52 protein-coding genes and 2 pseudogenes (1 of these 54 cut by a window edge) are annotated in these 50,810 nt (G+C 63.3%); 32 read left to right on the forward strand and 22 right to left on the reverse strand.

Going from position 1 to position 50,810, the window contains the following annotated elements; all coding sequences use genetic code 11:
- On the forward strand, positions 1-50 hold the 3' end of the coding sequence (locus NKI35_RS22500) for an RDD family protein (RefSeq protein WP_352741530.1). The gene continues 361 nt to the left of window position 1, outside the view; 50 of the gene's 411 nt are visible here — the last part of the coding sequence; its start codon lies off the left edge, out of view; it ends in the stop codon at positions 48-50.
- A complete protein-coding gene (locus NKI35_RS22505; protein ID WP_023818218.1) occupies positions 47-358 on the forward strand; it encodes an Rdx family protein in 312 nt (103 codons plus the stop codon). Before NKI35_RS22500 ends, NKI35_RS22505 begins: the two co-directional genes overlap by 4 nt.
- Positions 359-391: 33 nt before the next feature.
- Here the strand turns inward: NKI35_RS22505 and NKI35_RS22510 are convergent, their stop codons facing one another.
- Both NKI35_RS22510 and NKI35_RS22515 read right to left on the reverse strand, forming a co-directional pair.
- A complete protein-coding gene (locus tag NKI35_RS22510) occupies positions 392-868 on the reverse strand; it encodes an anthrone oxygenase family protein (protein ID WP_352741531.1) in 477 nt (158 codons plus the stop codon).
- Position 869: 1 nt separating this feature from the next.
- Positions 870-1,697 carry an NAD(P)H-binding protein gene (locus NKI35_RS22515; RefSeq protein ID WP_352741532.1) on the reverse strand — a complete coding sequence of 276 codons (828 nt, stop codon included), beginning with the start codon at positions 1,695-1,697 and terminating at the stop codon, positions 870-872.
- A 118-nt stretch (positions 1,698-1,815) separates the two neighbouring features.
- Between NKI35_RS22515 and NKI35_RS22520 the strand changes: the two genes are divergently transcribed.
- Positions 1,816-2,457 (forward strand): TetR/AcrR family transcriptional regulator, encoded by a 642-nt coding sequence (locus NKI35_RS22520; protein ID WP_023684159.1) that lies wholly within the window; start codon positions 1,816-1,818, stop codon positions 2,455-2,457.
- A gap of 186 nt (positions 2,458-2,643) precedes the next feature.
- Here the strand turns inward: NKI35_RS22520 and rpmE are convergent, their stop codons facing one another.
- Entirely contained in the window at positions 2,644-2,865 is a 222-nt protein-coding gene (gene rpmE / locus NKI35_RS22525; protein ID WP_023668748.1) for a 50S ribosomal protein L31, read from the reverse strand.
- A gap of 205 nt (positions 2,866-3,070) precedes the next feature.
- Here rpmE and NKI35_RS22530 point away from each other — a divergent pair, with 205 nt between their 5' ends.
- Entirely contained in the window at positions 3,071-4,873 is a 1,803-nt protein-coding gene (locus NKI35_RS22530) for an ABC transporter transmembrane domain-containing protein (RefSeq protein WP_352741533.1), read from the forward strand.
- Between the two features lie 10 nt (positions 4,874-4,883).
- On the opposite strand, the gene NKI35_RS22535 is transcribed toward NKI35_RS22530, so the two are convergent.
- Positions 4,884-6,371 carry a carboxypeptidase M32 gene (locus NKI35_RS22535; protein ID WP_023750371.1) on the reverse strand — a complete coding sequence of 496 codons (1,488 nt, stop codon included), beginning with the start codon at positions 6,369-6,371 and terminating at the stop codon, positions 4,884-4,886.
- A gap of 139 nt (positions 6,372-6,510) precedes the next feature.
- Between NKI35_RS22535 and NKI35_RS22540 the strand changes: the two genes are divergently transcribed.
- Entirely contained in the window at positions 6,511-6,864 is a 354-nt protein-coding gene (locus tag NKI35_RS22540; protein ID WP_023750372.1) for a DUF1304 domain-containing protein, read from the forward strand.
- Positions 6,865-6,942: 78 nt separating this feature from the next.
- Here NKI35_RS22540 and NKI35_RS22545 read toward each other — a convergent pair whose 3' ends face one another.
- From NKI35_RS22545 to NKI35_RS22575, 7 genes are all read right to left on the reverse strand, one after another.
- Positions 6,943-7,368, reverse strand: a complete 426-nt coding sequence (locus tag NKI35_RS22545; RefSeq protein ID WP_023688945.1) for a hypothetical protein — start codon at positions 7,366-7,368, stop codon at positions 6,943-6,945.
- A gap of 239 nt (positions 7,369-7,607) precedes the next feature.
- On the reverse strand, positions 7,608-8,639 hold the full coding sequence (locus NKI35_RS22550; RefSeq protein ID WP_023700275.1) for a peptidoglycan -binding protein: 1,032 nt from the start codon (positions 8,637-8,639) through the stop codon (positions 7,608-7,610).
- Between the two features lies 1 nt (position 8,640).
- Complete coding sequence (locus NKI35_RS22555; RefSeq protein WP_023668754.1) at positions 8,641-9,666, reverse strand: MotA/TolQ/ExbB proton channel family protein; 1,026 nt, start codon at positions 9,664-9,666, stop codon at positions 8,641-8,643.
- A gap of 179 nt (positions 9,667-9,845) precedes the next feature.
- On the reverse strand, positions 9,846-10,466 hold the full coding sequence (gene trhA, locus NKI35_RS22560; protein ID WP_023694587.1) for a PAQR family membrane homeostasis protein TrhA: 621 nt from the start codon (positions 10,464-10,466) through the stop codon (positions 9,846-9,848).
- A gap of 206 nt (positions 10,467-10,672) precedes the next feature.
- Positions 10,673-11,473: an inositol monophosphatase family protein gene (locus tag NKI35_RS22565; protein ID WP_023684166.1), complete on the reverse strand. Its 801-nt coding sequence runs from the start codon at positions 11,471-11,473 to the stop codon at positions 10,673-10,675.
- A 22-nt stretch (positions 11,474-11,495) separates the two neighbouring features.
- A complete protein-coding gene (efp, locus tag NKI35_RS22570) occupies positions 11,496-12,062 on the reverse strand; it encodes an elongation factor P (RefSeq protein WP_023668757.1) in 567 nt (188 codons plus the stop codon).
- 141 nt (positions 12,063-12,203) lie between these two features.
- Positions 12,204-13,067: a LysR family transcriptional regulator gene (locus tag NKI35_RS22575; protein WP_352741534.1), complete on the reverse strand. Its 864-nt coding sequence runs from the start codon at positions 13,065-13,067 to the stop codon at positions 12,204-12,206.
- 101 nt (positions 13,068-13,168) lie between these two features.
- Between NKI35_RS22575 and NKI35_RS22580 the strand changes: the two genes are divergently transcribed.
- Positions 13,169-14,185 carry a zinc-dependent alcohol dehydrogenase family protein gene (locus tag NKI35_RS22580; protein WP_352741535.1) on the forward strand — a complete coding sequence of 339 codons (1,017 nt, stop codon included), beginning with the start codon at positions 13,169-13,171 and terminating at the stop codon, positions 14,183-14,185.
- A 9-nt stretch (positions 14,186-14,194) separates the two neighbouring features.
- On the opposite strand, the gene NKI35_RS22585 is transcribed toward NKI35_RS22580, so the two are convergent.
- The 3 genes from NKI35_RS22585 to NKI35_RS22595 form a co-directional block, all read right to left on the reverse strand.
- Entirely contained in the window at positions 14,195-15,259 is a 1,065-nt protein-coding gene (locus NKI35_RS22585; RefSeq protein ID WP_352741536.1) for a tetratricopeptide repeat protein, read from the reverse strand.
- A 46-nt stretch (positions 15,260-15,305) separates the two neighbouring features.
- Positions 15,306-15,953 carry a thiamine phosphate synthase gene (locus tag NKI35_RS22590; RefSeq protein WP_352741537.1) on the reverse strand — a complete coding sequence of 216 codons (648 nt, stop codon included), beginning with the start codon at positions 15,951-15,953 and terminating at the stop codon, positions 15,306-15,308.
- Positions 15,954-16,095: 142 nt separating this feature from the next.
- On the reverse strand, positions 16,096-17,013 hold the full coding sequence (locus NKI35_RS22595) for a DMT family transporter (RefSeq protein ID WP_352741538.1): 918 nt from the start codon (positions 17,011-17,013) through the stop codon (positions 16,096-16,098).
- 129 nt (positions 17,014-17,142) lie between these two features.
- Here NKI35_RS22595 and NKI35_RS22600 point away from each other — a divergent pair, with 129 nt between their 5' ends.
- Positions 17,143-17,580 carry an Lrp/AsnC family transcriptional regulator gene (locus NKI35_RS22600; protein WP_023704892.1) on the forward strand — a complete coding sequence of 146 codons (438 nt, stop codon included), beginning with the start codon at positions 17,143-17,145 and terminating at the stop codon, positions 17,578-17,580.
- On the opposite strand, the gene NKI35_RS22605 is transcribed toward NKI35_RS22600, so the two are convergent.
- Complete coding sequence (locus tag NKI35_RS22605; protein WP_023684173.1) at positions 17,537-18,034, reverse strand: GNAT family N-acetyltransferase; 498 nt, start codon at positions 18,032-18,034, stop codon at positions 17,537-17,539. The genes NKI35_RS22600 and NKI35_RS22605 overlap by 44 nt on opposite strands.
- A gap of 206 nt (positions 18,035-18,240) precedes the next feature.
- On the opposite strand from NKI35_RS22605, the gene NKI35_RS22610 reads away from it, so the two are divergent.
- On the forward strand, positions 18,241-19,011 hold the full coding sequence (locus NKI35_RS22610; protein WP_023832594.1) for a sulfite exporter TauE/SafE family protein: 771 nt from the start codon (positions 18,241-18,243) through the stop codon (positions 19,009-19,011).
- A gap of 7 nt (positions 19,012-19,018) precedes the next feature.
- Here NKI35_RS22610 and NKI35_RS22615 read toward each other — a convergent pair whose 3' ends face one another.
- Entirely contained in the window at positions 19,019-19,570 is a 552-nt protein-coding gene (locus NKI35_RS22615) for a DUF2269 family protein (RefSeq protein ID WP_352741539.1), read from the reverse strand.
- Between the two features lie 309 nt (positions 19,571-19,879).
- Between NKI35_RS22615 and NKI35_RS22620 the strand changes: the two genes are divergently transcribed.
- The 6 genes from NKI35_RS22620 (at position 19,880) to NKI35_RS22645 (ending at position 24,495) form a co-directional block, all read left to right on the forward strand.
- Positions 19,880-20,260 carry a hypothetical protein gene (locus NKI35_RS22620; protein ID WP_023668767.1) on the forward strand — a complete coding sequence of 127 codons (381 nt, stop codon included), beginning with the start codon at positions 19,880-19,882 and terminating at the stop codon, positions 20,258-20,260.
- A 379-nt stretch (positions 20,261-20,639) separates the two neighbouring features.
- Positions 20,640-21,170 (forward strand): protease adaptor protein RcdA, encoded by a 531-nt coding sequence (rcdA, locus tag NKI35_RS22625; protein ID WP_023688956.1) that lies wholly within the window; start codon positions 20,640-20,642, stop codon positions 21,168-21,170.
- Positions 21,171-21,237: 67 nt separating this feature from the next.
- Positions 21,238-21,744, forward strand: a complete 507-nt coding sequence (gene ruvC / locus NKI35_RS22630) for a crossover junction endodeoxyribonuclease RuvC (RefSeq protein WP_023688957.1) — start codon at positions 21,238-21,240, stop codon at positions 21,742-21,744.
- A 10-nt stretch (positions 21,745-21,754) separates the two neighbouring features.
- Positions 21,755-22,375, forward strand: a complete 621-nt coding sequence (ruvA, locus tag NKI35_RS22635) for a Holliday junction branch migration protein RuvA (RefSeq protein WP_023684176.1) — start codon at positions 21,755-21,757, stop codon at positions 22,373-22,375.
- A gap of 43 nt (positions 22,376-22,418) precedes the next feature.
- A complete protein-coding gene (ruvB, locus tag NKI35_RS22640; protein WP_023688958.1) occupies positions 22,419-23,456 on the forward strand; it encodes a Holliday junction branch migration DNA helicase RuvB in 1,038 nt (345 codons plus the stop codon).
- 136 nt (positions 23,457-23,592) lie between these two features.
- Complete coding sequence (locus tag NKI35_RS22645) at positions 23,593-24,495, forward strand: metallophosphoesterase (protein ID WP_023684177.1); 903 nt, start codon at positions 23,593-23,595, stop codon at positions 24,493-24,495.
- Positions 24,496-24,641: 146 nt separating this feature from the next.
- Here the strand turns inward: NKI35_RS22645 and NKI35_RS22650 are convergent, their stop codons facing one another.
- Positions 24,642-25,892 carry a glycoside hydrolase family 5 protein gene (locus tag NKI35_RS22650; RefSeq protein WP_352741540.1) on the reverse strand — a complete coding sequence of 417 codons (1,251 nt, stop codon included), beginning with the start codon at positions 25,890-25,892 and terminating at the stop codon, positions 24,642-24,644.
- Between the two features lie 65 nt (positions 25,893-25,957).
- On the opposite strand from NKI35_RS22650, the gene ybgC reads away from it, so the two are divergent.
- The 9 genes from ybgC to ftsH all read left to right on the forward strand — a co-directional run bounded on the left by ybgC (position 25,958) and on the right by ftsH (position 35,961).
- A complete protein-coding gene (gene ybgC / locus NKI35_RS22655; protein WP_023700290.1) occupies positions 25,958-26,428 on the forward strand; it encodes a tol-pal system-associated acyl-CoA thioesterase in 471 nt (156 codons plus the stop codon).
- A gap of 311 nt (positions 26,429-26,739) precedes the next feature.
- Positions 26,740-27,450: a protein TolQ gene (gene tolQ / locus NKI35_RS22660; protein WP_023673844.1), complete on the forward strand. Its 711-nt coding sequence runs from the start codon at positions 26,740-26,742 to the stop codon at positions 27,448-27,450.
- Between the two features lie 9 nt (positions 27,451-27,459).
- The gene (tolR, locus tag NKI35_RS22665; RefSeq protein ID WP_023673843.1) at positions 27,460-27,912 is read left to right on the forward strand and encodes a protein TolR; all 453 of its coding nucleotides are present in this window, start codon (positions 27,460-27,462) and stop codon (positions 27,910-27,912) included.
- Between the two features lie 7 nt (positions 27,913-27,919).
- A complete protein-coding gene (gene tolA / locus NKI35_RS22670) occupies positions 27,920-29,077 on the forward strand; it encodes a cell envelope integrity protein TolA (protein ID WP_023737861.1) in 1,158 nt (385 codons plus the stop codon).
- A 40-nt stretch (positions 29,078-29,117) separates the two neighbouring features.
- Positions 29,118-30,422: a Tol-Pal system beta propeller repeat protein TolB gene (gene tolB / locus NKI35_RS22675; protein ID WP_023737860.1), complete on the forward strand. Its 1,305-nt coding sequence runs from the start codon at positions 29,118-29,120 to the stop codon at positions 30,420-30,422.
- A 249-nt stretch (positions 30,423-30,671) separates the two neighbouring features.
- Positions 30,672-31,178, forward strand: a complete 507-nt coding sequence (gene pal / locus NKI35_RS22680; protein ID WP_023684182.1) for a peptidoglycan-associated lipoprotein Pal — start codon at positions 30,672-30,674, stop codon at positions 31,176-31,178.
- A gap of 213 nt (positions 31,179-31,391) precedes the next feature.
- Positions 31,392-32,474, forward strand: a complete 1,083-nt coding sequence (ybgF, locus tag NKI35_RS22685) for a tol-pal system protein YbgF (protein ID WP_023694601.1) — start codon at positions 31,392-31,394, stop codon at positions 32,472-32,474.
- 51 nt (positions 32,475-32,525) lie between these two features.
- Entirely contained in the window at positions 32,526-33,932 is a 1,407-nt protein-coding gene (gene tilS / locus NKI35_RS22690; protein WP_352741541.1) for a tRNA lysidine(34) synthetase TilS, read from the forward strand.
- Between the two features lie 103 nt (positions 33,933-34,035).
- Positions 34,036-35,961, forward strand: coding sequence for an ATP-dependent zinc metalloprotease FtsH (ftsH, locus tag NKI35_RS22695; protein WP_023684183.1), 1,926 nt, complete (start codon positions 34,036-34,038; stop codon positions 35,959-35,961).
- 66 nt (positions 35,962-36,027) lie between these two features.
- Here ftsH and NKI35_RS22700 read toward each other — a convergent pair whose 3' ends face one another.
- Positions 36,028-36,366, reverse strand: a complete 339-nt coding sequence (locus NKI35_RS22700; protein ID WP_023673597.1) for a winged helix-turn-helix transcriptional regulator — start codon at positions 36,364-36,366, stop codon at positions 36,028-36,030.
- A gap of 215 nt (positions 36,367-36,581) precedes the next feature.
- Between NKI35_RS22700 and NKI35_RS22705 the strand changes: the two genes are divergently transcribed.
- Positions 36,582-37,346, forward strand: a complete 765-nt coding sequence (locus NKI35_RS22705) for an SDR family oxidoreductase (protein WP_023744988.1) — start codon at positions 36,582-36,584, stop codon at positions 37,344-37,346.
- A gap of 19 nt (positions 37,347-37,365) precedes the next feature.
- Positions 37,366-38,244, forward strand: a pseudogene (locus NKI35_RS22710) (NAD(P)-dependent oxidoreductase); the annotation flags it as partial.
- A gap of 73 nt (positions 38,245-38,317) precedes the next feature.
- Here the strand turns inward: NKI35_RS22710 and NKI35_RS22715 are convergent.
- Both NKI35_RS22715 and NKI35_RS22720 read right to left on the reverse strand, forming a co-directional pair.
- Complete coding sequence (locus NKI35_RS22715) at positions 38,318-38,770, reverse strand: hypothetical protein (protein ID WP_352741548.1); 453 nt, start codon at positions 38,768-38,770, stop codon at positions 38,318-38,320.
- Positions 38,771-39,010: 240 nt separating this feature from the next.
- Positions 39,011-40,015: a hypothetical protein gene (locus tag NKI35_RS22720; protein ID WP_352741542.1), complete on the reverse strand. Its 1,005-nt coding sequence runs from the start codon at positions 40,013-40,015 to the stop codon at positions 39,011-39,013.
- Between the two features lie 343 nt (positions 40,016-40,358).
- On the opposite strand from NKI35_RS22720, the gene glmM reads away from it, so the two are divergent.
- The 5 genes from glmM to serA all read left to right on the forward strand — a co-directional run bounded on the left by glmM (position 40,359) and on the right by serA (position 46,815).
- A complete protein-coding gene (glmM, locus tag NKI35_RS22725) occupies positions 40,359-41,711 on the forward strand; it encodes a phosphoglucosamine mutase (protein ID WP_352741543.1) in 1,353 nt (450 codons plus the stop codon).
- 251 nt (positions 41,712-41,962) lie between these two features.
- Complete coding sequence (locus tag NKI35_RS22730) at positions 41,963-42,778, forward strand: outer membrane protein (RefSeq protein WP_352741544.1); 816 nt, start codon at positions 41,963-41,965, stop codon at positions 42,776-42,778.
- Between the two features lie 229 nt (positions 42,779-43,007).
- Positions 43,008-43,778, forward strand: coding sequence for an outer membrane protein (locus NKI35_RS22735; protein WP_023684192.1), 771 nt, complete (start codon positions 43,008-43,010; stop codon positions 43,776-43,778).
- Between the two features lie 201 nt (positions 43,779-43,979).
- Positions 43,980-45,155, forward strand: a complete 1,176-nt coding sequence (locus NKI35_RS22740) for a phosphoserine transaminase (RefSeq protein WP_023742248.1) — start codon at positions 43,980-43,982, stop codon at positions 45,153-45,155.
- A 58-nt stretch (positions 45,156-45,213) separates the two neighbouring features.
- Positions 45,214-46,815, forward strand: coding sequence for a phosphoglycerate dehydrogenase (serA, locus tag NKI35_RS22745; RefSeq protein WP_023688974.1), 1,602 nt, complete (start codon positions 45,214-45,216; stop codon positions 46,813-46,815).
- Between the two features lie 63 nt (positions 46,816-46,878).
- On the opposite strand, the gene NKI35_RS22750 is transcribed toward serA, so the two are convergent.
- Together NKI35_RS22750 and NKI35_RS22755 are read right to left on the reverse strand one after the other, a co-directional pair.
- Positions 46,879-47,343: a DUF2231 domain-containing protein gene (locus NKI35_RS22750; protein WP_352741549.1), complete on the reverse strand. Its 465-nt coding sequence runs from the start codon at positions 47,341-47,343 to the stop codon at positions 46,879-46,881.
- A gap of 105 nt (positions 47,344-47,448) precedes the next feature.
- On the reverse strand, positions 47,449-48,354 hold the full coding sequence (locus tag NKI35_RS22755; protein ID WP_352741545.1) for a DMT family transporter: 906 nt from the start codon (positions 48,352-48,354) through the stop codon (positions 47,449-47,451).
- Positions 48,355-48,563: 209 nt separating this feature from the next.
- On the opposite strand from NKI35_RS22755, the gene NKI35_RS22760 reads away from it, so the two are divergent.
- Together NKI35_RS22760 and NKI35_RS22765 are read left to right on the forward strand one after the other, a co-directional pair.
- Entirely contained in the window at positions 48,564-49,862 is a 1,299-nt protein-coding gene (locus NKI35_RS22760; RefSeq protein WP_023684197.1) for an adenylosuccinate synthase, read from the forward strand.
- Between the two features lie 76 nt (positions 49,863-49,938).
- Positions 49,939-50,810, forward strand: a pseudogene (locus NKI35_RS22765) (hypothetical protein); the annotation flags it as partial.

The raw sequence follows: 50,810 nt of genomic DNA on the forward strand, positions 1-50,810 counted from the left end.
ATGATCGGGTTGCCGGCACAACCGTTCGCACCCGCGAGACACATGAATGAGCCTCCCTGATAAACCTCGGATCGTCATCACCTATTGCACGCAGTGCCAGTGGCTGCTGCGGGCCGGCTGGATGGCGCAGGAGCTGCTCTCCACCTTCGGCACGGATCTCGGTGAAGTGACGCTGGTGCCGGGCACAGGCGGCATCTTCACCGTTTCCTGCAACGATGTGCTGATCTGGGACCGCAAGCGCGACGGCGGCTTTCCCGATGCCGCCAAGCTCAAGCAGCTGGTGCGCGACGTCATCGATCCGGACCGGGATCTAGGCCATTCCGACCGCAAGGGTCACACGCAAAACGACCCCTCTTGAGGCGAGGTCCTTGCGTTTGCGAAGTGACATTTTTCATAGCAATGCGAAGATGAAACAGGCCATCGACACGATGGCGGTGATGGTGCGGACGTGGTTCCACATCACCCATTGGTTCAGATGGTTCGCCCACACGGCTGCGCCATTGGCGCTGGCCGGGTCGACGGCGGCGAGCGCATCGTTGAGCGGCACATTGAAGACCATGGTCACGATCGGGTTGCCGATCAAATAGATCACGGCACCGGCAAGCAGCCAGTATAAGCCGGACTGGCTCCACCCCATGAGAACGGCGGCGATAAGCACCAGACAGAGCAGGCCGGTGCCGAACAGCGCCGTCATGAAGGCGGGCGTGATCACCGTGATGTTGATCGAATTCATCGCTGCGATGCCTTGGGGGACCGGCAGCCGGGCAAGCGCCGACATGATAAAGTTGGAAAAGGCGAAGAACACGCCGCCGACGACGCCCGAGCCGATGGCGGCGATGATGGTGAGGGTGGGAAGAAGCTTGATCATCTCAGTTGCTCCAGATGCCGGTTGCAGCGGTTTCATTTGCGTAGGCGGAAAAGTCTTTCGGCGCGCGGCCGAGCACACGCTGGACGCCGTCGGTCAGCGTCTCGTTGCGGCCGTCAAGCACTTCGGTGAACAGCTCGTTGAGCAGCCAGGCGATTTCGGGCGGCAGTTCGTATGCCGCCGTCGCGGCGGTGAATTCGTCATGCGAGATCTTGATATAGCGGATGTCGCGGCCGGTCGCCTTGGCGATCTCGGCAACCGCGTCGGCGAAGCTTAGCAGCCGCGGCCCGGTCAACTCATAGAGCTGGCCGACATGACCCGGTTCGGTCAGCGCAACGAAGGCAGCATCGGCGATGTCGTCGACATCGACGAAGGGCTCGCCAACAGGGCCGACAGGCAAAGCCACTTCGCCTTGCCGCAAGGACTCGACGAGAAAACCTTCGCTGAAATTCTGCGAAAACCAAGCGCAACGCAGGATCGTCCAGTCAGCGCCCGAGGCTTTGACCATCTCTTCGGCGCGCTGGGCTTCGGTCTCGCCGAGGCCGGAGAGCAGCACCATGCGGGTGACGCCATTTGCCACCGCAAGCCTGGCGAAGGCGCCGACGGTCTCGGCGGCGCCCGGCACGGCGATGTCGGGATAGTAACTGATGTAGACGGCGCCCACGCCCTGCATGGCAGGCTCCCAGGTCGCCGGAACCTCCCAGTCGAAGCGAGGGCTGCCGGAACGCGAGCCGATGCGCACGGGAATGCCCTGTGAGGTCAGCCGCCCGGCGAGGCGACGGCCGGTCTTGCCAGTGCCACCGAGGATCAGGACTGGTTTGGTGTCGGTCATTGTGGTTTTCCTCTGTTTACAAATATGAGTAATCCTCACATTTGCAAAACGTGATAAACCCTCGTATTTTGGGAGTCAAGCCGTCTGTTGGCAGATTTTGTCGAGACCGGAGGCCGTCATGGAAGACACAGCAACGCCCGCATCTGCCCAGGAGCAGGTCGCATCGCCGCGACGGGCGCCCACCCAGCAGCGCAGCCGCGAGCGGGTCGAGCGCATGCTGGCCGCAGCCTCGGCGCTGATTGCCGAGCAAGGCAGCGACGCCATGCGCATGGGCGAGGTGGCGGAACGGGCCGCGGTGTCGATCGGCTCGCTCTACCAGTTCTTTCCCGACAAGCGGGCGATCGTCTGGGCGCTGGCCGAGCGCTACACCGCCGAAAGCCAGGCCTGCATCTCCTCGGCGCTCAAGGATGTCGTCGACGCCGAGGGCCTGCGGCAGGCGTTTTCGGAGCTGGTGGATATCTACTATCAGCTGTTCCTGGCCGAGCCGGTGATGCGCGACATCTGGTCGGGCACGCAGGCCGACAAGGCGCTGCGCCAGCTCGAACTCGCCGACAGCCGGGCAAATGCCGAATTCCTGACCATGGTGCTGAAGCGGCTGCATCCCGGCGCCGATCCGGTGGCGCTGGAGACCACAGCGTTTCTGGTCTGGCAGATGGGCGAGGCTGCCGTGCGGCTGGCGATCTCGGTCGACCGGCAGGAGGGCGACAGGCTGGTCGCCGCCTACAAGCGCATGGCGCTGCGGGAATTGGTGGACGGGTAGGCTCGCACCACTCTGGGAAGGGTCGCTTCGAAGCAGCAGGGTGGAGGCGTCGGACCGCACCCGACCCTTGGGCCGACCTCCCCACAAGCGGGCGGTATCGGCGCGTAAGCTTGAAGCGACTGACTTTGGCGGCAACAAAAAACCCGCCACAAAGGCGGGTTCTTGATTCAGCGATACAGGTAAACTTTAAAGGCCGAACCCTTCGAAGCGCTTCTTGAACTTCGACAGGCGGCCGCCGCGGTCGAGCAGGGTCTGCTGGCCGCCGGTCCAGGCCGGGTGCGTGGTCGGGTCGATATCGAGGTTCATCGTATCGCCTTCCTTGCCCCAGGTCGAACGGGTCGAGTATTCGGTGCCATCGGTCATGACGACCTTGATGGTGTGGTAGTCGGGATGGATATCGGCCTTCATTGTCGTGCTTCCTGGCTTGTGGCGCTACAGACTGGCCCGCGGCCTGCGTCGATGCGCCCCTTTTTAAAACTCGAAGCCGCAGCTATTGAAAAGCCACGGCTTCTAAAACGGTCGGCGAGCCTATACATCAGCCGGAATTGAATCACAAGGCCACGGCAGGCGCATATTGAACGCGCCCACCTGGAAGCGGCCAGAGGAAACGGTCATGGCGGACATCAGCGGCGAGCAAGACGGGCGCAGGCGCTCGCTCGGGCCGCTCAGGCGCCTGTATCCCTATATATTCCGCTACCGCAAACTGGTCATAGGCGCCCTCATTTCGCTCGCCATCGCCGCGGCGACGACGCTGGCGCTGCCGCTGGCCGTGCGGCGCATGATCGACCACGGTTTCAGTGCTTCCGGCACCGTCTTCATCGCCGAATATTTCGCCGCTTTGGTGGCGATGGCAGCCATTCTGGCGGCGGCGTCGGCCGGACGCTACTACTTCGTCATCACGCTCGGCGAGCGGGTCGTCGCCGACATCCGCAGCGACGTGTTTTCGCATGTCACGACGCTTTCGCCGTCCTTCTTCGACACCGCGCAATCGGGCGAGATCGTCTCGCGGCTTGCCGCCGACACCACGCAGGTGAAATCCGCGGTCGGCGCCACCGCCTCCGTGGCGTTGCGCAACGTCATCCTCGGCCTTGGCGCGGTGGCGATGATGGTCGTCACCAGCCCGAAACTGTCGGGCCTGGTGATCGCGGCCATTCCGCTCATCGTGCTGCCGCTGGTCGCGTTCGGCCGTTCGGTGAGGCGCCGGTCACGGCAGGCGCAGGACACGCTGGCGCAAGCGACCGCCTATGCCAGCGAGCAGATCGGCGCGGTGCGCACGCTGCAGGCGTTCACCAACGAGACGCTGGTCACCGGGCGGTTCTCGGCCGCGGTGGAAGCCGCCTTCCAGGCGGCGCGCTCGTCGATCTTCTCCCGCTCGCTGCTCACCTTCTTTGCCATCTTCATGATCTTTTCCTCGGTCGTGGCGGTGTTGTGGTTCGGCTCGCGTGACGTGCTTGCCGGCACGATGTCGCCCGGCACGCTCGGCCAGTTCCTGCTTTACTCCGTGTTTGCCGCAGGCGCGCTGGGCGCACTGTCGGAAGTCTGGAGCGAGCTTGCCCAGGCGGCGGGTGCGGCCGAAAGGCTGACCGAGATACTCGACGAGACGCCGGCGATTCAACCGCCGGCCAATCCGCTGCCGCTGCCCGCCAAGGCGACAGGCGCGATCAGTTTCGACGACGTCTCCTTCTCCTACCCGGCAAGGCCGGACCGTGCCGCCGTCCACGGCTTGAGTTTTCAGGTCAAGCCCGGCGAGACGGTGGCGATCGTCGGCCCGTCGGGCGCCGGAAAGAGCACCGTCTTTTCGCTGATCCTGCGCTTCTACGATCCAGAAACCGGCCGCATCGCCATTGACGGCGTCGACGTGCGCGAAGCCGATCCGGCTGAAGTGCGGGAGCGCATTGCGATCGTGCCGCAGGACGTCACCATCTTTGCGGCAAGCGCGCGCGACAATATCGGCTTTGGCCGGCCGGGCGCGACGAATGCCGAGATCGAGGCCGCCGCCAGGGACGCGCTGGCCGACGAGTTCATCCTCAGGCTCGACAAGGGCTACGACAGCCAGGTCGGCGAGCGCGGTGTGACCTTGTCCGGCGGCCAGCGCCAGCGCGTGGCGATCGCCCGCGCCATCCTGCGCGACGCGCCGATCCTGCTGCTCGACGAGGCCACGTCGGCGCTCGACGCCGAAAGCGAAACGCTGGTGCAGACGGCGCTGGAACGGCTGATGCAGGGCCGCACCACCATCGTCATCGCCCACCGGCTGGCGACCGTGCTGAAGGCCGACCGCATCCTGGTCATGGATGGCGGCCGCATCGTCGAGGAAGGCACGCACCAGAGCCTGGTCGCCAAGGGCGGAATCTATGCAAGGCTGGCCAAGCTGCAGTTCGAAACCGGAGCAAGCGCCTTCAGGGGTGCCGCGGAGTAGCAACCCGCAATCAGGCGGGACCATACCGCTTGCGGAGATGCTCGGTGAAATGCGCGGCATTCAGTTTCTCGCCCGTGGCGCGCTCAAGCAGTTCGGGCGTCGACCAGCGCGATCCCTGCGACCAGATATTGTCGCGGCGCCAGTCATTGATGGCGGCGAAATTGCCCCTGGCGAGATCGCTGTCGGCTGAAGGATGGTCGCGCGTCAGCGCAGCCCATTGCTGCGCCGCCATCATGGCGCCCAGCGTATAGGACGGGAAATAGCCGAAGGCGGCGCCCGGCCAATGCACGTCCTGCATCGGTCCGTCGGCTGGGTTGTCGATGGTCGAAAGGCCAAGATACTCCCGCATCTTGGCGTCCCACGCCTCGGGCAGGTCGGCCGCCTGCAGCCGCCCCGAGACCAGCTCCTGCTCCAACTCGTAGCGCAGGATGACATGCAGCGGGTAGGTGACCTCGTCGGCGTCGACGCGGATCAGGCCGCGCTCGACCCGGTGCACATGCGGCAGGATGTCGTCCAGCGACCAGGCCTCGCCGAGATGCTTTTCCACCACCGGCAGCGCCCAGCGCCAGAATTCGGGGTTGCGGCCGATCTGCTTTTCGACGAACAGGCTCTGGCTTTCATGCACCGCCATGCCGCGCGCCTTGCCCAGCGGCCAGTGCGCCCAGGCCTTCGGCAGGTTCTGCTCGTAGAGCGCGTGGCCGGTCTCGTGCAGCACGCCCATCAAAGCCGACAGGAAATCGGACGTTTTGTAGCGGGTGGTGATGCGCACGTCGCTCGGCACGCCGCCGCAGAAGGGATGGTGCGATACGGACAGAGAACCGTGGGTGAGGTCGAAGCCGACCGAAGCCATCATGGCGAGACCAAGCTCGCGCTGCCGGTCGATCGCATAGCTGCCGGAGAGCGGCTTCACGGGATGCCTGGCCAGGCGCGCTTCCTGCGCGGCCAGGGCTTCCGGCACGAAGCCCTTCAGGAATGTCTTCAGCTCGGTGAAGACCGGCGTGATGTCGGCGGCGCGGTTGCCAGGATCGTATTGCTCCATCAGCGCGTCGTAGGGATCGAGGCCGAGCGCGTCGGCGCGCAGGGCGGCTTCCTCGCGCACCAGCGCGATGACACTTTCGAGCGCCGGCAGGAAGCCTGCCCAGTCATTCTTGGCGCGCAGGTCGCGCCAGAGCTGCTCGGAGCGCATACGCGCTACCGTCTGGCGCTCGACGAATTCGACCGGCAGGCAGGTCAGGTTGGTGTATTGGCGACGCAGTTCGCGGACCGCCGCCTGCTGCTCCTCGTTGAGCGCCTCCTGTTCGGCGGCGGCGAGCCAGTCGGCGATCTCCGGCGCCGTTGCCCTGATATGCAGCATCCCGGCCAGGGACGACATGGCTTCGGCGCGCTTCTCGCCGCCGCCGACAGCCATGTGAGTCGCCTCGTCGGCGCCGAGGATAGCGAGCGCATGTTCCAGCGCTTCGAGCTTGTGGCCGAGATCATCGAGTTTGTGAAAGGACATGGCAGGTTCCGCGTTTTGGACGGCGGGAAAAGATACCAACGCGCCAGGATTGGCAACCCTCAAAGGTGGCTATCGCCGATGCAGCTTGCGCCGGTGAGCTTGTGCGCTGCGGTGGAACACCGCCGGAGGGGAGACTGAGATGATCGGCAATTTCCTGGTCGGGCTGGTGGCCCTGATCCACCTCTACATCGTCTATTTGGAAATGGTGGCGTGGGACACACCGCGCGGGCACAGGGCGTTCAACCTCAAGCCGGACTTCGCCAGCGCATCGAAGGTGCTCGCCGCCAATCAGGGGCTCTACAACGGCTTCCTTGCCGCCGGGCTGATCTGGGGCCTCTATCTCGGCGCGGCGGGATTCCAGATCAAGGTGTTCTTCCTGCTTTGCATCGCCATCGCCGGCCTCTATGGCGCGGCGACTGCCAGCCGGAAGATCCTCTATATTCAGACCGTGCCGGCGGTGCTGGCCCTCGCTGCGCTGTGGCTGGGCTGGTGACAAAAAAGACGCCCTCGGAGCCAGATCCGGGGGCGTCAGACAGTCCCTTCCTCATTCCTGGAGATATCAGAGCGGATCTCAGCCGTTCGGATAATTCCCGCCGTCGGAGCCATCGCCGATCATGAAGCCGCTGCCGGTGTCGGACATCAGCCTCTGATCGACATTGTCGAGGCGGCGCAGCAGATCGTGATATTGCGCGGCCGGGATCCGGCCATGGTCAGAAGCGGCGACCCGTTCGGCGGCCTGGCCGATATGCGCAGCACGCAGATGCAGCCACTGCGCTTCCGAGGTCGAGATGCCCTTCGTCTCGCGCGCATCCGTGATGCCCTGTTCGACGCCCCGCACCTGCTCGATCAGGCCGGTCACGCGCGGACCGGTCATGTCGGTCGGGTCGCTGGCGTCGAGGGCGCCCTTGTGATGTCCGGCGGCATAGGCGCCGGCGAGTGGAACAGTGATCAGAAGTGTCGTGAGGGTTGCGGTCCTGAGAGTCTTCAAAGAGCGCATGATGTGCGTCTCCTCCTGCTATGGAAGGGGCAAGCGCTTTCGCTCCGCCTTCCGGAAGCGGGCCGTCCGGTTCCGTCGCGTCGCGATGGGAGGCATCGCCGGCGGTTCTCGGCCCTGCGCGTCAAAGTAGGAGCCCGGAAACGCGAAGTGTAATTAAAGAAAGATAATGTTTTCAGGCCTTGCCGACTTGGCGTTGCGCCCTAGAGTTGAGCCGGCAAACAATTTCGCGTGACTGAAAATCACCGTTCGGTGAGCTTCAGTTCAATGCGTCGGTTCTTGTTGCGGGCGTCTTCGGTGTCGGCGGGGTCGAGCGGCTGGAATTCGCCGAAGCCGGCCGCAACCAGCCGGTTGGCGGGGACGCCGTTCTCGATCAGGAACTTGACCACCGAGGTCGAACGCGCCGTCGACAATTCCCAATTGTCGCGATAGCGGCCGGCGCCGGACAGCGGCTTGTTGTCGGTGTGGCCGTCGACGCGCAGCACCCAGTTGATCTCGGGCGGGATTTCCTTTTGCAACTCGATGATGGCATCGGCGAGCTTCTTCATCTCGACCTTGCCGGCATCGTTGATCACTTCCGACCCGGTCGGGAACAGAACTTCCGACTGGAAGACGAAGCGGTCGCCGACGATGCGGATGTTCTCGCGGTCGGCGAGGATTTCGCGCAGGCGGCCGAAGAAGTCGGAGCGATAGCGGTTCAGCTCCTGCACGCGCTGCGCCAGCGCGACGTTGAGCCGACGGCCGAGATCGGCGATCTTGGTGTTGGAATCGCGGTCGCGCGTTTCGGACACATTGAGGGCGTCCTCGAGCGCGCCGATCTGCTTGCGCAGTGCCGCGATCTGCTGGTTCAGGATCTCGACCTGGCTCAGCGCCTGCTGGCTGATCTGGCGCTGGCTGTCGAGTTCGCCGCCGAGCTCCGCGGCGCGCTGGTTGGCGGCGTCGCCGGCGCCGGCGCCTTGCGCCAGCAGCTGCTCGAGCCGGCTCTTCTCAGCTTCCGCCGCCGACAGCGACGCCTGCAGATTGGCCAGCGAATCGTCCTTGTCCTGCGCGCTCGAGCGCTCCAGCGCCAGCAACTGCGTCAGTTCGTTGATCTGCGAGTTGAGGCGCGTGAGCGCCGTATCCTTGCCGGAGAGTTCGCGTCCGAGCAGGAACTGCGCCAGCACGAAAACGGTGAGCAGGAACATGATGGCCAGCAGCAGCGTCGACAGCGCGTCGACGAAGCCCGGCCAATAGTCGATCCGGCGATCGGTGCGCCGGCCCCTGGCGAGAGCCATGCTAGTGGACCCCGGGTTTCTTCAGCGCGTCGGCGATCTTTTCCAGCGTGTTGCGCATCGCCTTCTGCTCGTCCGACTGGGCCTCGACCCAGTCGCGCATGATCTGCTGCTCGGAGCGCATGTTCTTGACCAGGCCGGAAATGCCGTCGGCGAGATTGGCCATGGCGGTGGCGACGCGCGGATTGGAGCCGCCGCCGCTTTCCTGCATGCTGCGCAGCCGTTCCGACAGGACCCGGATCTCGTCGGAGGATTCAGTCTTGGCCGGGTCGGCGACGGCGATGTCGGAGGAGAGATCGGTGACCGAGGACAGCCAGTTTTCAAGCTCGGTATAGAACCGGGTCTGCGCGCGGCCGGCCTGCAGGTCGAGGAAGCCTAGCACCAGCGACCCGGAAAGGCCGAACAGCGAGGACGAAAAGGCCGTACCCATGCCGGCCAGCGGCGCCGACAGCCCCTGCTTCAGCGAATCGAGCACGGCGGCGGCGTCGCCGGTGCCGGGATCGAGCGATTCGATGGTTTCGCGGATCGAGCCGATGGTGTTGAGCAGGCCCCAGAAGGTGCCGAGCAGACCGAGGAACACCAGCAACCCGACGAGATAGCGCGAGGTGTCGCGGCTTTCGTCGAGGCGGGTGGCGATCGAATCCAGCATGGTGCGCATCGAAGACGTCGAGAAGGCGACCGTCGAGGAGCGGCCGATCATCGCCTTCATCGGCGCCAGCAGCACCGGCTCGGTGGTTTCGGAACCGGCGCGGAAGGAATTGACCCAGCGCACTTCGCGAAACAGTCGTCCGACCTGGGCGAAGGCAAGCAGGATGCCGACCACAAGGACGCCGACGATCAGGCCGTTGAGGCCGGGATTGCTCCCGAAAGCGGTCGAGATCTGGCGGGTGAGGATGGCGGCGATGAAGGCGACGATGACCAGGAAGATGACCATGGTCAGGAGGAAGACCTGCGGGCTCGACAGTTTGTGCGGATCGTACATCAGGACATCAGAACGCCTGCCCACGCCGAAGGATCTGAGAAAAGCCATCCGTGCCCCGTTTCCGATGCTCTATTTGCCTTGACGCAATTCCGAACGGGAAGCCGCTCATACTTCCCTGGAACCGCTCCAGTGCCGCCGATCACGTAATTCGCGACTCTAAACGGAATTGTGACCAAAATGAATGGCGCTTGGCAATATTGCCCGACTGTCGGGCCGCACCACGCCGTTCAGAGGCGGTTGACGACCAGGCAGTCGACCATGGCGGCAAGATGCAGCCCGGCGCCGGTGACGACAAAGCCGTGCCAGAGGGCATTGTGAAAGCGCAGGCGTTTCCAGGCGAAGAAGATGACGCCGCAGGAGTACACGATGCCGCCGGCGACAATCAGCGCGATCGAGGTCGTCGGCAACGTCGCCACCAGCGGCTTGACCAGGACGACGCCGCTCCAGCCGATGGCGAGATAGAAGACAATGGCCAGACGATCGAAGCGGCCGGGCAGGAACACTTTCATGGCAATGCCGGTCAAAGCAGCGGTCCAGACAAGGACAATCATCGGCAGCGCCAGCGGCGAGCCGTCGAGCTGGGCCAGAAAGGGCGTGTAGGTCGCGGCGATCAGGAGGTAGATCGCCGCATGATCGAAGCGCCGCAAGATCCACTTCGCCGGCGACGTCACCGGCCACAGATTGTAGGTCAGCGAAATCGACAGCACAGTCAGCAGCGACACCACAAAGAAGGCGGCGGCGATGTATTCGCCGGGACCGGCATGGAAGGCGGCCAGTGCCAGCAAGGCCGAGCCGGCTGCTATCGCCAGCACGATGCCGACCGCATGGACGATGCCATCGGCGATCATCTCCGCACGCGAGTAGTGCCAACGCCCGACATAAGGGATTTCAACTGGCTGGTCTGGCTGCGCTTGTCGCGAGGATAGTGAAGGTATGCTCGTCATAAAAAATCCTGCGTCACCCTTATCTGGGCGGCCGCCGGGCAGTATTTCAAGCTTTGATTGCGGTTTTGCGACTCCGGCGCTTCAGCACGCCGCGCCGGCATGCCAAGTGATCAGCGCGCCGAAAGCGGCTTCTTCACCGCCTTGAGCAGCGCGCGCTGGATGACCTCGTTGCCGGCGACGAGCGAACCCGCCTCGAGCATATCCTGGCCTCCATCCATGTCGGAGACGAAGCCACCGGCCTCGCGGATCAGCAGCAGGCCGGCGGCAATGTCCCAGGCCGAAAGGCCGGTTTCCCAAAAGCCGTCCATGCGGCCGGCGGCGACATAAGCGAGATCGAGCGCGGCGGAACCCAGGCGGCGCACGCCCGAGACCTCGGCCATCACATTGCGCAACTCGACGAGGAAATTGCCGTGCTGGCCGCGGCCGAGATGCGGCACGCCGCAGCCGATGACGCAGTCGGTGAGCTTGCTGCGGCCGGCAACGCGCAGCCGGCGATCGTTCATGAAGGCGCCGCCGCCGCGCTCGGCGGTGTAGAGCTCATCCATTGCCGGATTGTAGATGACAGCGGCGACCAACTGGCCCTGTCGCTCCAGCGCGATCGAGATGGAAAAGATCGGAATGCCGTGCAGGAAATTGGTGGTGCCGTCGAGCGGGTCGACGATCCAACGGTGCTGGTCGTCGTCCCCTGCGATCATGCCGCGCTCTTCCATCAGGAAGGCATAGCCCGGCCGTGCCTTCGACAGTTCGGCAAACAGAATGTCCTCGGCCTTGCGGTCGGCTTGGCTGACATAGTCGCCCGGTCCCTTCATCGACACCTGCAGGTTCTGCACCTCGCCGAAGTCGCGCGACAGCGAGCGGCCGGCCTTCATGGCGGCCTGGACCATGACATTGAGAAGTGCGGAGCGTGCCATCGTATCTGTTCCTGCCTACGCGTCAGTCTGCGCGGCGCATGTAGGTGAGTTCGTTGGTGTCGACGACGATGCGTTCGCCGGCGCCGATGAATGGCGGCACCAGCACGCGGATGCCGTTTTCCAGCACCGCCGGCTTGTACGAGGACGCGGCCGTCTGGCCCTTCACCACCGGGTCGGCCTCGGTGATGGTCAGCGTCACCTGGTCGGGCAGCGAAATGCCGATCGGCCTGTCCTCATAGAGCTGGACCGTCACCATCATGCCGTCCTGCAGGAAGGCGGCACGGTCGCCGACGAAATCCTTCGCCAGCTCGAGTTGCTCGTAGCTCTGCGTGTCCATGAACACCAGCGCGTCGTCCTGGGCGTAGAGGAAGGAAAAATCCTTCAGATCGAGCCGGATCTGCTCGACGGTCTCGGCCGAGCGGAAGCGCTCGTTGAGCTTGGTGCCGTTGATCAGGTTCTTCAGTTCGACCTGGTTGTAGGCACCGCCCTTGCCGGGCTTGACGGTGTTGGTCCTGACCGCCACCCAAAGGCCGCCATCGTGCTCGATGACATAGCCGGGACGGATTTCGTTGCCATTGATCTTGGCCATGATGAGATTGATCCGGGATGCTAGCAACGGCTTGGCCGTTGGTATGGGGATGGTCGCTGGACAAGCGATTTCGGGCCCCCAAGACCACAAATCGGCAGGAGAGGCAAGGGATGCCAGATCGCCCGACAGCGGCTGGTAGCCTCAAACCTGGGCCGCAATGACTTTACCGACGGCCTCGACGATGGCATCCGCAGCCTCAGTCAGCCGGTTGAGATGAGGCGAACGAAGTGCGGCGACCTGCAAGGAAAGGTCAACATCTTCCGTATTGACGAGCATGAGGCCGTCGGGAAGTCCGCGCCTTGCAAGACGCAACGGCATCAGCCCAAGGCCGTGCCCCCGACGGACCCATTCCATCTGCAAGGCCGGGTCCTGTATCTCCGCCGCGATCTCGAAATGACGCTTTCCGCCGACCAGAACGGACGTGAGCTTCTGGCGCGCGTCGCAAGGTGCCGGACTAAGCACCCACGGCATGGGTGTCCGGCCACCGTCTTCCGGATCGGCGACAGTGGACGCAGCTATGACGCCAAGACGTTCAGTGCCAAGCGCTTCCGGACCTGGCTTATCCGACGATCGCAGAACAATCGTCACATCGAGCTCGCCGCGTTCGAACTGATCGATCAGTTCGGCGCTCCAGCCGGTCTTGAGCCGTAGCGACACTTTCGGGAACGCCGCCGCGGCGTTGGCGATGGCCCCGGCGATGTCGCGGTCCGAGAGGCCATGGGCGAGACCCAGGCGGAACAGTCCTTCCGGCTCGGTCTTTCCGGCGAAGGATTTCAGCGCTTCTACGGAAGCGATGATATCGCGGCCGCGCGCCAGCACTTCCAGCCCCGTCGGCGTCAGTCGCGGCGGCTTTTGCCGGCGGTCGAGCAGCGTCGTGCCAAGCATGTCCTCCAGCCGCTGGATCTGCCGGGTCACAGCGGGCTGGGTCAGCGGCAGGCGCCGGGCGACCTTCTGGATCGAGCCCTCCTCGGCAAACAGGGCGAGCGTGCGCAATTCCTCAAGCATAGCCAGAACCATGTCTCGTAGGCATAATCATTGTAAACATTATGAATTTGAAATCCATCGCCTGGCAAGCAATTTTCCTTTCAAACGAAAGGACGACGACAATGAAGGCAATCGAACTGCAGAAGCCGGGCGGCATCGACAATCTCAAGATGGTCGAACGGCCAATGCCGGAACCCGGCCGTCAGGAGATGATCGTCAGCGTCAGGGCGACGGCGCTCAACTATCGCGATGTCGAGATCGCGCGCGGCAGCTATCACACGACATTCCCCTTGCCGCTGGTGCCGCTTTCCGACGGCGTCGGCGAGGTCGTTGCGGTTGGCTCCGAGGTCAGCCGCTTCAAGGTCGGCGACCGGGTCTGTGGCACGTTCTGGCAGCGATGGGTCGGCGGCAGCTTCGCCATGGCCGAACCCTCATACCAGCGCGGTGGCCCCATCGATGGGCTGCTAAGCGAATTCGCCCGGCTGGACGAACAGGCGGCGGTCATCGCCCCGGCGCAGCTCAGCGATGTCGAGGCGGCGACGTTGCCTTGCGCCGCGGTCACTGCCTGGCATGCGTTGTTCACCGAGGGCAAGCTCAAGCCAGGCGAAACCGTGCTCAGCCTCGGCACCGGCGGCGTGTCGCTGTTTGCCGTGCAGTTGGCAAGGGCGGCCGGCGCGCGCGTCATTGTTACGTCGAGCAGCGATGAGAAGCTTGCCCGGGCGAAGGGGCTTGGCGCGCATGATGGCGTCAACTACCGCGACGATCCGGATTGGTCGTCGGCCGTGCTGGCGCTGACCGATGGCCGCGGCGCCGATCACATCATCGAAGTCGGTGGTCCCCAAAGTTTCGCGCAGTCGCTCAAGGCGTCGGCGCGCGGCGCCCAGATCAACGTCATCGGTTATCTCGGCGGCAGCGAAGGGGTGATCAATCCGCTCGACATCTTCCGACGCCAGGTGAAAGCACGCGGCATACCGGTCGGCTCGCGCGAGTCCTTCGAAGCGATGAACCGGGCGCTCGCCGTCAATCGGCTGCGGCCGGTGATCGACCGGGTCTTCCCATGGGCAGAGGCAGCGCAGGCCTTTCGCCATCTCGAACACGGCTCTCCCTTCGGCAAGGTCGTGCTGGATCATACACAGTGACGTTGCGTGTCAGGGCAGGCGGTTGGCCTTCTGCAAGGCTTGCTTTGTCTGATCGTCGGTCAGCCCTTGCAGGAAATCGTCCATCTCCGGATCGATAAGGCCGGCGCGGCGGGCGACCACATACCAGGCCCCGGCCAGGATCAGGTCGGGGTCGGTTCCGATGCCGCCCATATAGAGCTTTGCCAACCGGTTCTGGGCAGCGACATTGCCGCCTTCAGCTGCCTGCTTCATCCAGTTGAAGCCGGATTTCAGGTCGCGAACACCGCCGCGGCCCTCGATCATCCAGGCGGCAAGATCGATCTGCGCGGTGTCGTAGTTCTGCCTGGCAGCCTGTGCCAGCAAGCTGCGCGCCTTTGCATCGTCTCGCGTCTTGCCGCCGACGCCATTGGCATAGACCTGCGCCATCGCATACTGGGCGTCGGCAAGCCCTGTCGCCGCGGCACGCTCATAATAGGGCACAGCCCTGGGGATGCCGGCATCGCCAGGATCCTGCTGCACGAGCAATTGCGCGAAGTTGAACTGCGCCAGCCGGTTGCCGGCCTCGGCGGCGGCCTGCATCAGCGCATAGGCTCCCTTTTCGTCCTTTTTGACGTAGCGGCCGTCGAGCAGCATCAGCGCATACTGGAACTGCGATTCAGGAATTCCCTGCTCGGCGGCCTGCGCGTACCATTTGGCCGCCTCTGCGGGATTAAGCGGTACGCCCAACCCGCGCGACAGGATCTCGGCCACCAGCGTTTGCGCCGCCGGGTCGCCATTCTGAGCCCGCACCAACGCCAGATTGTAGGCCGTCTTGTAAAGGCCGCGCTGGAAAGCGCCATAGGCGGGGTCCGCCGGCTTGGCGCCGAAACGTTCGGGGTTGATCGCGTCGGCCGACGGCAGCGGCGCCGTTGTCGCCGGCTGCGGCAGCGGGGTGTCGATCGGCTTGTCGATATGGACGCCGGAATCCGTGGCACCGGCTTTTGGGGCACCCACATCGGGGGCGACCGCATCCGGCACGCTGAGGGCGGGCGCGCTGGTGTCCGGCCTCGGCTGCGGCAGCGGAACGGTCTCCGCCGCGATCGCTGCCCCGCTCATCAAGGCCGCAACGAGAACCGCGAGAGGAAGTCCATGTCGGCGCACGTCAGCCCTCGAAGCGCGGCGCGGTTTGGTCGAGCAGCGCATTGGCGGCGGCAATCGCCGCCTTCGGATCGGCGCCTTCGGCAAAGACGGCGCTGGACAGCGCCACGAACTCGGCGCCAGTGGCGGCCACCGCTTCTACCGAGGCGATGGCGGAACCGGCCATGACAATGCAAGGGATCTCAATCACGTCCGCCCACCATTGCCCGAGCGACAGGTTGCGCGGATGCGGTTCCGGCTTGTTGTCGTAGCCGAAGCGGCCGAAGAAGATGTAGTCGGGTCTGGTTTCGCCGAGTTCCAGCGCGTCGTCGCGCGTCTTGGCGCCACCGGCGCCGACCATCATCTTGCCCTGGAAGTGTTCGATGGTCTCGGCGAGCGCGTCCTTGGAAACCTCGACATGAATGCCGTCGGCCTGGACACGGCCGGCAATGCGGGTATCGCCGGCGATGATGACGGCGATGCCGGCCGCTTGCGCGGCCGGTACGATCTGTTCTGCAAAGGCTTGGAAGGCAGCCTCGTCCATGCCGCTCTCAGGCAGGATCAGCGAAGCGATATCACCGCCGTCGAAGGCAGCCGCAATGCGCTGCGCCGGAGCGTCCTTGGGTGCGATCAGCACGATGCGGCAGCGGTTGGGGGGTGTTGCGTCGTTCATGGCTTTCGATCCCGGGTTTCGCCTATGCCGGGCGAAGATGGTTGCATTGCGGCATAGAACAAAGCGCCCGCCTTGAACAGGCGGGCGGGGAACGATGCGCTGGCTTTGGTTTACGATCGCCGGCGAGCCGACGCTCTGCGGCTCATTTGACGGCTTGCGGGCTTTCGGCCGGCGATTTGGCCCTCCACAAAGTCCAGCCGAGATTCATGCCGGCGGCGGCGATCAGGATGGCGGCTGCGCCGACGAGCTGGGCCGGACGCAGCCGGTGGCCGAAAGCCATGACATCGACCAGGATCGCAACGACAGGATAGATGAAGGACAGCGACCCCTGCAGATGCGTCGGCAGTTTCTGGATGGCGGCGTACATGAATATGTACACCAGGCCCGTGTGAACGACGCCAAGCGTGGCCAGCATGGCCCAGCTCCAGGCATCGGCGGGCAAATGCGAGAGGTTGGCGAAGGGCGCCAGCATGACGACGCCGACGCAGACCTGGATCAGCGCGATCAGATGCGGCGGGGTGCCCTTGAGCTTCTTGGCGACGATTGCCGCGACAGCCCAGAAGAAGGCCGCTCCGAGCGCCATGACGATGCCGATGACATAATCTGTGCCGGTTATGCCGGAACCGACACCCGCATCGGGCCCTGTCTGCACGATCAGCAGCATGCCGGCGAAGGCGATGCCGAGCCAGGTCAGCTTGGCCAAGGTCAGCCGCTCGCCGAAGAACAGCGCGCCGAAGCCGACCAGCATGAAGGGCTGCGTGTTGTAGACCGCCGTGGCAATCGAGATCGAGGCGCGGGAGAAGGCGCTGAACAGCAACAGCCAGTTGATGACAATGGCCGCGCCGCCAAGAGCGGCGATGGCAACAATGCGCAGCGTCAGCCTGCCGCGCAGCAGCCCGAGTGCCGCGCAGGTGATCAGCAGCGCCACCGCGCCGAAGGCGCAGCGCCAGAACACCACGTCCATGACGGGCTGGCCCGACATGACGACAAACCAGCCGATCGTGCCGACGATCGTCATCGCCGCCGTCATCTCGATCGTGCCGCGTACCGTGTTGTCCATGACAATACCTCTATCTGTTGAGGCCATAATCTCATGCCGTCTTGAGGGTTTATATGCCCTATGAAAGGATATAAGGGGACAACACCTTATTTAATAAGGCGCGCGCTGCCCTTTTGCGAGGAGATGAAAATGCTGGACGAGTTGGACAGAAAGCTTCTCGACATCCTGATCCTGGATTCGCGGACTTCGTTGAAGGATCTGGCGCAGCAGGTCGGGCTGTCGTCGCCGAGCGTCTCGGAACGGCTGCGGCGGCTCGAGGAACGCGGCGTCATCCGCGCCTTCACCATCGAGATCGACCCGGAGGCGCTGGGGTTTCCGCTGCAGGCGATCGTGCGGGTGCGGCCACTGCCGGGCAAGCTGCATATCGTCCAGAAGCTGATCGAGGAGATCCCGGAATTCGGCGAATGCGACAAGGTCACCGGCGACGACTGTTTCGTGGCCCGGCTCTACGTGCGCTCCATCGGCGAGCTCGACAAGCTTCTCGACCGCATCGCCGACAAGGCGGAGACCAGCACCGCCATCATCAAGGCGCAGCCGATCCGGCGCCGTCCGCCGCCACTGAATTAAGCTCCAGCTTGTAGCCGATGTGGCTGGCCTTGAAGCCGAGCCGGTCATAGAAGCGATGCGCGTCCTGGCGGCTCTTGTTGGTGGTCAGCTGGACAATCTTGCAGCCGCGTTCACGGCACTGTTCGATCGCCCATTCCAGCAGACGCTGTCCCAGCCGTTCGCCGCGGCGGTCTGCGACGACGCGCACAGCCTCGATCTGGCCGCGCAAGGCGCCCTGCAGCGACAGCCCGGCGAGATAGCTGATCTGCAACGTGCCGATGACGCGGCCGCTATCCGTCATCACGGCAAGAAACTGGTTGGGGTCGGCGTCGATGGCGGCAAAGGCGTCGCGATAGGCCTTGGCGAGTGGTTCGGTCGCATCCTCGCGGCTGCGGCCAAGCGGATCGTCGGCGAGCATGACTACGATGGCAGACAGGTCGGCCGCTTCGGCGCGGCGGATGTGGGGTTCGCTCATTGTCAAAAACCTGGGGGTCAAAAACCTGGGGCCAAAACCTGATGCAGCGGGGACGGCGCCCTTATGCATCGGCGACGATCTTGCCGCAAATCCGGAACCGTCGCTTTACGCACAGTTGATCGACACGGCCGGCATTTTCCCGGTCGCGGCGCAAGGGTTTCTGGGCTATTGCAGGGCAACCGTCTTCCCTCCAGCTTTTCCAGTTCATGTCAGGTCTGCTCGCCGATCCGTGGTTTTATGCCGCCGCCATTCCGGCGGTGATACTTGTCGGGCTGTCGAAAGGCGGCTTCGGCGGCGCTGTCGGCTTCGTTGGCGTGCCTTTGATGGCGCTGGCCATGCCGCCGGTGCAGGCGGCGGCCATCCTGCTGCCGATCCTGTGCCTGATGGACATCGTTTCGGTGTGGACGTGGTGGGGCGTCTACGACAGAAAGATGCTGGTCGACATGATGCCGGGCGCGGTGATCGGCATTGGGCTCGGCTGGCTGACGGCAGCGCTCGTAACCGAAGAGATGGTGCGGCTGATCGTCGGCGCTGTCGCGCTGATCTTCGTGCTGCGCTGGCTCTATCTCCAGTTCCGCCACGGTTCCGACCATGCGGCGGCGGCCAACCGCATCGCCGCCGCCTTCTGGGGCACCGTCGCCGGCTTCACCAGCTTCGTCGCCCATGTCGGCGGGCCCCCCTTCCAGGTCTATGCGCTGCCGATCCGGCTCGATCCGAAGGTGCTGTCGGGGACATCGGCGATCTTCTTTGCCGCCACCAACGCGCTGAAGCTGATCCCCTACTTCGCGCTTGGCCAGTTCGACACCGCCAACCTGACGGCGTCGGCCGTGCTGATGCCGCTGGCGCCGCTGGCCACCATCGCCGGCGCCTCGCTGGTGCGGCGCATGCGGCCGGAGATTTTTTATCCCTTCACCTACGCGACCGTGGCCGTGGTCGCGGTCAAGCTGCTTTGGGACGGGATCGCCGGCCTGCTCTAAATCCCGCTCAGGCGGCTGCCGGTTTGGTTCGCGGGGCGCTCGCAAAGGTCAGCGATGCACCACCCATGACCACGACCGCCATTGCGCCGAGAGTGGCGATGTTGTGCGCGGTCGGCTTCAGCACCATGTCGGCGACGACGACGATCATGATGACGAAATCGAACTTGACGATCCGTATCATGCGGCGCCCAAACGCTATGGCAGCCGGGGTCATGCCGTCTGCGGCAAGCATTGTGGCAAGCTTTTCGAACGAAGGCTTCAGCACGAGGATACCGGTCAGAAACGCGGCGGCGTAGCCGCAAAGGCCGATGACGACCCAAAGGTCGGAGAAGCCGGTCCATAGCGAAGTCAGCACCAGGCCAGAAGCCAGGGTCGCGACGGACGCCGGCACGAACAGACGCAAGCCGAGTTTGTCCGTCGTTCTCAGCATGACCATCAGCGTCTCGTCGTCGCCGGCGCGATCGGCGAGTATCGAAACCAGCAGCATGGCGAAACCGCCGCCGAGCCAGAGGATCGCTGCCATGACATGCAGGAATTTGAAGAGAGAATACCAGTCCATTGCCGCTCCTTGTGCATCGTTCCGGGGGTAAACGCTGCTTTCGCGCGTCTGCTTCCGAAGGAGGGCGGATTATCTCCGTACATGTATCCAGAAGATGCCGCGTGGGTGCCGGCTTGTTGCGGTGGCGCCGTCGCCGGATTTTACCGCAGCCCGCACAATACCCGGCATTTGCCGGATGGACGCCGTGTCGGCATTGGCTGGTTTCGCGGCATGATCCTGAAACCTGCGGGGACTAAGCCGCTCGCGACGACGCTCCATTTTGGCCGCGCGCGGTCGGACCAAGTCTGCAACAACCATCGAGGGTATCCCATGCAAGGCGTAGCACGAAATTTCTTCACCCTGGCCGTCATCTATTCCCTGTGCGGCATGGCGCTCGGCCTGCATATGGCGATCTCCAATGACCATGGGCAGATGCCGACCCACGCGCACACCATGGTGGCGGGCTGGCTGATGTCGGCGGTGTTTGCCTTCTTCTACCACCTGTTTCCAGCGGTCGGGCAAAAGACGATTGCCGTCGTGCATTTCTGGCTGACGGCAATCTGCGGCATCGCACTGATGATCGGGCTTTACTTTGAACTTGCCGGCCATCCGGAGATCGAGCCGGTGCTGGCTTCCTCCTCGATGGGGTTTTATGCGGCAATGCTGCTGTTCGCCTTCATTTCCTTGCCGGCTGTGTGGAAGAAGGCATGAACAAGCTGACGATCAGGCTTCGGGGGCCGTTGTGCTGATACGGCACAGAAGGGCAGCGGTCGATCAAGAAATATCCGCGCCGTTAAGGGTTCATTAAGCTTTACAGGTGTTTACTATGTCCATCCAGTGATCTGGATTCTTACCGAGTGGTTGGAGCCACTTCGTTTGACGCCTCCCTGTTAAACTCCTGAGAGCCGCCTTATCCGCGGCTCTTTTTTTGTCTGCTTTTGGTCCGCTTGGCGCCCCTGCGCAGGCGTTAACCGTTTGTTAAACATGTGCTTGCCTTCGCCGGCGGCGAAGCGCATTTTCAGTCATCTAGGGTGCCGGCGTGACGGCGATGAAGCCGAATCAGCCGACGGGGCAGTGCAGGGGCGTATCGATGAACGAGCCTTCGAAGGGCAGCGCGAAAACCATCAAGCTGGCGGAACGCCGGGTTTTCTCCCAATCCTTCAAACCGCTCTACCAGGAAGGCATGGGCCTGGTTGAGCAAGCAGCGGAATATCTCGACGGCAAGGGCCGGGCCGAGGCCAAGAAGCTGTCCAGACTGGCGGCGACGCTCTATGCGGCCGAATCGATGCGGCTGACCACAAGGCTGATGCAGGTCGCCTCCTGGCTGCTTTTGCAGCGGGCGGCAAATTCCGGCGAGATGACCCGCGACCAGGTCGCCTCGGAAAAATCCAAGGTGCGTCTCGACACCGCCTCGGCGCATGACGAAGCGGTCGGCTGGGGCGAACTGCCGAAGGATTTCCTCGACCTCGTCACCCGCTCGCTGCGCCTGCAGGCGCTGGTGCGCCGCATGGACGAAGAGATCTATGGCGGCGCGTTTGCCGAGACGCCGGTAACAGGCCGCCGCGCCAATCCGGTTTCCGACCAGATCACGCTGCTGAATACGGCTTTCGCTCGAGGTTAAACGCTTCCCGTTTCCGGTTTGTTCACATTTCCCTGACATCGCTGTGCGCCGGAGGTAGACTTCGCGCATGAGGGAAGCGATTCGCATTATCGGTATCGATCCGGGGCTGAGGCGCACCGGATGGGGCATCGTCGAGAGCCTCGGCAACTCGCTGCGCTTTATCAGTTCCGGCACTGTACGCTCCGACGACAAGGCGGCGCTGGCGACACGGCTCTGCCAATTGCATGACGGGCTGGCCGAGATCCTGCATGCGGCCATGCCGCAGGAAGCGGCCGTCGAGCAAACCTTCGTCAACAAGGATGCGGTGGCGACACTGAAGCTCGGCCAGGCGCGCGGCATAGCCATGCTGGTGCCGGCGCTCGCCGGCCTTGTAGTCGCCGAATATGCCCCCAATGCCGTCAAAAAGGCGGTGATCGGCGTTGGCCATGGCGACAAGAAGCAAATCCACATGATGGTCAAGGTGCTGTTGCCGAAAGCCGTTTTCGACACCGAACATGCCGCCGACGCGCTAGCTATCGCCATCTGCCACGCGCATCACCGGCAAAGCGTCGCCTACAGGATGGCGCTGGCATGAGGGATCACGCATGATCGGCAAATTGAAAGGCACGCTGGACGAGATCGACGAGGATTTCTGCCTCGTCGATGTGCACGGCGTCGGCTATGTCGCCTATTGCTCGGCGCGCACGCTGGCCGCGCTGCCTTCGCCCGGCGAGGCGGTGGTGCTGTTCATCGAGACCTATGTGCGCGAGGACATGATCCGGCTCTACGGTTTCCAATCGGTGCTTGAGCGCGAATGGTTCCGGCTGTTGATGAGCAATGTGCAAGGCGTCGGCGCCAAGGTGGCGCTGGCCATCCTGTCGACGCTGGCGCCGGCCGACCTCGCCAATGCGATCGCGCTGCGCGACATCGCCATGGTCAGCCGCGCGCCCGGCGTCGGCAAGAAGGTGGCCGAGCGCATCGTCACCGAATTGAAGAACAAGGCGCCGGCCTATGCCGGAACCGCCTCCGGCGCCATCGGCCTGAAGCAGGAACTCGGGGAAGGCGTGGCGCCGGCGCCCATCACCGACGCCGTCTCGGCGCTGGTCAATCTCGGCTATTCGCGCGACACCGCAGCCAATGCTGTCGCGGCGGCGCTGAAGACGGCCGGCGAGGACGCCGATGCCTCGAAGCTCATTCGTTTCGGGCTGAAGGAACTGGCGCGGTGAGTGATTGCTTGTCCGGTCCTTTGCCCTGTGCGAGGAAGGCCGCATGAGCCTTTCACCCCGCCTCATTGCCCCGGAAAAGCGCGGCGAGGATGCTGAGCAGACCTTGCGGCCGCAGACGCTCGCCGATTTCGTCGGCCAGGCCGCGGTGCGGGCCAACCTCAAAGTCTTCATCGAGGCCGCCAAGGGCCGCAGCGAGGCGCTTGACCATGTGCTGTTCGTCGGGCCGCCGGGGCTTGGCAAGACAACGCTGGCGCAGATCATGGCGCGCGAGCTCGGCGTCAATTTCCGCTCGACCTCCGGTCCGGTGATCGCCAAGGCCGGCGATCTCGCCGCACTTCTCACCAATCTGGAAGACCGCGATGTACTGTTCATCGACGAGATCCACCGGCTCAATCCGGCAGTCGAGGAAATCCTCTATCCGGCGATGGAGGATTTCCAGCTCGACCTGATCATCGGCGAAGGTCCGGCGGCACGCTCGGTCAAGATCGATCTTGCCCGCTTCACGCTCGTCGCCGCCACCACCAGGCTCGGCCTTTTGACCAACCCGCTGCGCGACCGTTTCGGCATTCCGGTGCGGCTCAATTTCTATTCTGTCGAGGAACTGGAGCAGATCGTGCGGCGCGGCGCCCGCATCCTGCAAATGCCGCTTGGCGACGATGGCGCGCTGGAGATCGCACGTCGCGCCCGCGGCACGCCGCGCATCGCCGGCCGGCTGCTGCGCCGGGTGCGCGACTTCGCCTCCGTTGCCGGCGACGGTCACGTCGACAAGCAGGTTGCCGACGAAGCCCTGACGCGGCTGGAGGTCGACGCGCTCGGCCTCGACGCGCTCGACCGCCGCTATCTCTCGATGATCGCGCGCAATTTCGGTGGTGGGCCGGTCGGCATCGAAACCATCGCCGCCGGCCTGTCCGAGCCGCGCGACGCCATCGAGGACATTATCGAGCCCTATCTGATCCAGCAGGGTTTCATCCAACGCACGCCACGCGGCCGCGTGCTGACCGCCAATGCCTGGCGCCATCTCGGCCTCGACGCACCGAAGGATCTGGCGCAGCAGCAGATCAACCTGTTCCAGGAAGAGTAACGGAGATTTGTCCTCCGGAACGGGCTGTCTGCGCAGAATTTCCTCAAGCCTGCCAGCGTGAAGGCGCATTCCTGGATGCTATCGGGCGTCGTAGTGTCGGCGCGAACTGCTCCGATCAAGCGTCGGAGCCAGAAAAGTGATCACCAGACGCGGGTTCCTGAAATTCGTCGGGGGTTCGTTCCTCTCGCTGGCGTCGCTCAGTGCCTATGCGGTCGGCATCGAGCCGATGCTGTTGACCCATGTGAAGCGCTACCGGCTGACGCCGCCGCATTGGCCGGCGGGCTTGAAGCTGCGCGTTGTAGCACTTGCCGATATTCACGCCTGCCGCCCCTGGATGACGCCTGAGCGGATCGCTTCGCTCGTCGAGGGTGCGAACGTGCTGCAGCCCGATCTGATCGTACTGCTCGGCGACTATATCTCAGGCATGTCCCTGGTGACGAACCGGGTGGAGGCCCATGAATGGGCGCCGGCCTTGTCAGGACTGAAGGCGCCGCTTGGTGTCCTGTCGATCCTCGGCAATCACGACTGGTGGCACGATCCTTTCGCGCAGCAGGCCGGAGCGGGGCCGACTGTGGCGCGCAAGGCATTGGAGGAAGCCGGCATCTCGGTTCTGGAGAACGACGCTGTGCGTCTGGAAAAGAATGGATACGGCTTCTGGATCGCCGGACTCGCCGACCAGCTGGCCCTGTTACCGAACAAGGCCGCAGGCCGCGACAAATTTGAAGGCCTCGACGATCTCGACGGCACGCTGGCCAAGATCACCGACCAGGCACCGATCATCCTGCTTGCGCATGAGCCTGACATTTTCCCGAAAGTGCCGTGGCGGGTTTCGCTGACGCTGTCGGGCCACACACATGGCGGGCAGGTCAGGCTGTTCGGCTATTCACCGGTGGTGCCGTCCCGCTTCGGCAACCGCTTTGCCTATGGCCATGTCGTCGAGAATGACCGCAATTTGATCGTGTCAGGCGGGCTCGGCTTCAGCATCGCGCCGGTGCGCTTTGGCATGCGGCCGGAAATCCTGCAGATCGACCTCGGTTAGGGCATGCCGGTATTCAGGTGATGCCGGCCTGCAAATGAGGTGTTCCTGCGCTTCCGGTAGTCACGGACCAAAGTCCGCTCCCTTCCGGTTCTCGGAACCCCTCATTTCCGACTCGGCCTGACCTGAAATCTCGACATGCCCTAGGGCTAATGGAGCGAGCGGATTGCATCCATCACGGCGGGTTCGGCCTTTTCGCCGTTGAAGGCATCGACGATGCCGAAGGCGCCGCCAAAACTCCACACCGACCATGAGAAGCCATGCGCCTCGGCGCGCGCGATCATGTCCTTGACATAGGCCGCGCGGTATTTGGGCGGCATCACATAGGGGTTGCCATACTCCTGGCGGATCATGCCGAACTCGCCCAGCGTGATGTTTTCCGGCTTGATGGCGTTGGCCTTCGCCCAGGCTTCGACCTTTTCGAACGGCGCATCCATGACGCCGAGCAGCTTTTCGTCCGTGTCCATGCTGGCGACTTGTTCATCGAGATAGGCGAGCAGGCCGTTCCGTCTGGTCCATGGCGCCTCGGCTTCTATCTTGGCGCGGATTGCATCCAGCGTCGCATCGAGCTCGGCGCGCGGCACCGCGGTCAGCGGATAGGGCAGGCCGGTGACATAAGGGATGAAATCGCCGGCCCAGGTCGCGCCCTGATGGGTCAGCAGGAACGGGTCGTAGGAGTGGAAGGTCCAGATGATGTTGTCGTCGGGGATCGACTTTGGGTCGATCCTGACCAGCGAAGCCGCATTGGAATAACAGGCGCCGGTCAGGATCAGCGTCAGCCTGGTGGCCGAGGCGCGCGCGGCCGCGAACAGCTTTTGCTGACGCTCCGGCCACAGGTTGGTGCCATCGCTGTCGCAGTCGACGATAGGCTCGTTCATCGGCTCGAAAGCGACCTGCGCCGGGTCCTCGGTGGCCAGCGCGCGCGCCATTTTGCGGATCACCTCGACATAGGCGTCGAAGGTTGCGGGATCGCCCATCACCTGGCCCATGCCGATCTCGCGGCCGCCGCCGGCGGGGATCAGGTGCATGTCGACGATCACTTTCAGACCGGCCCGGTTGATCATGCGCGCCGAGTCCCGCACGCTGGCATAAAGGTCGTCGCGCAGCGCCAGTGTCTGATCAGACATAAACGGCGAGGGATCGACCGGCATGCGCAGAAAGTCGAGACCGGCGGCCTTCAGCGCCTTGAGGTCATCCTCGTTGAGTAACTTGCGCCATTCCGGATAGGGCAGGATGGCTTGTCGGTCGTTCCATTTGTCTTCTCCGACCCAGGTCGTCCACTGGTCGAGGTTGAGGCCGCGCTTTATCGAAAAGCTAGCGGCCTGACCGGGAAGCGCAGACGCCGCCAGCACCAGCAGCGCTGCCATCACGGTCTTGATCATCGCCGTCAACAGTGCCATCCGGTTTGCTGCGCTGGTGATTTTGGCAAGACAGGTGCCCCGCCGGGGGCAAAAAGGAAAGCGCGATGGACGATCATGGTGAATCGGCGGCGCTTGCTGCCGGGCTTTCCGGAGCCTTGACGGAATTCGGCCATCGGCTGATGGCGCGGGTCTACTATGCCGACACCGACTTCTCCGGCGTCGTCTACCACGCGCGCTATCTCGAATTCTTCGAGCGCGGCCGCTCGGACTATCTCAGGCTGGCGGGCGTCCACCACACAGAACTTCACGAAGGCAAGCACGGCGAACGGATCGTCTGGGTGGTGCGGCGGATGGAGATAGATTTCCGCTCGCCTGCCCGCATGGACGACATCCTGACCATCGACACATCAACGCAGGATATTTCCGGCGCCCGCATCGTCATGGCGCAGCAATTGAAACGCGGGACAGAGGTTCTGGTCGAAGCAAAGGTCGAGGCGGCGATCATCGGCGAGAACGGCCGGCCGAAGCGCTTTCCGAAAGAATGGATCGCGGCCTTTCTACCAGGAGCAAGCTGATATCCAGGCCTGCCGGCCGGCAACGAGCGGCCAATCGGCAGCGCATTCGATTGTGGATGGATGGCCCGCGTCGTGCCTTGGCGCGGCAATGCGCCGCGCCATATTTCCTAACCCATCCTTAACCATAACGGTTCATGAAGAGATCGGTGAAGATTGGAAGAATCCGCGCGCCTTCCTTTCACCAATATTTGCCCTGAAAAGGCCGCCAACGGTGCATTTGGGGTTAATCCGGAAGCCAAGCGCGAACGGACCACAAGGGATGCCCATGGGCCAGCCGCCAGCGATGCCCGGAAAATCTTAAGGACTGAAGCATGGAAACTACCGCACTCGCCGATCCGGCAGCGCAATTGTCGATTTGGGCGCTGTTCACACAGGCCAGCTGGGTGGTCAAGCTGGTCATGATCGGTCTGCTCTGCGCCTCGGTCTGGACCTGGGCGATCATCGTCGACAAGCTGGTCAGCTATGCCCGCATGCGTCTGTCGCTCAATCGCTTCGAACAGGTGTTCTGGTCGGGGCAGTCGCTGGAAGAGCTCTATCGCACGCTTGCCGACCGCAAGACCACGGGCATGGGTGCGATCTTCGTTGCGGCCATGCGTGAATGGAAGAAGAGCTTCGAGAAGGGGGCCAAATCGCCGCTCGGCCTGCAGACCCGCATCGACAAGGCGATGGACCTGGCGTTGACGCGCGAGATGGAGAAGCTGGAGGGCCGTCTCGGCTTTCTCGCCACCACTGGTTCGGCCGCACCCTTCATCGGCCTGTTCGGCACCGTCATCGGCATAATGACCTCGTTCCAGGCGATTGCCGGTTCGAAGAACACCAGTCTCGCGGTTGTCGCACCCGGCATTGCCGAAGCGCTGCTGGCGACGGCCATCGGTCTGCTCGCCGCCATTCCGGCGGTTATCGCCTACAACAAGCTGTCATCCGACGCGAACAAGATCGCGGTGCGGATGGAAGGGTTCTCGGATGAGTTCTCCGCCATACTCTCGCGCCAAATCGATGAAAAAGTAGCGCCTAAGGGCTGAGGTAAGAAGATGGGTATGTCGGTTGGCATGGCAGGACGCGGCGGGCGCGGACACAGGCGGCGCGGCCGCCACCATGCATTGATGTCGGAAATCAACGTCACGCCGATGGTCGATGTGATGCTGGTGCTCTTGATCATCTTCATGGTCGCCGCACCTATGTTGACGGTCGGCGTGCCGGTCGACCTGCCGGAGACTAAGGCCAAGGCTATGAACGCCGACACCCAGCCGATCACCGTTTCGATCGACGCGGCCGGCAAGATTTTCCTGCAGGAGACCGAAATCCCAAGGGAAGAGCTGGTCGCCAAGCTGCAGGCGATTTCCAAGACCGGCTACGAAGAGCGCATCTTCATCCGAGGCGACAAGGCGACCAACTATGGCGCCGCGATGGAGGTCATGGCCCTCATCCAGGCCGCCGGCTACAAGAATATCGGCCTGATTTCACTGCAGCAACAGGATCAGTAGACGCACGATGAAGACCGGCCTCACCACATCGGTGATACTGCATACGGTGGCACTGGCTTTCGGCCTGTTCACCCTGTCGGCGCCGGCCGCGCTGCCGTCCACGGATGTCGAGTCGATAGCGGTCGACATCGTTCCCATGGAAGCCATTGCGCAGACGCTGCAGGGCGACAAGAAGGCGGTGATGCATGAAAAGCCGGCGCCGATGCCGACCAAGCGTCCCGACATCGTGCCAGATGCACAGAAGATCGGCGAGAACAGCGTTGATACCGACAAGCCGGTGACGGACGAGCCCAAGCCGAAGCCGGTGGAGAAAACAGCGACGGCTGCTCCGGCTCCGACGCCGACCGAGAAGCCGAAACCCGAGGACGCGCCGAAACCGAAGGAAGTGCCGAAGCCGACGCCGGCGACGGAGGTGGCACCAACGCCGCAGCCGAAGGAAGAGGTCAAGCCCGAGCCGGTGAAACAGGTTGAACCGAAGCCGACCCCGGTGAAGGAGCCGGCACCAACACCGCAGCCGGACACGACCGCCGCCATAGAGCCGAAGCCACGCGTGAAGCCCGACGCGGTCGCCGAAGCCATATCGGATCAGCAGCCTCTGGAAGAAGCGCAGCTTCCGACTTCCGCTCCTGCTCCGGAAGCACGGCCGAAGCCGCAACCGGCGCAGGCTGAAAGCGCGAAGGCTCCGGACCGCAAGGACGCCGACAAGCCGGTCAAGGAAGCCTCGTCGAAGCCGAAGTCCGAGGAAAAGCAGTTCAATGAAGGTGAGATCACTGCTCTGCTCGACAAGCAGAAGCCTTCTGGCGGCGGCGCCAAGCGCTCGACGCAGCAGGCGTCGCTCGGCGCCGACAAGACCCAGGGCCAGAAACTGTCGCAGGCCGAAATGGGCACTTTGTCGGATCAGCTGGGCAATAGCTGGACCCTTCCGGTGGGGGTTGAGGGCTCGGAAAACTTCGTCGCCGTGATCGTGTTCAATCTCGATGCCTCCGGCAAGCTCGAAGGCCGTCCGACCGTCGAAAAATCGAGCGGAAACCGCCAATTCGACGAGAGTGCGGTACGTGCCGTCCAGAAGGCAAACATGGCTGGCCTGCAAGTTCCTGCCGGCAAGCATGATATCTGGGCCCAGGTTCGAGTCACTTTCGACCCCAGGGAGATGCTGGGGCTCTAGGCCTGGTATCCACAAAATCAGTTACGAGAAGCGAGAAGACATGAAATCCATCCTCAAGCCGCTCCTGACGATTGCAGCCATGGCGCTGGGCATGACTGCCGTTGCCACCTTGCCGGCGCGAGCACTCGTCGAGATCAACGTCAACAAGGGCAATGTCGAACCGTTGCCGATCGCAATCACCGATTTTCAAGGTGAGCTTGGCGCCCAGATTTCCGATATCGTCAGCGCCGACCTGAAACGCTCAGGCCTGTTCGCACCGATAGACAAGAACGCCTTCATCGAGAAGATCGCCAATCCGGATGCGCAGCCGCGCTTCGACGACTGGAAGGTGATCAATGCGCAGGCGCTGGTTACCGGCAGTGTCGCAAAGGAGGCGGACGGCCGCATCCGCGCCCAATACAGACTGTGGGATACTTTTGCCGGCCAACAGATGTCGGGCGAACAGTTCTTCGCCAATGATGCCAATCAGCGCCGCGTCGCCCACATCATCGCCGATGCGATCTACGAGAGGCTCACCGGCGAGAAGGGCTATTTCGACACCCGCGTCGTCTTCATCGACGAATCCGGCGCCAAGAATGCGCGCAAGAAGCGGCTCGCCATCATGGACCAGGACGGCGCCAATGTGCGCTATCTCTCGGACGGCCGCTCGATCGTGCTGACACCGCGTTTCTCGCCGAACCGGCAGGAAATCACTTACATGTCGTACGAAAGCGGCCAGCCGCGGGTCTATCTGCTGCAGATCGAGACCGGACAGCGCGAACTGGTCGGCAACTTTCCCGGCATGACCTTTGCGCCGCGCTTCTCGCCCGACGGCCAGAAGGTGATCATGAGCCTGCTGCGCGATGACGGCAATTCCAACATCTTCGCCATGGATCTGCGAAGCCGCTCGACCACCCGGCTGACCAACTCGACCGCCATCGACACCTCGCCCTCTTATTCGCCCGACGGCAGCAAGGTGGTATTCACTTCCGATCGTGGCGGCCGTGCGCAGATTTATGTGATGGGCGCCGACGGCTCGGGCCAGACCCGCATTTCGTTCGGCGACGGCGTCTATTCGACGCCGGTGTGGTCGCCGCGCGGCGACCTCGTCGCCTTCACCAAGCAGACCGGCGGCGAATTCCAGATCGGCGTCATGAAGACCGACGGTTCGGGCGAGCGCATCCTCTCCTCGGGCTTCCAGCAGGAGGGACCGACCTGGGCGCCCAACGGCCGCGTGCTGATGTTCTTCCGCGACTCCGCCGGCGGCCCAAAACTGGTTTCCGTCGATCTCACCGGCCGCAACGAACAGTCGATCCCGACCGCGAATTTCGCGTCGGATCCCGCCTGGTCGCCGCTGCTGGAGTAGGTTCGGCCGAATTGCCACACCTGCTAAAAAGGGGCCCGTTTGGCCCCTTTTCCATTCATTAGTCGCGTTTCGGCCGCATTTCCGCCTAGGGTCCGCGCCAACTGTGACCGTGGATTTGAAGGTCGTGGACGGACGATCGAAACCAAACATTAACCGTATTTCTTGAATGCCGGTTAACCCAAACGTGGTTACTGGGTGATCAACGAAATCACTCGAAATACGATCACTCGAATACGAAGGAGAGGCGGCATGGGCCGTATTGCAGCACTTACCAGAAACCCGGCGATGATCGCCCTGATCGCGATGCTCGCCATCACCGGTTGCGCCTCGAAGAAAACCCCGAACAACGCTGCCGATCTCGGCCTCAATGGCGCGGGTGCCGCAACGCCGGGCTCGGCGCAGGACTTCACCGTCAACATTGGCGACCGCATCTTCTTCGACACGGACTCGACCGCAATCCGCGCGGATGCGCAGACGACGCTGTCTCGCCAGGCGCAGTGGCTCAACCAGTACAAGCAGTACGCCATTGTCGTCGAAGGCCATGCCGACGAACGTGGCACACGTGAATACAATCTGGCTCTCGGCGCCCGCCGCGCCGCCGCCACTCGCGACTTCCTGGTCGCCAGGGGCGTCTCGGCGAGCCGATTGAAGACGATTTCCTACGGCAAGGAACGTCCGGTCGCGGTCTGCGACGACATCTCCTGCTGGTCGCAGAATCGCCGCGCGGTCACCACGCTCTCCGGCGCCGGCTCCTGATAGGCAAGACGGCGGCGCCTTAGTCGCATAATTGCAACACCTCCATGCGAAAGGCGGCCTTGTGGCCGCCTTTTCCACTTTCGGCCCCGGAAACAAACCCGGAAACAAAATTTGGCCGAAGTCTCGCCTCCTGCTAAGAGCCGAGGGCGTCGTGCCGGTCCCACTTTGATCGGAAGGCGCGAACAGGCTCACGATTTTCACGGCGAGAGGCACATGCATTTCAGATCGGTCTTGAGCGGCACGCTTGCGCTGCTGCTCGTATCAGGCTTCGCGGCTTCTGCGAGCGGCACCGGACAACCCGCGGATAGCGGCTTTTCCTTCCATCTGCCGACGCTCGGCATTTTCGGCAAGAAGGAGAAGCCGGAGCAGCAACAGATCGCGCAGCAGCAGGACGGCACCGCCGCCGCGGGGCTGGAAGATCAGCTCCGGCAGATGAACGGCAAGCTCGAGGAACTCAACTTCCAGATCCTGCAGATGCAGGAGCAGATGCGCAAGCAGCAGGAAGACAACGAGTTCCGCTTCCAGCAGTTGGAAGGCGGCTCCAGCGGGCAGCCGCCGGCCCAGAAGAAATCGGAGGCCGCGCCGCAGGACGGTGGCGCGGGCACCGGCGTCGCCGAGGCCCCGGCAGACCAGGCGCCGGCCGATGCCGGCGCGCAGCCGGATGGCGGCCAGAGCGTCGGCGAGGTCATCGTCGAATCGCAGACCGGCGATCCCGGCAAGGTGATCAACGGCACGCCGCCCAAGACGTTCGGCACCATTACCGTCGACAAGAACGGCAATGTAATCGACGCCGGCGGCAACACGCAGGCAGCGGCGCCGGCGGAAGGTGCGGCTCCCGCCGCCGAGGCGCCGGCTGCCGGGGCTAAGACCGGCAAGTCGGACGGCACGGTGGTGGCGGCGCTGCCTGCCACCAACAACCCGGAAGAGATCTACCGCAACTCCTACCAGTTCATCCTGTCGGGCGACTACAGCACCGCCGAGCAGGGTTTTCGCGACCACATCGCCCGGTTCCCGAAGGACGCCAAGGCGGCGGACGCGCATTACTGGCTTGGCGAATCGCTGCTTGGCCAGCAGAAGTATCATGACGCTGCCGAGGTTTTCCTCTCCGCCAGCAAGGACTATCCGAAGGCCAAGAAGGCGCCTGACATGCTCCTGAAGCTTGGCGTGTCGCTGGTCGGCCTCAAGCAGAAGGATGTCGCCTGCGCCACCTTCGGCGAGATCGGCAAGCGCTATCCCGATATTTCGGCCGCGCTCAAGGAACGCGTCAAGCAGGAGAGGGCGCTGGCGGCGTGCTAGTCTTTGCCGTGTTGTCCCAGAACCGGGACCACTTTTGCGCGACATGCACTGATGCTCGATACCGAGCCTGACCTTTCGAATTTTTCGCAGATCGACTTTACCAACGGCGCGCTTGCGGCCGTATCCGGCGGCAGCGACTCGACCGCCTTCCTTCTTCTCCTCAAGGCTCACCTCGACCGTAGCGCCCCGACAGCCCGGCTGCTGGCGGTGACGATCGACCACGGCCTGCGTCCGGAAGCAGCAGTCGAAGCGCGCAGCATGGCAAAGCTCTGTGCGGAGCGCGGCATTGCGCACCGGACGCTCAACTGGTCCGGCGCCAAGCCGTCGACCGGCCTGCCCGCGGCGGCGCGCGAGGCGCGCTACCGGTTGCTGGCCGAGGCAGCGCAGGCGCAAGGCATTGGTGTGATCGTGACCGGCCACACCGCCGACGACCAGGCCGAGACCGTCCTTATGCGAGCCGCGCGGAATGACGGGCGAGAGCTTGCAGGCCGAGGTCTCGCCGGCATGGCGCCGGCCACCCTCTATGACTGGCGGATCTGGATCGCGCGGCCGCTGCTCGGCGTACGGCGCGCGGCGTTGCGCGCTTTCCTGCAGCGCGAACATGTCGGCTGGGCGGAGGATCCGACCAACATCGACACGAATTTCGAACGCCCGCGCATCCGGGCCGTGCTCGGCGAAGACCGGAGCGGGCAGCGTTTTGCCGAGGCAATCGGCCTGGCTGGGCGGGCTGCCGGCGATCGCGAGGAACTCGGTCGCCGTGCTGCCGCCCTGATTGGTGAATTTGCCAGCCGGCCGGCGAGGGGTCTCATCCGTCTCGATCTCGGTTTGGCGGAAGCGGATGACACGCAAGCCGCGGTCTATGCGCTGCGTGTTCTGCTGGCGGTGACGGGCGGCACCGCCTTGTTGCCGGACCAGGCGCGCAGCGAAGCGCTGTTCGAGCAAATGCGGGCCGGTCGGCTTTGCGCCACATTGTCGCGGGCGGTCGTCGATATCAGGCGAAACGGCATCTTCCTGCGCCGTGAATCGCGCGACCTGCCGCGTTCCGCGCCGGTAGCTGGCACTCTGCTTTGGGACGGTCGCCGGCGGATCACGCCACACATCGAAGCCGGGGCGATCACATTGGACGACAGTCCGGGTGCATGGTTGATCGCGCCGCTTGGCGCCGCTGCCGCCGCCAAAACGCCGATTGCCGGGGATGGCGCGCCGCCAAGCCTTGTGCGCGCCGCCCTGGCTGCGGAACCGGCGCTGTGGCGCGGCGGCGAATGCCGTGGTTTTGCAGGGGATGTAGCGGCGGCGCCGGCAATCGCCGTCAGCCCGGTCGTTGCGCCCTTTGCCCGTTTCCTGCCGTGCTTCGATCTGGTGTTGGCGCAGGCCGTCGCCGAGTTGATCGGCGCACCGCCTGTTCCGGCTTGCCCTTTGGCCGCCACAGTGCCGGTTGATCATGGCGCGAAAGCTTAACCCAGACGTGCTGTTATGCTTGGCAAGGGGGGGCGCTCTCCCTATGTTAGGCGCAAGTTTCCTCTCATGACGCGTGTCCCAGCGGGCACCAACGGGACAATTGATGAATCCGAATTATCGCAATCTCGCGCTCTGGGCGATCATAGCGGTCCTGCTCATTGCTCTCTTCAATCTGTTCCAGACGCCACAGACGCGTGGGGCCTCCACCGACGTCCCCTACTCGCAGTTCCTGCAGGAGGTCGCGGCGGGCCGGGTCAAGACGGTGGTCATCACTGGACCCCGCATCACGGGCACCTATAGCGACAACGCCAACGGCTTCCAGACGTATTCGCCTGGCGATCCGCAGCTGGTCTCGCGGCTGCAGGACAAGAACGTCACCATCAATGCGCGCGCTGAGAACGACGGCTCGGGCGGGTTGATCAGCATGCTCCTCTCGTGGCTGCCGATGATCCTGATCCTTGGCGTGTGGATATTCTTCATGCGCCAGATGCAGTCCGGCTCCGGCCGCGCCATGGGTTTCGGCAAGTCGAAGGCCAAGCTTCTCACTGAGGCGCATGGCCGCGTCACCTTCCAGGATGTCGCCGGCGTCGACGAGGCCAAGGAAGATCTGGAGGAGATCGTCGAGTTCCTGCGCGATCCGCAGAAGTTCCAGCGCCTCGGCGGCAAGATCCCGCGCGGCGTGCTTCTGGTCGGACCTCCCGGCACCGGCAAGACGCTGCTCGCCCGCTCCGTCGCCGGCGAAGCGAATGTGCCGTTCTTCACCATTTCGGGTTCCGACTTCGTCGAGATGTTCGTCGGCGTCGGCGCAAGCCGTGTCCGCGACATGTTCGACCAGGCCAAGAAGAATGCTCCCTGCATCATCTTCATCGACGAAATCGACGCTGTGGGCCGCCATCGCGGCGCCGGCCTGGGCGGCGGCAATGATGAGCGCGAACAGACGCTGAACCAGCTGCTGGTCGAGATGGACGGATTCGAGTCCAACGAGAGCATCATCCTTATCGCCGCCACCAACCGGCCCGACGTGCTCGATCCGGCGCTGCTGCGTCCGGGTCGCTTCGACCGCCAGGTGGTGGTGCCGAACCCCGACATCGTCGGCCGCGAGAAGATCCTCAAGGTGCATGTGCGCAACGTGCCGCTGGCACCGAATGTCGACCTCAAGGTGATCGCACGCGGCACGCCGGGCTTCTCGGGCGCCGACCTGATGAACCTTGTCAATGAATCCGCTCTGATGGCGGCGCGCCGCAACAAGCGCCTTGTCACCATGGCGGAGTTCGAGGACGCCAAGGACAAGATCATGATGGGCGCCGAGCGCCGCTCGTCGGCCATGACCCAGGCCGAAAAGGAACTCACGGCCTATCACGAGGCCGGCCACGCCATCCTGGCGCTCAACGTGCCGTCGGCCGATCCGCTGCACAAGGCGACCATCATCCCGCGCGGTCGCGCGCTCGGCATGGTCATGCAACTGCCGGAAGGCGACCGCTATTCGATGAGCTACAAATACATGATCTCGCGGCTTGCCATCATGATGGGCGGCCGCGTCGCAGAGGAGTTCAAGTTCGGCAAGGAGAACATCACCTCCGGCGCGTCCTCGGACATAGAGCAGGCGACAAAGCTGGCGCGCGCCATGGTCACGCGCTGGGGCTTCTCCGACAAGCTCGGCCATGTCGCCTATGGCGACAACCAGGAAGAGGTTTTCCTCGGCCATTCGGTGGCGCGCACGCAGAACGTCTCGGAAGAGACCGCGCAGATCATCGACGCCGAAGTGCGCCGGCTGATCGACGAGGCCTATGTCACGGCGAAGTCCATTCTGACCAAGAAGAAGAAGGAATGGATCGCTCTGGCGCAGGGCCTGCTCGAATACGAGACGCTTTCGGGCGAAGAGATCAAGCAGCTGATCGCCGGGCAGAAGCCCGCGCGAGATTTGGGGGATGACACCCCCACAAGCCGCGGCTCGGCTGTGCCGAAGTCCGGCCGCCGCAAGAAGGGTCCCGAGCCCGAAGGCGGCATGGAGCCTCAGCCGTCGAGCTGAGCTGACATCACTTGATGCAAGAAAACGCCGCAGCTCAATCCGCGGCGTTTTGCTATTCAGGGTCTCTCAAAGAGCATGCGGGACGGATGCATTTGCTTTGCCGGGGCGCACACCGTCAGTCCGGCCAGCATGTTGCTTGCCCCATCTGGCCAGCGGGATCAGGGCATTGTCCAGCTCGATGCCGAATTCGGTAATCGAGTATTCGACCCTCGGCGGCACCTCGGGAAAGATTTCGCGATGGACGATGCCGTCGGCCTCCATTTCGCGCAGCTGTTGGATCAGCATCTTTTCGCTGATGTCAGGCACCAGCCGCTTCAGCTCACCGAATCGTGCCGGCGCCTTGTGAATCTGCCAGAGCAGTAGCGCCTTCCATTTGCCGCTGATGACCTCCAGCGCCGGCCCCAATCCGCAACTATCTGGCTGTTTCTTTCCCATGTTTCATCCAATTCTGAGCAATCGGTGGGTAGCTTACATTTTTGTCGGTACTTGAGAAAAACCAAGCCGGTCCATAGCTTCAAACCAGCTCGCCGGCATCGGCGAACACCACAACATCATATCGGTACCTCGCTTCGACCTGCAAAGGCCGTCGGCGGCCGGATTTTGTCAAAAACGGATGGATCATGACACGATACGCAAACAAGAAGGCCGTTGTCATCGGCGGGACGCACGGCATGGGGCTCGCCGTTGCCGAAGCCCTGATCGAAAGCGGCGCCGAGGTCCTGGTCACCGGCCGCGACCAGCGCAACATCGAGGCCGCGCGAGCCAAGCTGCTTTCGCGAGCTCATGTCGTGCGGTCCGATATCTCAGACATGGCCGATATCGTCACGCTCGGTGCCGAAGTGGGGCAGAAGCTTGGCCAAATCGACTTCCTTCACGTCAATGCCGGGGTGGCCAATCTCGAACCCGTGGAGCGGGTCACCGAGGACAGTTACGATCGCACCTTCGACATCAACACCAAAGGCGCTTTCTTCACCGCGCAGCGCCTGCTGCCCCTCATCAGGGATGGTGGCGCCATAGTCTTCACCTCGTCGATCGCCGACGAATCCGGCACTGGCGGCATGAGCGTCTATTCCGGATCGAAGGCGGCACTGCGCGCCTTCGCCAAGGTCCTGGCCGCCGAGCTTCTGCCGCGCCGCATCCGCGTGAATGTGGTCAGCCCTGGTTTCATCGATACGCCGACGATGGGTGTGGCCGACGCCTCGGCCGAGGAGCGGGCCGCCTTCATGGCGATCGGCGACGCGGTCACGCCGATGAAGCGCCACGGCACGATGGAGGAGGTGGCGCGCGCAGTGCTGTTCCTGGCGTTCGACGCGACCTTCACCACGGGCGCGCGGCTGACCGTGGACGGTGGCCTTGGCCAGGACCTGAGCCCGACACCGGCGTAACCGCGCAACCAAACCAAGGAGAAGCAGAATGAGCGACATAACAGTAATCGGTCTCGGCGCCATGGGCACTGCGCTTGCCGAAGCCTTTCTGAACCAGGGACATGCGGTAACGGTGTGGAACCGTTCTCCGGCAAAGGCTGAGGCTTTGGCAGCCAAGGGCGCCATTGTGGCCAAGAGTGTCGAGGAAGCGGTCAGATCGAGTCCACTGATCGTGGCGTGCCTGCTTGTCTATGACACCGTTCGTGAGGTGCTCGGCCCAAGCCGAGCCGCGCTGTCGGGCCGCACATTGGTCAATCTCACCAACGGCACGCCCGAGCAGGCGCGGGCAATGTCGGGCTGGGCGGTGGGCCAGGGCGCCAGCTATATCGACGGCGGCATCATGGCGGTGCCGCCGATGATCGGCGGGCCGCACGCCCTGATTCTCTACAGCGGTTCGCGCCAGGCGTTCGATGCCTGTTCGGGGCAGCTCGGAGCGCTCGGCACCAGCAAATATCTCGGTGAGGATCCAGGCCTCGCGCCGCTCTATGATATTTCGCTTCTGACCGGCATGTACGGCATGTTCGCGGGCGTTCTGCAAGCGTTGGCATTGACGGGCGCAGCAGGAATCCCTGCCGGCGAGTTCATGCCGCTGCTGGCCTCCTGGCTTCAGTCGATGCAAGGCCTACTGCCGAAGTGGGCGGAACAGATCGACAGTGGCGATCACACCAGCAATGTCGTTTCCAACCTGGGCATGCAGGCTGATGCCTACGTCAATGTCATCGATGCCAGCAGGTCGGCTGATGTCAGCACCGAACTCGTCTTGCCGATGCAAAGCCTGATGAAGCGCGGGGTGGCTGCCGGCCAGGCCATTGCCGATCTTACAAGCCTGGTCGCACTGCTCTCGAAACAAGGCGCTTGACGGGGCAAGACCCAAGAGAAGGCCCGCCAACCCTGCGGTTGGGGGCCTTCGATCTTCAAACGCTGCTGGTCGATCAGCTCTTCAGCTTGGCGTTGCAGAGGCTGTAATAGCCGCCGCCCTTCTGGATCCAGCGAAGGCCGTTCAACGTACCCGCGTCCTTGTTGCCGTGGTAGCCCTGCAGGCAGGTCTTCATCCGCGCCTTTGAGGGCTTCTCGGTCTTGAATTCAGCGGCGAGGGTGGTCGGGAATGTCACGCCCGTCGGCGCTACAGCGGGGGCGACCGCCGCGCTGGTTTCCTTCTGCGGCTGCGGCTCGGTTTTGACCGCATCCGCATTGGCACTCTCCGCAGCTGACGTCGCACACTTCTCTGTGCGGAAAGCGGTCCAATCCATGCCGTTCAGAGTGCCGCCTTCCTTGGCTGTGCGATAGGCCTCGCCGCATTCCTTCATCGACAGTGCGCTTGCAGGGGCGACGCTCCACGCAATCCATGCCGTCACAGCCAATGCCGCCAATTTCAATCTGGACATAAGACCCTCCTGGTTGACAAAAGTTCGATGTTCTTTTGTATACCATTTGTTCTGCATATGTTCAATTGGAATCTTTGCGAACCACCGATATGTCTGGGGTGGGCAGTGCGGGCGAATAGATGATGCCGACAGCTTCCGCGATATGTAGACGCGATCAACGCCGGGTGTGTTCGAGCGCAATAAAAAGGCCCGCGCATGCTGCGATGCGCGGGCCCTTGTCGGGAGAACATGGCTACGCGATCAGCTCTTCAGCTTGGCATTGCAGAGGCTGTAGAAGCCGCCGCCCTTCTGGATCCAGCGCAGGCCATTGAGCGTGTTGGCGTCCTTGTTGGCATAATACACCTCGAGGCAGGTATGCATGCGGCCCTTGGCCGGCGTCTCGCCGGCGTATTTCTTCGAGATCGCGGCCGGGAACTTGACACCTTTGGGAGCGCTGACCGAGGGCTTCTCGGGCTCGCTGGTATAGGTCGCCTCGCTCGGAGCCGGCACGGTGTCGTCGTCATCTGCGCCGGCGCCGCATTCGGCCTTGCGGAAGTCGTTCCACTTCTTGCCGCCCAGCGTGTTGGCAGACTTGGCAGCCTGGTACTTGGCGCTGCAATCGGCCATGCTCAGGCCCTTGCCGCTGCTGTCGGCAGCTGCCTTGGTGGTTGCCTTGGCGGGTGCTGCCGCGGCCGAGGCCCCGGCGGCGCATTCGGTCTTGCGGAAGTCGTTCCACTTCACGCCGTTCAGTGTGCCGGCGGCCTTTGCCGCCTGGTACTTGGTGCTGCATTCCTTGGCCGTCAGGCCCTTGGCGCCATCGTCGGTTGTGGCTGCGGCCTTGGTCGTGGCCTTGGCGGGTTCTGCCGCGGCGGATGCGCCGGCGGCGCATTCGGTCTTGCGGAAGTCGTTCCACTTTGCGCCATTGAGCGTACCGGCGGCCTTGGCAGTCTGGTATTTAGCGCTGCATTCCTTGGCCGTCAGACCCTTGGCGCCGTCATCAGCAGCGGCGGCGGCCTTGGTCGTGTCCGTCTTGGCCGCAGCGGCCTTCTTGGACGCCGGCTTTGCGGTCTCGGTGGTGGCCGCCGCGTCGGTGCCGCACTCGGCCTTCCGATACTGATTCCAGGTCTGCCCGTTCAGCGTGCCGGCGTCCTTGGCGGCATTATACTTGGTACTACACTGGGCCATGGTCAGCGCGCTGGCGGGCGCCGCCATGAACAAGGTTGCGACGGCAAGACCCGTCAAAGTTGCAAGTCGGTGGATGAGCATGGCGTTCTCCCGTTGCTGCGTCCATAGGTTGTATCTGTGTCAATCAATAGCTCTCAACGCTAGGCTGCGCCAGATGCTAAACGGCGTTCTCCCGATAAGGTGATGGACCCTTGCGATCTGCCCCTCCAACAGTCCGGCTTACCGGCCCAATCTGCGCAGTGTGGCCCAGTGTGAATGCTATATTGCGGCAACACCGTGTCATGATACGCTGCCAACACTCCGAACAGCCTGCTACAATGATTTTCTAAGAATTGGTAATATACAATCACACAATGTGATAGTCGGGCTCGGACCAATTGTGGCATTACGAGCCGGCTGAAAACCGACGGGGATTCTGGCAAGCATGGCAGGACGTTATTTTGGCACCGACGGCATTCGCGGGCGCGCCAACAAGTTTCCGATGACGGCTGAGATCGCGATGCGGGTCGGCATGGCCGCCGGCCTCTCGTTCCAGCGCGGCAGCCATCGCCACCGCGTCGTGCTCGGCAAGGACACCAGGCTGTCCGGCTACATGATCGAAAACGCCATGGTGTCCGGCCTGTGCGCGGCCGGCATGGATGTGTTCCTGCTCGGCCCGATCCCGACACCGGCGGTCGCCATGCTGGTACGCTCGCTGCGTGCCGATATCGGCGTCATGATCTCGGCCTCGCACAATCCCTATTACGACAACGGCATCAAGCTGTTCGGTCCCGACGGGTACAAGCTCTCCGACGAGATCGAGGAGCGCATCGAGAGCATGCTCGACAAGGATATCGAACTGGCGCTCGCCGATTCCGACGGACTTGGCCGCGCCAAGCGCGTCGACGGCGTGCATGACCGCTACATCGAATTCGCCAAGCGCACGCTGCCGCGCTCGATGTCGCTGTCGGGTCTCAGGATCGTCGTCGATTGCGCCAATGGCGCAGCCTACAAGGTGGCGCCCGCCGCACTTTGGGAACTGGGCGCCGAGGTCATTGCCATCAATGTCGATCCGAACGGTTTCAACATCAACAAGGAATGCGGCTCGACCCATCCGGCCGGCCTGCAGAAGAAGGTGCATGAAGTGCGCGCCGATATCGGCATCGCACTCGACGGCGATGCCGACCGTGTCGTCATCGTCGACGAGAACGGCGCCATCGTCGACGGTGACCAGATCATGGCGCTGATCGCCGAGTCCTGGCACCAGAGCGGGCGACTGGCCGGCGGCGGCGTCGTCTCGACGGTGATGTCCAATCTCGGCCTCGAACGCTTCCTTGGCGACATGAAGTTGCAGCTGCATCGCACCAAGGTCGGCGACCGCTATGTCGTTGAGCATATGCGCGCCCATGGGTTGAATGTCGGCGGCGAGCAGTCGGGCCACATTGTGCTGTCCGATTTCTCGACCACTGGCGACGGGCTGGTCTCGGCGCTGCAGGTGCTGGCCTGCATCAAGCGGCAGAACCGGCCGGTCAGCGAATTGTCGAAGAAATTCGAGCCGGTGCCGCAGCTGTTGAAGAATGTCCGCATCGCCGGCGGCAAGCCGCTTGAGGAAGCCACGGTCAAGGCGGCGATCGAAGATGCGCGCAACCGTCTTGGCAAGGCCGGCCGCCTGGTCATACGGCCCTCCGGCACCGAGCCGCTGATCCGCGTCATGGCCGAGGGCGACGACCCACAGCTGGTCGAGGCCGTGGTCAACGGCATCGTCGACATCATTTCGGAAACGCGCAGCGCCGCCTGATTGCGCTGCCTGCAACGGCAGGGGCGAACTGCCGGCTCAAGACTTCAAGCCCGCCTGCAGGCGGGCTTTTTGTTTCGGCCAGGGTTGGTCCCAGCGTCATGCCGGCGGAGGCCGTTTGCTAAAATGTCGAGAATTCGTGGTTAATCGACAGGGTTAAACGCCTTTTAACTTTTCCAATTCATTATCCACAACTGAGGTCAATCACATTCGGGCAAGTTGGACTTTCCCGACGGTTCTCAGGGGTGACAAACATGTTCAATACAGCAAAAAAGGCCCTCCTTGCCGCGCTGTTCGCAGGTGTGGCCGGGCCAGTATTCGCCGCCGATCTGGCGGAGCCGCCGGTGGTCGAAGAGGCGCCGGCGCCGATCGCCTACGAGCAGCCGGCCGATTTCGGCGGCTGGTACATCCGCGGCGACATCGACTATCATAAATCGGATTTGCGCGGCATCGACTATATCACCTACGGGCCGCCTCCCGGCAGCAATGTTTTCGATTCCGGCGAGCTTAAGGGCGGCTTCTCACTCGGCGCCGGCATTGGCTACAAGATCAACGATCATTTCCGTACCGACCTGACAGCCGACTATTGGTTCGCTTCGGACTTCAACGGATCAACCACCGATGGCGTTACGACATCGGTCGAAGTGTCGAAAATGAGCGCATTGCTGCTCTTGGCCAACGCCTATTACGATATCGGTACCTGGCACGGCATCACGCCTTATGTTGGCGCTGGCATCGGCGGCGGGCACGTCAAATGGGATACCGTCCACGACCCGAACACAACCGAGACCAACCCCGGGTCGAAGAATTGGCGCTTTGCCTACGCGCTCATGGCCGGCGCGTCCTATTGCCTTACCGACAGGGTGATCCTGGATGCCGGCTATCGCTACTCTCACATTGAGGGGGGCCGCATGTTCGACTTCGACGTGAGCAGTTCCGGGCCCGGCTTCGACCATGGCATCAACACACATGAGGTACGAGGCGGTCTGCGCTATCAGTTCGGCGGCAATAATGGTTGCACATCGCCGGAGCCCTACGTTCCAGAGCCGGAGCCGATCTACACCAAGTAGTCGCTTCGAAATCCAGGAATTCGCGAACCGCCCGGTCTTGCCGGGCGGTTTTCGTTTGCCGATGCTTGCGCGTTTTCAACCGGCCGCGTGTGCCGAAGAAACCCAATTGAAATCAATTCGGTACGCCGCGTTATCCTTAACCCGCACTTAACCACTATGGTTAACAATGCCTACTGAAACGGCGCTTGCGATCAAAATGACGGGCGCCAATTTCAGGAGCCGGGGACCCATGAATTTCAAATCGCTGACAGCGCCGGCGCTCGCCGCACTCGTCCTTGTGCCGCTGACGCCGGCGCAGGCCGCGGACTACGATCCGCCGATCTATGTCGATCAGGCGCCGGACTATCAACCGGTCGAGGTCGGCTCGGGCTGGTATCTGCGCGGCGACGTCTCTTATCTGGCGCAGAAGAGCTACGAGGATCAGGATTTCACCTTCGCCCCCGCGAGCTTCAGCGAGAAGCAGGATCCGGCCTTTGCCAGCATCGGCTTCGGCTACCACTTCAACGACTATCTGCGCGGCGACGTCAATCTTGGCTATCTGCCCGGCAACAAGATCGGCGTCGGCTTTGACGATTCGGCGACGCCGCCGCCGGGTGGTGCGACCATCGCGTCGGCATCGCTGCAAAATTATTCCCTGTCGGGCATGGTCAATGGCTATGTCGATCTCGGCACTTATGTCGGGATCACGCCCTACCTCGGCGCCGGCATTGGGCTGGTCCGGAGCAAATACAAGCTGTCGGCGAGTTACTTCACCGACAATGTCGACCCTACGGATGATTTCGTCCGGAACGACAACAAGACCCAGTATTCCCTCGCCTACACGCTGGATGCGGGCCTGGCCTATCAGGTGACCAAGAATGTTTCTGTAGATCTCGGCTACCAGTACTTCTCCGCGCCGGATGCCGAATATGTCACGGCCGAGAGCCTGACCTCCTATCCGATCCGCAAGGGCATCAGCAATCATCAGGTCAAGCTCGGCCTGCGCTACGACCTCTGGTAGGAAGCTTGCTGTTCGGAAGCCCAACGGCGGATCTCTTCGATCCGCTGTTTGCGTTTTAGCCCACGACATGCTGATCCCGTATCGCCGGTATCCCGCCAGCGACAAAAACTTTCCTCTTGACGCCTGAGGGCTGAACGCATATCGCCGTCCGTGGGCCACCCCTCCCCAACGAGGGGCCACTATCTGGAAGGATAGACCACGATGACGACGCATACGAAGCCCGGACTCCGTCCGGCAAACCCCAATTTCTCCTCAGGTCCCTGCGCAAAACGCCCCGGCTGGTCGGTCGAGGCACTGAAGAATGCTGCGCTCGGCCGTTCCCACCGCGCCAAGATCGGCAAGACCAAGCTCGAACAGGCGATCGAGCTGACGCGCGAGATTCTCCAGGTTCCGGCCGATTACCGCATCGGCATCGTGCCGGCGTCGGACACGGGTGCTGTCGAGATGGCGCTGTGGTCGCTGCTCGGTGAACGCGGTGTCGACATGGTGGCATGGGAAAGCTTTGGCTCCGGCTGGGTGACCGATGTGGTCAAGCAGCTGAAGCTAGTCGATATCAGAAAGATCGAGACAGGCTATGGCGAGCTGCCGGATCTCACCAAGATCGATTTCGACCGCGATGCGGTCTTCACCTGGAACGGCACGACCTCAGGCGTGCGCGTGCCGAATGGCGATTTCATTCCAGCCGACCGCAAAGGCCTGACCATCTGCGACGCGACCTCGGCCGCATTCGCGCAGAGGCTCGATTTCCAGAAGCTCGATGTCGTCACCTTCTCCTGGCAGAAAGTGCTGGGCGGCGAGGGCGCACACGGCATGCTGATCCTGTCGCCTCGCGCCGTCGAGCGACTGGAAACCTACAAGCCGGCGTGGCCGCTGCCGAAAATCTTCCGCCTGACCTCGGGCGGCAAGCTGATCGAAGGCGTCTTCAAGGGCGAGACCATCAACACGCCGTCGATGCTGTGCGTCGAGGACTATCTCGATGCGCTTCATTGGGCGAAGTCGATCGGCGGTCTCGATGCGTTGATTGCCAGAGCCGATGCCAATGCCGCCGTGCTCGATGGCTTTGTCGACAAATCGTCCTGGCTCGGCCATCTCGCGGTCGATGCGGCGACACGGTCCAACACGTCCGTATGTCTGTCCTTCACCGACGCCGATGTCGCGGCGCTCGACGCCGACGGGCAGGCGGCTTTCGCCAAGGCGATCGTCTCTGTGCTCGACAAGGAAGGCGTCGCGTACGACATCGGATCCTATCGCGATGCACCTTCCGGCCTGCGCATCTGGTGCGGTGCCACCGTCGAGACATCCGATCTCGAGGCGCTGCTGCCTTGGCTCGACTGGGCCTTCGCCACGCAGAAGGCTTCGCTGAAGGCCGCAGCCTGAGATTTCGTGGTGGCCTGCGGGCCGCCCTTTCCCGACAATCCAGTTCAAGGAGGCCGCCATGGCGCCCCGCGTTCTCGTCTCTGACAAACTCTCCACCACCGCCGTCCAGATATTCAAGGACCGCGGCATCGAGGTCGACTATTTGCCCGATCTCGGCAAGGACAAGGAAAAGCTGCTCGAAGTCATCGACCAGTATGATGGTCTTGCCATCCGCTCGGCGACCAAGGTCACGGAAAAACTGATCAACGCAGCGACAAGACTCAAGGTCGTCGGCCGCGCCGGCATCGGTGTCGACAATGTCGACATCCCCGCGGCGAGCCGCAAGGGCATCATCGTGATGAACACGCCCTTCGGCAATTCGATCACCACGGCCGAACATGCGGTGGCCATGATCTTTGCACTCGCCCGGCAGATCCCGGAGGCCAATGCCTCGACCCATGCCGGCAAATGGGAAAAGAACCGCTTCATGGGCGTCGAGATCACCGGCAAGACGCTGGGTGTCATCGGCTGCGGCAATATCGGCTCGATCGTTGCCACGCGCGGCGTCGGCCTGAAGATGCATGTCGTTGCCTTCGATCCGTTCCTGTCGGACAAGCGCGCCGAGGAACTCGGCGTCGACAAGGTCGAGCTGGACGAGCTTTTCGCCCGCGCCGATTTCATCACGCTGCACACGCCGCTGACCGACAAGACGCGCAACATCATCGACGCGGCGGCGATCGCCAAAATGAAGAACGGCGTGCGCATCATCAATTGCGCGCGTGGCGGGCTCATCGTCGAAGCCGACCTGGTCGCGGCGCTGAAGAGCGGCAAGGTGGCGGGCGCCGGCGTCGATGTGTTCGAGGTCGAACCGGCGGAGAACAACGCGCTGTTCGGCATGGAGAATGTGGTGGCAACGCCGCATCTCGGCGCCTCGACAGCGGAAGCGCAGGAAAATGTCGCGCTCCAGGTGGCCGAGCAGATGGCCGACTATCTGATCAAGGGCGCGGTTTCGAATGCCATCAACATGCCCTCGATCACGGCCGAGGAAGCACCGCGGCTGAAGCCGTTCGTCAAGCTCGCCGAAGTGCTCGGCGCCTTTGTCGGCCAAGTCACCGAGGACCCGATCAACGAGGTCGAGATCCTGTTCGACGGCTCGACCGCGACGATGAACACGCGTGCCCTGATCAGTGCCGCGCTTGCCGGACTGATCCGGCCGCAGGTCGCCGACGTCAATATGGTGTCGGCGCCGATCATGGTGAAGGAGCGCGGCATCATCGTCGCCGAGGTGAAGCGCGACAAGTCGGGCGTGTTCGACGGCTACATCAAGCTGACGGTGAAGACCGAGCACATGACGCGCTCGATCGCCGGCACCTGCTTCTCCGACGGCAAGCCGCGCTTCATCCAGATCAAGGGCATCAATCTCGACGCCGAGGTCGGCCAGCACATGCTCTACACAACCAATGCCGATGCGCCCGGCATTATCGGCCTGCTCGGCACGGTGTGCGGTGAGAACGGCGTCAACATCGCCAACTTCCAGCTCGGACGCAACCGGCCGGGCGGCGACGCCATCGCGCTGCTCTATCTCGACGCGCCGTTCCCGGAGAAAGTGCTGGAACAGGTCAAGGCGCACAAGTCCATCGACTCGGCCAAGCGGCTGCAGTTCGACGTCAACGCAATGTAGTTGACGGCGTGGCGGATGCGGCGGTCCTCCCCCCATCATTGGGCGGCCGTCGCAGAGGCCGGTTCAGGTCAATTCGTCTGAGCCGTCGGAGACGCCCACGCGATGCCGATAGACCAGTTCCCAGCCCTTCCACCCTGTAAACAGCAGGATCAGAACCACGATCAGCGAAAAGATAAAGCCGGTCGGGATCACAGCCGCCGCTCCACCGACATAACGAGAGTACCAGTTATAAAGCTCGATCAGCACGACGAGCACGTTGCCGCCGGCATGGAGCCATGCCGTCGTGAGATTGCGGATCTGAACATCGCCGAGAACATCCGTGAGGCCGGTAAGAGCGGCCAAGGCGCCCATGATCAGGCCGGCGCCGAGAAGCCAAAGCGATCCGGTGACCCACCCAGGATCGGCTGTTTGCCAGAAAATCAGATCGCAAACGAAGGTGCCGACAAAGAAGGCGATCGGAAACGGAATCAGCATTGGATGAATGGGGTGACCGGCAATGCTTGCCGTGCTGCGAGGGTTATGGCTCATCTTGTTGCCTCCCACGCAAGCAAACTCCGCCAGAGGTAAAATGTTCCAGGTCGGCGCGCGGCAGCAGTTATCGCGACGGCGGCGCAGCGCGGCAGCAGCCAAATGTTATCCGCGGCGGTTCGGTGCCGCCATCTTGCGCCCGCTGTATTCGGCGAGCGAAATGCCGCCCAGCACCAGGACGAGCGCCAGCGCCTGGTAGAGCTGGAATGTCTCGCCGACGATCAGCACTGACAGCAACGTGCCGAAGATCGGCACCAGATTGATGAACAGCCCGGCACGGTTGGCGCCGATCAGTTCGTTGCCCCGGATGTAAGTGATCTGCGAAATGACCGAAGCGCCGATCGCGGTATAGACGATGACCACCCAGCCGCTTATATCGGGGACGATAACCTTGCCGGCGGCGACCTCCCACAGGAAGAACGGCAGCGAGGTGATGAGGGCAGCGATCGCCAGGGACAACATCAGGCTCTGCCAGCGCATCACCGGCTTCAGCCGCAGCCCGACCGAATAACCGCTGTAGAGGACGACCGCGACCAGCATGATGGCGTCGCCGAAATTGAGTTCCAATGTGAGCAGCCGGCGCGGATCGCCGTGGCAGGCAGTCAAGATGACGCCGAAGATGGTCAGCACCACGCCCGCAATCTGAGCCCAGCTCACGCGCAGGCGGAAGAAGAAGAAATTGGCAATGATGATCAAGACCGGCATCGCCGCCTGTTCGATCGAGACATTGATCGCCGTCGTGTAGTTGAGCGCGGTGTAGAAAATGGTGTTGAACAGAGTGAAGCCGCTGGCGCCAAGTGCAGCCAGGACGAACCAGTGTTTGCGCACCACCGGCCAGTCCTCCCTGATCGTGCGCCAGCCGATCGGCAGCAGGATCGCGACGGCCAGCACCCAGCGCAGGAAGACCAGCGTCATCGGCGAGACGTGATCGGCCGCCAGCTTGCCGGCGACGGAATTGCCGCCCCACAACAAGGTGGTCAGCAGCAGGAACAGGTAGGCGCGTCGATGCATTGCGGGATTCCGGCCGCCTGGGAAGTTGTGTTTGCCGGCCTATTGCCCCCGCCGACGCAAGTAAATGATGTCAAAGCCGAAAATTGTTGTGCCTCAGGGCATTTTCGGCGGCAAAGAAAGGTCGCGCTTGCGAGGTCTTGACGCTATAGAGGCCTGTCGTTTCGAACCATATCCAGGCCGCCAGGGCGGCATCTCAAGGGAAAAGAAACATGGCCAATGTGGTGGTCGTCGGCTCGCAATGGGGCGACGAAGGCAAGGGCAAGATCGTCGACTGGTTGTCGGAGCGCGCCGACGTGGTCGTGCGCTTCCAGGGCGGCCACAATGCCGGCCATACGCTGGTCGTCGACGGCAAGGTCTACAAACTGTCGCTGCTGCCGTCGGGCGTGGTGCGGCAAGGCAAGCTGTCGATCATCGGCAATGGCGTCGTCTTCGACCCGCACGCCTTCGTCGCGGAAGTGGCAAAACTCAAGGCGCAAGGCGTCGAGGTCACGCCGGACCGCCTGAAAATAGCCGAAAACACGGCGCTTATCCTGTCGCTGCACCGGGAGCTGGACGGATTCCGCGAGGACGCCGCCTCCAATTCCGGGACGAAAATTGGCACGACGCGTCGTGGCATCGGCCCAGCCTATGAAGACAAGGTGGGCCGGCGCGCGGTTCGGGTGATGGATCTGGCGGATTTGGAAACGCTGCCTCTCAAGGTCGACAGGCTGCTGACGCATCACAATGCGCTGCGTCGCGGGCTTGGCCATGGCGAAGTCACGCATGAGGCGATCATGACCGAGCTGACCTCGGTCGCCGATGAGATCCTGCCCTATATGGACCGCGTCTGGAAAATCCTCGACGACAAGCGCCGCGCCGGCGAACGCATCCTGTTCGAGGGCGCGCAAGGCACGCTGCTCGACATCGACCACGGCACCTATCCGTTCGTCACCTCGTCCAACACCGTTGCCGGCCAGGCAGCCGCCGGCTCGGGGGTGGGCCCCGGCGCCATCGGCTATGTCCTGGGCATCACCAAGGCCTATACGACGCGTGTCGGCGAAGGCCCGTTCCCGACCGAGCAGAAGAACGAGATCGGCGAATTTCTCGGTACGCGTGGCCACGAATTCGGCGTCGTCACCGGGCGCAAACGCCGTTGCGGCTGGTTCGACGCCGTGCTGGTGCGCCAGGCCGTCGCCGTCAACGGTATCAAGGGCATCGCCCTGACCAAACTCGACGTGCTCGACGGGCTGGATGAGATCAAGGTCTGCACCGGCTACCGTCTCGACGGCGAAACGATCGACTATCTGCCGGCCAGCCAGGGCGCGCAGGCGCGTGTCGAGCCGGTCTACGAGACGCTCGAAGGCTGGAAAGGCACCACAGCCGGCGCGCGCAGCTGGAACGACCTTCCCGCGCAGGCCGTCAAATATGTCCGTTACATCGAGGAGCTGATCGGGGCACCCGTCGCGCTCCTTTCCACCAGCCCGGAACGGGACGACACGATACTTGTGACCGATCCGTTTCAAGATTAGTTTTCTGAAGCCTTTCCGGGCATCGCGGCCGATTTGCGGGGGCCGGCGCGGAAACAAAATACAGGTCGACTGAAGCATGGCAGATTTCGTTGCTATTCTGAAAAAGGCGCTCGACAAGCACGGCGACGAAACGCCGGAAAAGCGTACGCGGATCTATGAAAGCGTTCGTACCATGCTGGCGAAGAAGCTTGCGGAGTATTCGCCGCCGCTGGCCGCCGAAGCCATAAGCACGCAGAAGCGATCCCTGGAAGATGCCATCTCGAGCGTCGAGCGCGACTATGCCAGGGCGGTGCCGGCATCCGATCCGCTGGCGGAGCTGGAGCACATCTTCTCCTCCATAGACCGCAACAAGAACCAGTCCAGTCATGTAAAGCCTTCCGCCACGCCTGCGCCGGCCTGGCAGCCGGCGAAACCCGTGCAGCCGGCGCCGACCGCCAGGACAGAGCCGAGCTGGCAGAGGCCCGCGCCGACACCGCCGTCGCCTGCGGCGCGTGCAGAAACCATCGACAAGCAAGCCGTGGAGCTGGACGCCGACGACGACAGCGCCGATGTGTTCGCCAATGACGAGCAGCCGGTCGCGGACACGTTCCAGCGCCTGCGCCCAGCCGAGCGCAGGCGCAGCTATGGCGGGTTGATCGCGGCTGCCGTCGCGCTTCTGGTGGTCGCCGGCGGCGGCTATGGCATCTGGCTGAACAAGGATGCCTTTGGCTCGATGCTGGGCCTCGGCGGCGACACCAAGACGGTCTCGACCGAACCGCTGGTAAAGCCGGCGCCGGCCAAGCCCGCGGCCGATGCACCGGCACCGGCCGCTGCCGGCGAGGGAACGAAGTTCACCCAGCGCCTGTCGCCCGAAGGCGGTGAAACCGACCCCGGTCCCGCGGCCGGTCAAAGCGGCATCGGCGAGGGCGAGTCCGTCGCCGCGCTGACCACACCGCCACCACCGGCTCC

Origin of the sequence: Mesorhizobium sp. M0676, from assembly GCF_040320535.1 — a bacterium.
Lineage (GTDB): Bacteria > Pseudomonadota > Alphaproteobacteria > Rhizobiales > Rhizobiaceae > Mesorhizobium.

What these genes read in the sequence shown, in the direction of transcription:
- NKI35_RS22505 (WP_023818218.1), top strand. Translation starts at nt 47, where the DNA reads ATGAGCCTCCCTGATAAACCTCGGATCGTCATCACCTATTGCACGCAG.
- NKI35_RS22510 (WP_352741531.1), bottom strand. Translation starts at nt 868, where the DNA reads ATGATCAAGCTTCTTCCCACCCTCACCATCATCGCCGCCATCGGCTCG.
- NKI35_RS22515 (WP_352741532.1), bottom strand. Translation starts at nt 1,697, where the DNA reads ATGACCGACACCAAACCAGTCCTGATCCTCGGTGGCACTGGCAAGACC.
- NKI35_RS22520 (WP_023684159.1), top strand. Translation starts at nt 1,816, where the DNA reads ATGGAAGACACAGCAACGCCCGCATCTGCCCAGGAGCAGGTCGCATCG.
- rpmE (WP_023668748.1), bottom strand. Translation starts at nt 2,865, where the DNA reads ATGAAGGCCGATATCCATCCCGACTACCACACCATCAAGGTCGTCATG.
- NKI35_RS22530 (WP_352741533.1), top strand. Translation starts at nt 3,071, where the DNA reads ATGGCGGACATCAGCGGCGAGCAAGACGGGCGCAGGCGCTCGCTCGGG.
- NKI35_RS22535 (WP_023750371.1), bottom strand. Translation starts at nt 6,371, where the DNA reads ATGTCCTTTCACAAACTCGATGATCTCGGCCACAAGCTCGAAGCGCTG.
- NKI35_RS22540 (WP_023750372.1), top strand. Translation starts at nt 6,511, where the DNA reads ATGATCGGCAATTTCCTGGTCGGGCTGGTGGCCCTGATCCACCTCTAC.
- NKI35_RS22545 (WP_023688945.1), bottom strand. Translation starts at nt 7,368, where the DNA reads ATGCGCTCTTTGAAGACTCTCAGGACCGCAACCCTCACGACACTTCTG.
- NKI35_RS22550 (WP_023700275.1), bottom strand. Translation starts at nt 8,639, where the DNA reads ATGGCTCTCGCCAGGGGCCGGCGCACCGATCGCCGGATCGACTATTGG.
- NKI35_RS22555 (WP_023668754.1), bottom strand. Translation starts at nt 9,666, where the DNA reads ATGGCTTTTCTCAGATCCTTCGGCGTGGGCAGGCGTTCTGATGTCCTG.
- trhA (WP_023694587.1), bottom strand. Translation starts at nt 10,466, where the DNA reads ATGATCGCCGATGGCATCGTCCATGCGGTCGGCATCGTGCTGGCGATA.
- NKI35_RS22565 (WP_023684166.1), bottom strand. Translation starts at nt 11,473, where the DNA reads ATGGCACGCTCCGCACTTCTCAATGTCATGGTCCAGGCCGCCATGAAG.
- efp (WP_023668757.1), bottom strand. Translation starts at nt 12,062, where the DNA reads ATGGCCAAGATCAATGGCAACGAAATCCGTCCCGGCTATGTCATCGAG.
- NKI35_RS22575 (WP_352741534.1), bottom strand. Translation starts at nt 13,067, where the DNA reads ATGCTTGAGGAATTGCGCACGCTCGCCCTGTTTGCCGAGGAGGGCTCG.
- NKI35_RS22580 (WP_352741535.1), top strand. Translation starts at nt 13,169, where the DNA reads ATGAAGGCAATCGAACTGCAGAAGCCGGGCGGCATCGACAATCTCAAG.
- NKI35_RS22585 (WP_352741536.1), bottom strand. Translation starts at nt 15,259, where the DNA reads ATGAGCGGGGCAGCGATCGCGGCGGAGACCGTTCCGCTGCCGCAGCCG.
- NKI35_RS22590 (WP_352741537.1), bottom strand. Translation starts at nt 15,953, where the DNA reads ATGAACGACGCAACACCCCCCAACCGCTGCCGCATCGTGCTGATCGCA.
- NKI35_RS22595 (WP_352741538.1), bottom strand. Translation starts at nt 17,013, where the DNA reads ATGGACAACACGGTACGCGGCACGATCGAGATGACGGCGGCGATGACG.
- NKI35_RS22600 (WP_023704892.1), top strand. Translation starts at nt 17,143, where the DNA reads ATGCTGGACGAGTTGGACAGAAAGCTTCTCGACATCCTGATCCTGGAT.
- NKI35_RS22605 (WP_023684173.1), bottom strand. Translation starts at nt 18,034, where the DNA reads ATGAGCGAACCCCACATCCGCCGCGCCGAAGCGGCCGACCTGTCTGCC.
- NKI35_RS22610 (WP_023832594.1), top strand. Translation starts at nt 18,241, where the DNA reads ATGTCAGGTCTGCTCGCCGATCCGTGGTTTTATGCCGCCGCCATTCCG.
- NKI35_RS22615 (WP_352741539.1), bottom strand. Translation starts at nt 19,570, where the DNA reads ATGGACTGGTATTCTCTCTTCAAATTCCTGCATGTCATGGCAGCGATC.
- NKI35_RS22620 (WP_023668767.1), top strand. Translation starts at nt 19,880, where the DNA reads ATGCAAGGCGTAGCACGAAATTTCTTCACCCTGGCCGTCATCTATTCC.
- rcdA (WP_023688956.1), top strand. Translation starts at nt 20,640, where the DNA reads ATGAACGAGCCTTCGAAGGGCAGCGCGAAAACCATCAAGCTGGCGGAA.
- ruvC (WP_023688957.1), top strand. Translation starts at nt 21,238, where the DNA reads ATGAGGGAAGCGATTCGCATTATCGGTATCGATCCGGGGCTGAGGCGC.
- ruvA (WP_023684176.1), top strand. Translation starts at nt 21,755, where the DNA reads ATGATCGGCAAATTGAAAGGCACGCTGGACGAGATCGACGAGGATTTC.
- ruvB (WP_023688958.1), top strand. Translation starts at nt 22,419, where the DNA reads ATGAGCCTTTCACCCCGCCTCATTGCCCCGGAAAAGCGCGGCGAGGAT.
- NKI35_RS22650 (WP_352741540.1), bottom strand. Translation starts at nt 25,892, where the DNA reads ATGGCACTGTTGACGGCGATGATCAAGACCGTGATGGCAGCGCTGCTG.
- ybgC (WP_023700290.1), top strand. Translation starts at nt 25,958, where the DNA reads ATGGACGATCATGGTGAATCGGCGGCGCTTGCTGCCGGGCTTTCCGGA.
- tolQ (WP_023673844.1), top strand. Translation starts at nt 26,740, where the DNA reads ATGGAAACTACCGCACTCGCCGATCCGGCAGCGCAATTGTCGATTTGG.
- tolR (WP_023673843.1), top strand. Translation starts at nt 27,460, where the DNA reads ATGGGTATGTCGGTTGGCATGGCAGGACGCGGCGGGCGCGGACACAGG.
- tolA (WP_023737861.1), top strand. Translation starts at nt 27,920, where the DNA reads ATGAAGACCGGCCTCACCACATCGGTGATACTGCATACGGTGGCACTG.
- tolB (WP_023737860.1), top strand. Translation starts at nt 29,118, where the DNA reads ATGAAATCCATCCTCAAGCCGCTCCTGACGATTGCAGCCATGGCGCTG.
- pal (WP_023684182.1), top strand. Translation starts at nt 30,672, where the DNA reads ATGGGCCGTATTGCAGCACTTACCAGAAACCCGGCGATGATCGCCCTG.
- ybgF (WP_023694601.1), top strand. Translation starts at nt 31,392, where the DNA reads ATGCATTTCAGATCGGTCTTGAGCGGCACGCTTGCGCTGCTGCTCGTA.
- tilS (WP_352741541.1), top strand. Translation starts at nt 32,526, where the DNA reads ATGCTCGATACCGAGCCTGACCTTTCGAATTTTTCGCAGATCGACTTT.
- ftsH (WP_023684183.1), top strand. Translation starts at nt 34,036, where the DNA reads ATGAATCCGAATTATCGCAATCTCGCGCTCTGGGCGATCATAGCGGTC.
- NKI35_RS22705 (WP_023744988.1), top strand. Translation starts at nt 36,582, where the DNA reads ATGACACGATACGCAAACAAGAAGGCCGTTGTCATCGGCGGGACGCAC.
- NKI35_RS22715 (WP_352741548.1), bottom strand. Translation starts at nt 38,770, where the DNA reads ATGTCCAGATTGAAATTGGCGGCATTGGCTGTGACGGCATGGATTGCG.
- NKI35_RS22720 (WP_352741542.1), bottom strand. Translation starts at nt 40,015, where the DNA reads ATGCTCATCCACCGACTTGCAACTTTGACGGGTCTTGCCGTCGCAACC.
- glmM (WP_352741543.1), top strand. Translation starts at nt 40,359, where the DNA reads ATGGCAGGACGTTATTTTGGCACCGACGGCATTCGCGGGCGCGCCAAC.
- NKI35_RS22730 (WP_352741544.1), top strand. Translation starts at nt 41,963, where the DNA reads ATGTTCAATACAGCAAAAAAGGCCCTCCTTGCCGCGCTGTTCGCAGGT.
- NKI35_RS22735 (WP_023684192.1), top strand. Translation starts at nt 43,008, where the DNA reads ATGAATTTCAAATCGCTGACAGCGCCGGCGCTCGCCGCACTCGTCCTT.
- NKI35_RS22740 (WP_023742248.1), top strand. Translation starts at nt 43,980, where the DNA reads ATGACGACGCATACGAAGCCCGGACTCCGTCCGGCAAACCCCAATTTC.
- serA (WP_023688974.1), top strand. Translation starts at nt 45,214, where the DNA reads ATGGCGCCCCGCGTTCTCGTCTCTGACAAACTCTCCACCACCGCCGTC.
- NKI35_RS22750 (WP_352741549.1), bottom strand. Translation starts at nt 47,343, where the DNA reads ATGAGCCATAACCCTCGCAGCACGGCAAGCATTGCCGGTCACCCCATT.
- NKI35_RS22755 (WP_352741545.1), bottom strand. Translation starts at nt 48,354, where the DNA reads ATGCATCGACGCGCCTACCTGTTCCTGCTGCTGACCACCTTGTTGTGG.
- NKI35_RS22760 (WP_023684197.1), top strand. Translation starts at nt 48,564, where the DNA reads ATGGCCAATGTGGTGGTCGTCGGCTCGCAATGGGGCGACGAAGGCAAG.